This is a genomic window from Massilia scottii, assembly GCF_030846495.1.
Taxonomy (GTDB): domain Bacteria; phylum Pseudomonadota; class Gammaproteobacteria; order Burkholderiales; family Burkholderiaceae_D; genus Telluria_A; species Telluria_A violaceinigra.
Map to the genome: position 1 here is coordinate 1 of NZ_JAVCWM010000030.1, position 56,626 is coordinate 56,626.

Consider the following 56,626-nt stretch of genomic DNA (forward strand, 5'->3'; position numbering starts at 1 on the left):
AGATTCTGCGGGGGCGTCGAAATGGGCCGAATAGATGCGGTAATTCGTGCTGCGGCCACGCCGCATTTCGCGCCGAAGGATGCCGAGCGCTTCCAAGGCCGTGATGTGGCCTTGAACGGTACGCTCGCCCATGCTGCATTTGTACGCTATCGTCGCGATCGATGGATAACACTCGCCCTGGTCATTGGCGTTGTCGCACAGCGCGATCAACACGAACTTTTGCCCCGACGGCAACGGCGACTTCCATGCTGCTGTCATTAAACTAATACTCATTTGAATCCTATGTGCTGCATCAGTACGGCGCACCGCCCGTCATGTGTTCGATACGGTGTTGACCACGCAGTCTCTGCTGGGTGACGCTGGCGGCGAGTGCCGCTAGGAAGGCTGGGTTCACTCATCGGATGTCATTCGGCGCTACGGCCCGCCTGGGTCGCACGGACGCAGTGGACGCATTTGCCGTACTGGGCCAGCTGCTTGGCGAACACGTTCTTCCCGCAAGCGCATTTCTTCGGCCTCAGCACCGGTCCAGGCTTGGACGCCCGCGTCCGCTCGCTAAACATGTCGGAGCCGATCCGACTTCCCACGGCCCACGTCATGCCGCCCTCCAGGTAATGGCACCGCTTGTGCCGTCTGGCTTGATCTGGCCAAGTGTTTTCAAGCGCTGCAGGGGCGCATACAGCTCAGGCGATTTGACGCCGAGTGCGTTGGCGATCTCAGCCACAGTGCGGCCGCCGTGCGCGCGTACGTGCTCAAACGTCTTGCGCTCGATGTCGCTGGGCGGGCGCCGTCCTGCGCGCCGCGCAGGTTCATCAAGCACATGCCTGGCGTGCAGCGCGGCGTGCTGCGCCGCAAAGTGTTGAAATGCATTCATTCGGTCTTCTTTATTGGAGATCATGTTTCCGGTCACACGGGCAGACAGTAGGGGCGGCACAACGCCGTCCGCTAAAAATGCAGACTTGCGCACTTCATGCCAGCGACCTCGATTAGGAGGTCAACTGCGGGGCACTAGGTTTTCATCGGTACTCGTCCGGTTGCAGGTAGACAATGGCGTCAACGGGCACGACCTTGAGCCCGGCCGCTGCGAGCAAACGCGCGCAGTAATTGAGCTGCCCGCCCGATTTCGCACGAGAAATGGACGATTCGTGCATGCCCATTCGGTCCGCAATAGCGGTAGCCGTTGCTTTATTGATAAAATGCAAGATTGTCGTAAAATTCTTGCGTGACTGGTCGGCAATTTCCGGGGATACTTGGGCCAGGTCGGCCAGTTCGCTCTTGCTAAACTCGGCATCGGACGGGTCCGTATCCAGGGCGAGGCTGTTAGGCATGGAGAAATCCTATGCTGCATGGGTAAAAAATTGATAAAGTACCGGCGGTAGGCAAGAATGAGAGGGGCGAAAAGATCCGTGTCGAGCTGGGCCGCCACGTGCAATAAGCCTGGCGCGTGCGGACCGCGTGCTATACAACTACGCCGCGATGTCAGTTTCAGTTCTCCACCTCAAACATTATTGCTACCAATAAATTTTTAACAAAATATTACAGTTTTTCGTAGGTTTTTACAATAAATTATTGCATTTAGTGGTTTAAGAAATTATTGTGGTAAAAATATAAAAATGACAAATGTGCAAAAAGACGTCCCTGATCGCACCCAGCGCCTTCGGGACGCGTTGCAGCGAAAAAATGGCGGGAACGCGTCAGAGCTCGCGCGCTACGCGCAGGTGGTCCCGCAAGCCGTCAGCAAGTGGCTTACAGGCACCCAGTTCCCGCGAGACAAGGCGTTAGACTTGGCGGCAGAATTCCTTAATGTGACCCCGGAATATCTCAAATTCGGCACGCCTACGGTACGCCCACCGCCAACCGCAGATACCCTTATCCTGATGTACGTCAAGCCGCTCGAAGCCAAGCTGCTGACAAACTTTCGCGAGTCGACAGAGCAAGGCCAACACCAGATGATGATCTCATCGACGCATGCCGAGAAACTGTCCTCAGAAAAATTACCCGAAAAAGGTGCAGCTTTGGACTAGCCGCAATTGCTGTTCCGCAGTGGCATGGTGGCCGACAAGGCGGCGATGGTATCTGCGACGGCGAGCGAACGCGCGACGTTCACCAGATACGCTTTTGACGCGGCCGAGGTGGAGTCGAACAAACCCATCAAGACATTGCGCGCCTGGTGCGACGAGGCGTTTTCGATGGGCACTTCTGGTACTGGTAGATTCAATTGAGCGGCGCTTTGAGTGGACATGGTATTAATCTGCTAACAATAATGTTACAACATGGAAACTGTAGTGACACTTTGCCAGAGCGTAGGCCTCATGGCAACCGAAGTTAACTATCACCTTTCGCCGAAGTAATAATTTACGTTTGACAGTAAACTATCAGCTGCAAGTTGAGCAACACATCAAATTATGCGGCTGTTAATTGTTACGTTTTTGCAATATTTATTGCCGGCAGACTGGTATCGCTAACTGCGGAGAAGGGGCGGCCTGTGTGAAGTAGCGCCTGCTGAAGCTGCCACGCCTTGGGACGCGCCCCTCAACTTTGCCCAATAGCTAAGATTAACGATCTGCGCTACACTTGCCACCGCTTATTGCAATGCGGAATTAAATGGTTTGTAGCACCCCGTTTCCCGAAGTGAGAATGACCACGGCCCAGCTGCGCGCGGTCGCGCACCTTGCCACGCTCATACAGGCCGACGAAACCTTGCTGCGCGAGATCCGGCGCATCGTGCCCGCCAAGGTCGCCGGCTTCAGCGAATGGCGCGGCCAACTTGATTCCGAAGTGTGGGTCCGTTTCCACTGGTATTTCGATGAGGTACGCGACGATTTTGTCGTTCCGGCGCAGGGCGTAAGTACAAACATCGTTCTTGTCACCCCCTTCAAACACGATCTGTCCCGGTCCACGTTCTATCGCATGCTGATGCGCCGCCTTCGACGCCGGCTCGACTGGCAACCCTATGTGAAGCTCAACCCGGAGGCGCAGGACGTGCGCAATGATCCGCAGCTGCCGTCGATGCGTGCCGCGTTGCGTCCCATACCCATTGCCATGCGGCCCCTTCACCGGGATGGAACCGCGACTTGGGGCAGAAAGACCGCACGCGAACTGGCCTGCCTCCCGCCGGCGGAGCAGTTCGCGCAGATCGCCAAGCTGGCCAGGCAGAAGTTCTCCTTCGACCAGACCCTCGCCTACGCTCGCTGCAAGGATAATGTCAACATCTACGCGCTTGAAGAAAATCACCGGCCGGCCTGGCGCGAGGTGTATGCAACGGAAGAACTCGCGATGCGCGATCCACGCTTGCACATGCAGCGCGGCGCCCATACCTGGCACGCTGAGCAATGGCACGCCGAAGACCCCGCGTTCTGGACCGCAGCTATCGCACAAGGCATCGAGCATGGCTGGCTGATGACGTCCGACGACGGCCTGGCCACGCTGGTCCTGTCACGCAAGGGAGAAGCTGTCACGGAAAGGGAGCTGCGCCTGATCGAGCCCAGTCTGATCGAAATCGCCCGGTTCGCGCACAGCATGATGCGGCACCAGCTGCGCCCGCCCGCAGCCGCCCAAGCAGCCGCGGGAGCGGTCCTATCGGATATCGAGAGGACGATTCTGCTTCACATGCACGATGGCCTGCAGCGCAAGGAGATCGCCGACCGCATGAGGATGAGCCTGTCTGCATTGGACCGGCATATCAAGTCGTTCAAGGTCGAATTGAAAGCCAAGTCCAGCATCGATGCAATCAACAAGGCCCGGCTGCACGGCATGCTCCCCGCTACAGGATAGTCAGGCGCGGTCGACGTGCTCGCGCAGGAACCTGGCGTGCGAATACGGTTCGCGCTTTCGATAGTGGTCGGGTAGATCGAACATCGCCCAGTAGTAATCTTCCCTGCCCCGCGTGACCTGCGGTCGTTTGCAGTATTTCAGCGGGTCGCCTGGCAGATCGGAGGACCAGCATCCGTCGCCTGTATGGAAAAACGGCACCACGCGACGCTCACGCAGCGCGGCCGACAGCTCCGCAGGCGCACCCTCCTCTGCAGCGATATCGGCATGCCATTCAAGACTTCTGGCGTTCATCATCGGGACGAGCGTGGGCGATCCTTCTGCGTCAAAGAACAGAAAGCCGTGGGGATTGGTAAAAAGATAGTATTCAACGAATCCGTAGCGATCACACAGGCCCTGGACCATGGCGGCCGTAGCCGGGTCGCGCAAAAATCCAAATTCGTGGGCGTCCAGCTGACCGGCCTGGCTGCGTGATTGATCGAGGAAGTAGGTGTTCTGCAAAGCGTCGATCGCCGCCTCCAGCTGGTCGAGCGCGTCGGGCTCCTGCTTCCGGATAAACCGATGGATGAGGCCACGATTAAAGGCCGCCACGGCAAAGCTCGCGTCGGCGCACGCAGTGAACATGATTTTCTTACAGGGCAGATCGGCGGCCGCCTCGCAAAACTCCAGCCCATCCATGTCCGGCATCGCGTAATCGATCACCACGACGGTGGGCAGCGAAAAACGCTGGGGATCGCCGACAAAGTGATAGATCCGCTCCAGGTCGCTTTCGGCGGTCGTGCCCCCTTCACCGCACTCATCTTCAAAGCCTAACAGTTGGGGTCCACCTGGGTCCACCCTGCTGAAAATGTCCGACACCCAGTCGAGTGCCGCGCGAGCCCGGTTGAAGGTGGTCTTTGCCAGGCTTTGTTCGAGGTGGAAATCCAGTACGGCGAGTGAAGAACGATCATCATCAATCACAACCGTCATTGTCGGGTGACGGTAAAGCGGCAACTGGACTGGCATGCATGTCTCCTCGGACGGCTTTTCAGTATATAGCGGAATGAAGTTACAAAAAAGGCCAATGTTGGATAAAAGCATTTATCACCAATTCTCACATTTTTTGATGAAATAAAAAATTACAACAAAATCGCTAAATTGCAATATTATGTTGCAAGTGCTGGCGACGTGCCGGCCCCATTTTCCCAAAGCGCACCCCAGGAGCCTATGAAAGAAACTAACACCAATCGCACACCGGATTTCTTCCTGCTGCCGTGTGCCCAGCCAATGGAACCATCCGTGAAACGTCATTACATCGCGGCCCTGGTCGTGCTCGTCTGCGCAGTCGTGTATCTCAACGTCGCGCACTCCTCGCCCGCCCCTCTCGGCTGCCGCGCCGAGCTGTCCCAGTAAGGCCCAATATGTCGACTGCCTATCGGGGTGTCCAAAAAGTGCTCCAGGATGAAATCGATCCACTATGGGGACGCATTGAACAGTTATTGAAGGAACACGACATCTGCGCCATCGCCGCGTTCGTCATCCCGCTTACGCCGAACACGGGCACTGTTGTCCTGTACGCGACGCCGAACAAGGACGGCACCATGCCGGCATCGCTGATGGCGGCCTACAAAGCCATCGATCCGACAGCCGTTATTACGCCATTTCCCTCTGACGACACGCCGGCGTAAAGGCTTTGTCCGCACGAATCGCCACACATGTCGCGGCGCTGAACCTGGCCCTCCGACCGTGGCCCGCCCTACCAAACCGCGCATATGAAAACTACACCCGCATGCCGCCACGCCACCTATTGCGTGGCGTGCGCGAATTTTCCTGATGGCGCACAGATCCTGCGCGAGCTGCTTGCCATCGTCGGCAACGACGGCTATGCAATGACCGCCCTCACCCTGGGCGGCTACCGCAAGGATCTCGGCACCACCATCGCCAACTATCTCGACCTTTACACATCACGACATGAACGACTTGATCGCGCAACTGCGCCTCGCCAATGACCCGACAGCCGACGCGGCCGCCGACCACATCACCACGCTAACCGAGCGCGTCGCGGCCCAGCAAACCGTTATGGACCGCGCGGCGAGCATCCTGGTCGAAGCCATCGAATCGGTGGACGGCGTCAATGCACCGCAAGCTGAGACGTGCATCAGCAGCATTCACGGCCAGCTGGCCGACGCGGGCAGAACCACTGCGGAACAGTACCTTGAGCGGATCTGCGAACGGATCGGCGCCACCGCTGGCATACCGCCGTACACGGAATTCAATCCGCTCACGGTGCTGGACCAGATCCGGGTTGTCTTGCATGCACAGCAGAGGAACGCGGAACGCCTTGATTGGGCAATGTCGGTACTGTGGGCGCCGGCCGACAGCGAGAACGAGCCGCACCTGGTCGTGCGCACCAAAGGGACAAGGGCGATCATCCGGAAGTTCACGCGGGGCACAGCCTGGCTCGATGTGGTCGACCAGCACCTCACCACCTGTAGTGCTCCGTACGCCACATTTTGAACCGCTCAGGCCGCTATTTTTATCAATGGACGATTTTTTCACAAAAGTCCTTTGAAAACGTCCGACGTTAACGTTATGATCCTAAGCACAATAATTCAGCCTGGGCATAGCATGACAATGGTTACTAGGACTTTTCAAGGCGTCAAAGCGAAATTAGCACTGGAACTTACGGGGTTTAATGGAACGCCGAAGATGTTCCGATCCAAATTTCGTGATGCTGACGATAACGTTCATGCACTATATAGTGCGCGACAAATTCGTGAGATTCGCATGAAGTTGCTGGATATCCACCCGGATCATCCCCGCCCCGTAAAACTTCCCCCTCTCATCGTTGACCGTACCGCGAAGGGCGGCGTCGGGAAGACAACGATTGCGGGCAATACCGGTACATGTCTGGCGCTGTCTGGTTACAAGGTTCTGCTGATAGATGGCGACCCTCAAGGCACGCTCACGGGGCTGTTCGGCATCAACCCACTGACCGAGAACATTACGCATGTTGGCGACTTAATGAAGCGAGCTGCGCGAAATGAGCCAACACGGATTTCAGATGCTGTGCGACCCATCTACGAAGGAGGAATGCTCGATCTGATTCCTGCGGACATCACCATGGCCAACGACTCATGGCTGATTGGCACCTTGAACCGCGAACAAGCGTTTGTACGGCTACTTGAGGAAGAGGTCGCATTTTTTAGCCAATACGATGTGATCATTGTTGACTCTGCGCCAGGATCATCACTTCTGGCTACTACATTCATGCTGGCATGCAAGCTGCTGTTGGCTGTCGTCACACCAGAACCTCATTCCATAGCTGCTATGGACGTACTGGCGTCAAACGTACACGAAATCAACTCTGCATTCAAAAACCGAGATGCCAATCTGGAAGTACATATCGTTGTCAATAAATATAATCAGACCAAGAAGCCCCACAACGATATGCTCGCCACGCTGTTAGCGCAATACCCGAGCCGTATTAACGATGTCATCGTGCGCGACTTCGTCGGATTCTTACGCGAAGCCGATCCAAACAACACGAGCACGAACGGGACTGTGTTAGAGAAAGAGCCAAATTCTGTTGGTGCACGAGATATTATTGACCTAACAAAAACACTTATCAAACGATATGATATTCGTTTGGACTATCGCGCGGCTGGATCTGAGGCGACTGTATGAGCAATTCACGACCAGGTATTAAGGTTTCAGGACTGATCTCCAGCGGAAAAGTTTCCGCCAAAGAGGGGGTGCAGGAGTCTCGCGCTTTTGATGTTCCCACTAGCCTGCCTGATAGCGGAGAAATTGAACAGATTGAGGGCCAACGTCCTCACCTTCAAGTAGCCAGCTCAGCAAGTCCTATGCGATGGGAGGTGGTTATTGATGAGCTGCACGACGTTGACGTCGATCTTGTGTACGACAGCCCGTTCCAGACAGAAGAAGATTCCATTGGGCGTTACGACCCGGAGAGTATTGATGAATTGGCCCATACGATGGCTAATGCCGGTCAGCAAGAGCCAGTCGTGGTTCGGTGGGTGAACGGACGATTCGAGCTGATTGCAGGCCACCGGCGGATCAGAGCGGCAAGATCGATGGGCTGGACGAAAATCCGAGCTCGAATCGTCAAGCTGGACGATACCGCGGCGGAAAAGGGACTGATGGTCCACAACGAGGGACGTAAGGAAAACACCGATTACAAAAAGGCAAAGCTATACGCGCGCGCCAAAGCAAAAGGCTATGCCAGGACGCAGGATGAGCTCGCGCACATGTTTGCTACGAAGCAAGGCTCGGTTTCTAAACGGCTTGCCATGCTGACCCTTCCAGAACCCATTCTAAAGATGCTTGACGCAAAGCCTGATTTGATTGGCATGGGAACAGCAAAAACAATACATGAGCTTGTCGAAGAACTTCCTGCGGAAATTGATCTAGTGGTGAAGGCGGTCGAGCGCATCAAGGAACAAAACGCCCCGGAAAATTCGGTACGTGCATGGGTTGCGCAGATGGTCCAATCGCGAAACAAAGTGCATGAAAAAAAGCGAACTGACAGTAAGCCGAAAGTCATCACGGACCCGAGGAACAGACAGCTCTATACAGCGAAGCTCGAAGGCAGGGTAATTACACTGCGCGTCAGTGCGATGGAGCTTGATCCAGTAGAAGAGTTAGCGCTCATGGTCGAGTATTTCCAGAACAAAGCGAATGCTTTAGCCATTGCAACGCCCAAGCCGACGGAAATTGAATAAGTGAATTCTTCTTTAAAATCAATAGGTTATAAATTATTCCACTGGAATAATTCGTATCAATGCTGCCCAGTAGCGTTTCATGCAAGGATAGAATAAAGTGATTTTCCCTTTAAAATCAACAGGTTATAAATTATTCCACTGGAATATTTTACGCCACCTGCATTCACAGCGAGGCATGCTATGAAAAAATAGCCTACGCAAACAAAAAACCCCAGCTTGCCGGCCGGGGTTTTTTGCTTTCTGAACTACAAATAATGCATTCGGGTGACTAAGAGCTGCGTGAGAACTTCATCTTAGCCCCCATGAAATGCGACGTCAAACCATTTGTGGCCATATTGGTCCACGGAGAGCGCTCGTGCCTGCAATTACACTAGATGATGTTGTAAAGCCATACCTTCACCTCCCTACCGCTATTCAAAGTGCCTTAATGAGGATTGAAACTCACCCTACATTCCGCGCACTGACGAGAAGTACCCTCTCTGTGCTCAAGACACTGGTCACCCGCGCGTCCGCCACCAACGGGGCCGCGGTCATCCGCGCCCGAGTGGACAGGATGGCCGACGAAGCATGCGTCAGCTACAAAACGGTTCAGCGTGCCATGCGCACGTTCCGTGAATTCGAGTGGGTCCTTCCGGCGACGGAAGGCCGGTCGGAATACGGGGTGTTCGAGTCGAAACGCTATGTCTTCACGCCGGGCTTGTGCGAGCTGATCGATTTGCCGACCAAGAGCAAACCCGCCCCAGCTTTAGCCCAGGAGACACAAATGTCCGACGGTGCTATATACGTTGATCTTAGTTTAAAAAAAGATCTACAGGAGATCTCGATCAAAAATCGAGAAGGGCAACCCCCAACCCTTCCTCCCACAGTGGCACGAATTCCAGAGGAAACCGGCATGCTGGCGACTGGTGTTTGCAAGCTGCTCGGGGTCGCTCGTCGCAACGACTACAAGCTCGAAGACGTGTATTTGGTTGCCAAGCCCTACCTCGACAAAATCGGTGCCAATGCCGCGCGATGCTATCGCTATCTGCACGCTATGCTGGTGAACCCGAAGAAGGTCGACTACGCCGGCAAAGCCGCCCAGGAGCGCCGCAAATGCGAACCAGATCCGGCACGTGAGCTGGCCAACATCGCCAGGGAGTGCCGCTTCAAGCGCTACTACCACGTCAGCAACGGCATGCGCGTGCGCTTCTTCGACGGCACCGCCGAGGTGACTCGGGACAGCAATTGCGAGCTGTATGCCGGCGAGCAAATGCAGGGCTTGTACAAGGGAATCGCCAACGGCAATCTGCGGGAAGTGGTCGAGTGATCGCGGTGCGCGCCCGGCCGCTATCCGGGGTCCGGAAAGCGAATCGCCATTGTCGCGACGGTTTCTGCATGGCGCTCGGCATCGTCCTTGTGCAGGTACCGGCCGGTGGTCTTGATCGAGGCATGACGGGCGTTAAGCTGAACAGTCTTGAGCGGCACGCCGCCGTTCGCCTGATGGGTGACGGACGAGTGGCGCAGCCAGTGGGTCGACGCGCGCGACAAGCGGGCGGCGATCTCGGTCATTCCGGCTTGCACGGCCATGACGCGAGCGCGCTCGATGACACCCTTGAGCGCGGCGGCGATCGCGTAATGACTGGCGCCGCGCTGGGGGCCGCGGGTCGCCAGCACGAGCGACGTCGTGTCGCCCGGTGCCGGCAGCGCTGGCAGACCGAACGCTTGGCGGTACTGGCGGAACTCGGCCAGAAGCGCCGGCGTCACCGGCACCTTCCCGCGCTTGCTGCCCTTACCAAGGACATGCAGCCACCACGCGCCGCAATCGTCGCGCCGGATGCTGCGCATGTCCGCGCTGGCCAGCTCGCCCAGGCGCGCCGCCGTCAGGTAATACGCCTGCACCAGGAAGCGCGCGCGCGCCCGGCGCAGCGCGGCGCCGGGCGTGTCGTCCTGCAGCACGTCGGCCGCGTCGAGCAGCAGCGAAATCGCGGCCGGCGGCAAATGACGCACGACCGCGTCGCCGCCGACGGCGCGCATGCCGGTAAGCAGCTGGGCCGGATTGGCGGCCAGGTACTCGGCCGCGTACGCCCAGCGAAACAGGCTTTTGATGACGGTCAGCGCCTGCAGCTGCGACACATCGGCCAGCCGGCCGCAGAACGGTCGCCAGCGCGGGTCGACGCGGGGGAACCGCGTTGCGCTGATCCACTGATCGGCCGGCTGCGGATCGGCGATGAAAGCGGCGAACGCCAGCAGGTCTTCGTAGCGGACGTCCACCAGGTGTTTGCCATGTGCGCGAATCCAATACAGGAAGCGGTCAGCCTCCTTGCGGCAATTGCGCACGGTGCGCGGCGACAGGTTCGGCCGGCGCAGCCACAGCGCAATCAGCTCTTCGTCATTCGTGGCGCGGGTCAGGGACCCGGAGGGGAGGGGAGGCGTGCCGCCGGCGACGAGCGGACGATGTGGCCCCGGCACGACCGGGACAGAATCGACGTCACCCCCCTGCGCGGGGGCGGGCAGGGGAATGGGCACAGGTGCTTACTTCTTGGACGCCGGGGTCTTTGCGCCATGCTCGCCAAGTTTGCGATCCTCGTTGGCGCGCTTGGCCGCATCCTGGGCGGCGAGTGTATCGGCGCGAATCTGGCCGCGCAGCTCGGCCGCTTCCTCGCTGGCGCGCTTGGACTCATTGCGCGCGGTGGCCACCAGAGCGCGCGCCTGCTCCAGCTCGCGTGCTGCGCTTTCCAAGCGCGCCTGGCTGGCCTGTACGGCCATGTTGGCCGATGCCAGCTCGCGCGCCCCTTGCTGCGCCATTCTCTCCAGTTCTGCAATGTGGGTAAGGGCTGCCAGCTCGCGCGCCTCGATCTCGCCGGCGCGACGCTCGCTTGCATCGAACTTGGCCACGGTGACCGCTGCCGCTTGCTCGGCCGCCACGCGGGCCGTGCGTTCGCCGGCCAGTTCTTCGCGCACCGCGACGAGATCCGCTTCCAGCCGCGGCATCGCCTCAAGGCGCAACTGGGCCTTGGCCAGTTCGGTCCGCGCCGACTCGGCCGCCTTGCGCTCGCGGTCCATTTCGACCTGGCTGGCCTGCCAGTCGAGTTCCAATTGACCGGTTTTGCCCTGCACGGTAGCCAGTTCTACCTGAAGCGCTGTCAGCGCGTCGACCTGGTTCTCGATCTCGGCAGCCTGGCGCTCATTCTCTGTGGCGAGATCGGCCGCTTCTTGCTGTTGTTCGGCCAGTTCCGTTTCCAGTGCCGCTTTCGCGCTGGACAGTTCCTGTCCCATAAATTCCAGGATGGCGCGCTGCACTCCCGCCGGCAAGGTCAATGCGCTGGCGATCTTCTTTTCCCGATCCGCGCGCCATTGCTGTAACAATTTACTGATGGTGCCTAGGCTCCCCATGTTTCCCAGCCGTTCGCGCACAGTGCGCAAGGCCGGGGTGGTGCCGGCCGCAACCATCGCATCCGCGACGGCGGCTACCTGGGCCAGTGTGATGCTCGCTTCTCTACCCATCGATAGTTCTCCGCTTGTAATGATACGATATGATACGATTGATATGATACGATATGAATCAACGAAGAACAAGCGACCTTGCCCCTTTCTTGTGCAGCAAGTGTAGCGCGGTTTACCCGGGATATGGCGGGGTCGGTGAACGCGTGATTAGGGCAATAATCACGCGTTCACCCTATTTCAGACCCGTTATCCTGCAAGAATGGTTGCAAACTGGTAATAGTCGTATACTGGACACATACCCACCATTTTGAGGAAACCCATGGATATTGCCGAGTTGCAGAAACTGAGTGAAGGCTATCGCCAAAACGGCGCCGCCTTGCTGGAAAAGCTGCGCCATGCCGCCGACCTACTTGGCGCCGAATTCCTGAGCCGGCTGGGATCGCAAGGCTATTACGACGGCAGCACGGACGTCCCGTTTAGCCAGATCATCCAACACGACCAGGAGCGCGTCCAAAAGAAAATCACGTCGGCCGGTGGCGGGCTCATCACAGTCTACGGCGAGTTGCCGTTTACGCTGAGGATCGTCGTTCCCAATCTTACGCCCCACCTGCGCATCTACGTCGACCTGGCCGTGCGCATCAGCGATGGTGTTGCGCAATACTGCATGTGGCACTCGCCGGCTTCCATCAAGCGCCGCCCTGAAAAATGGATGGCGCATTTGCCCTCTTTCGCCGACACGGTCGAAGAGGAAATCAAACGCTTCCTGCAGCACGATCTGACCAAAGGCGACCTGGTCGATACTTCGGTTTCAACTGGCGGGGAAGGCGATGCCATGTACGAGTTAATTTATGGCGAGGCGCCCCCGCGCTGATACGTCGCGCAATCCAGCGCGATAGCCGCTCGATTCGCAACAGTCATGCGGCCGTCCACTCGGGCAATTGGCCTTCGAGGGTGCGGTGCAGGCTACTCACCGCGCGCAGCCAGTCCGGCGGTGCGCTGCGCTCCAGGATGTCGATTATCCACGGCCCCCAGTCGTATCTGCGCAGCCAGGTCTTGGCTGCCTCGATCACCACCGGACTTACATCGTCGTTTTCCATTGTCGGCTCGCATTCCCTGGATCAGTGCTGCGCTGCGGCGGCAACCTTACCGGCGCCCGTGACAAAATACTCGATCAGGTGCGCAGGATTAAACTCGTCCGGCCCGAACGTCTCGGTCGTCGCCACCGCGGCAGCACCGCCTGCGATGGCGGCCGTCGCCAGCATGCGTGCCGTGGGCCAGAACTCAATCAGGTTGTGCAGGTTGTGCATGTCGATCGACATGCCGTGTCTTTTTTCCAGCCATAGCGCTGCACCCATGTGCTCGATCTCCAGCCGCCGCGCGACCTCGCCAGCAGAATTTCCCTTCTCCTTGGGATGGTCGCGCAGGAAGTCTTGCACCTGGCGGATGACTTCGACGTGCGCCGCTCCGACAAACGTATTCAACATGGCAATACCCTCCGATTCATTGAGAACAAGAGTTGGACCGCATATGAATAGGTTAGTTCAGATTTTTTACTTCTCAAGCTGATATGGCTTTTTCTTTGGTGGATCTTTTTTACTTTTTTCAATTGACAAAAAAGAAATTCCTTTGTTTTCTGGAAGAAAGCAAAGCGCTATAGAATATCCCTGATATCCGTACCACAGATAAACGCGGTTTTCTGGTCCTGACAGGTGGTCAAGAGTGGGCTCGCCAAAAATCGCCCGTGCTTCTTGAAATGTACTCGCGAATGTCAAACCATATGGTAATTCCTCAATATATCCGGAAAATCCACTGTCGTTATCTTCTCCGTAAATCTGCAGCGTGGAAAAGATCATTTCTCCTTCTTCTCCTACCGACCCCCACCATTTTTTATAATCACGTATTGGATAGAAGATCATACAAACACCTAGATCTTTTCTGTTTAAGCAAGCTATGGGCGTCGGTTTATCCAAGGGACGTTCATTAATTTCATGCTCAGTCAAAAATTTATCAAAATTCGTATTTTGGGCAGGAAAACTTAAAAATAATGTTAATTGATGAATTTTCATATGCCGCTTCTTATCCTTATACAAAAGGGTTTCAGTTCATGCAAAAGATCATTCCAGCGCCCTCGTGAAAAAACTGTAACAGCAGATCATCACAGGGCGGCAAGCCCGAGGGTGACCGCTGAACACTTAGGCTTCAACTAAGATAAAAGCCACTACTTCGGTGATGAATCACCAAATGAGACCTGCGGAGATGGGTCGTCTGGTTGACCAAGCATAGGAGAGTCCAGTAAGGCAGGTGGATAGTACGGATGCATAGCGACGAATATGCGGTTGACCCGCTGCTCCATTGTGCTGAAACTGACCTGCAAGAGAAACTCCGGAAGGTTCCATAGATAATATCCTGACAGGCAGTTAGCAACACCTGTGACAGGATAGCTGCCAACCTTCGCCACGATGGCTTCGGGCCGGTCTTCAAACCGTATTCCCTTCGGTAATTCGCCCTCAAAGCCCGACGACCAGTAGATTCCTTTCCGAATATATCGAATTCCCGATAGAACGTTAGCGTGCCCATCCGCGGCGGCGTCGAAATATATTTCCGCGCCATGGGTTGGTAGCGCATCAATTTCAAAAGAATCGTCGCACATTGGACCATCGGGCACCTCGGAAAAATCGATACCCTTGAAGCAAGGTTCAGAGGCTACGGCCGGAGCCGACCTACCGAACATTGCCTGCACGCATCGCATATCCGGCTGCAGGATCTTCGGCAAGACTGTTGCTTTGGGTTTATTTTGGCTCAAGCCCACCTGAATAATCGAAATTCCTTTCAGATTTTCCGAATAGGCTACCAAAACCCATCGGTCCGATAAATCCCACCGTTCCAAAGTAAATGGGGGCAGAAATGGAAATCGCCATGCTGAGGGGCCTAATTTTTTGAGCACGGCCTCTCGGTTATCATTAAAATCCATTTCCAGTGGTAGCGCATGACAGTAGCGCGCATGCCCAAAATTCTCGTCACCGGAATACAATTGGACATTCGTGATAATGGGGTGCTGACCCGCCAATGCGTCGTTCATATGGTAAAAATCTGGCGGGCAAAAACTTAACGAGAATCCAAGCGAGCGAAATAGGATTGCTCCCAAAGGAGAGTGGTCGGGAACGGTGAAGTCCGGGTCATCCGCATGGCTGAAGATAAGCGGGTCAATAGTGTTGAGCTGCTTTCCCAAGTGCGATAGGAACAGATTAGCATCCGGTGGTACGGGTACGTTCATCATGTTGAGATTTTTTAATATTTCGGCGCCAGTTTTCAAACAATAATATGACTTACCCCGTTACTGGAGGCTTAATTTTTTTCGGTTGAATCGTCATAAAAGCAATGTCTTTTTCCGATGGAAGGTAGCATAGCCAGAATGAATAGCCGTTGAAGTTGTACCACATATAAACTGTGTTTTCATCAGATTCATGGTTCAATGTGGGGGTGCCAAGAATTGCTTTTGCTTCCTGAAGCGTTGTCGCGAACGTCAGCCCATGCGGCAATTCGCCCGCATATGGAGCGTAGTCGTCGTCATTGTGTTCACCGTACACTCTTATCGCCATAAAGATCAGCTCGCCATTTTCACGTGCCGGCCCCCACCACTGTTCATAGCCCAATTGCGGCCTTAATTCAAGCGACCACCCTTCTTGGGGACACTTAATTTTCTCGAATGGCATTTGCTTATATTTGGGACGCTGTTTAATGCCATGCTTAGTTAAAAACTTGTCGAATTCCACATTGGTCGTTGGCAACCCCAAAAACATGCTCACTTCATTAATTTTCATATCTCACCTATTTTTTAACGGGTATCTTACGCACGCCATCGATCATCGCGTTGATTTCGGAAATATACTGCGCATGCGTCTTGCTGGTAATCTTCTTAGTGGAATTTTTGTACTTTTTCTGACATTTCGCATCCATTTCATTCGCACCATTTTGGATCGCTTTGGCATCCCGGATGGCGGCCAACTGCAATTCCTTCGCATCTTGCTCAATCTTTGCCACGTTATTTTTACTGCCGTAGGTTTCGCTCAATAACCGATGGTCATTCTTTAACGTCACAACTGTAGCTCCGGCTTTGGAGATCATTCCGTACGGTCCAAACAGGACTGCAGCCTGCTTGTCGGTTAGTTCAATCTGGCGTTCGTCTAGTTGATCAAGCGCTGCCTTTTGCAGTGCGGCCTTCGACGGAATGTGATCCCGGTCGTATTTGTTCTTCCCATTTTTCTTTAGCAAGGCTCCGTAGCTTCCGGATTCTCCACAATCAAGTTCTGCTTTCGCTAAGATAGTTGTCGCATCGTCCGCGGCCATCTCGGCGGCCGCATTAGCGTCGGCAGCCTTCCTGTCGGCTTCTGCTTTTCCAGCCGCTGCGGCGTCCGCCTTTTTTTTCGCGTCTTCCGCCAGCTCCTCCGGGGTCGGGATGTAGACACGAGCCTCCACGTTCGGTTTCTTGAATATTTCATCAAGGCCCTTCTTAGCGTACCAGGCAAGGACAATAATTGTGACGACAGAAAGCGCGGCAAAGGCAATAAGCGGTAAGAGACCAGCTACCATAGTTTACCCCTTCTTACCCGGAATGAACGCCAAGCTAGACAGGGGTGCGCTAGGTGTCTTTGAAACCTTCGCGTTCTTAGCGGCTATCGCCGCATCGACAGCCAGTGAAAGTAACTTTCCAGTATTCAAAAATGAGTCCGTTGTCGACACCGATGGTGGGCGTTGAGATGCAAGGAACGAGTTTTCAGCAGGGGTTTCGGGGCTGATTTCGGGGCTAGTGGAGTCCGTAGCAACATCGCCTGCCGCAGGGGTGGCAACTTGTGACGTAAGGTAAATGCCGGGGTTGTTTCCCCCGTTCATTACGTTTGGATCTCCATGACGCACGACAAATTTCTTTTCTGCTCTGAAGTGAAGGGCAGAACCCGTCGGCTTGACGTACCCGTTGACCGTGTTGGACCTGATGCCCTTGGCAACGCCGGGGTCATCACCTTTGCAACTCGGCTGCTTTGTTTTGTCGAGTACATAGGCTGGATCGCCATTAAACCGAACGGTAGCGGCGACTGAAACACTATTGGACAGGTCCTGTGTCGTTGGATAAGCTATCGGCGGGGTACTTGAACCGACCGGCGTTTTGTTGAACGAAGGCGCAGTGGAAACGGCCTTGAAAATCATGTTTTTTCTTGCACCGATCTTACCCATGTGGCTCCTTGGCCGTATCACGCTGCTCTGATTCTGGCATGTTTGTCCATGCAAAGTTGTCGTGCGAGGCAAGCGCTTGATTAAAGTAATTCGCTTCCATATCTCGATGAATGCGTAAATCGACTGCGCGAATCCCTGCTGCTTTCTTGAACACCGCGCGCCATACGACATTGACGATTCTCTGCTCAGGTTCAATAATCAATGTGTCTATTTTCATTGCGTCAAAAAACATCGATCCGTTGTGCATTCTCATCAGCAAAACACCCGTATGTCCCGGCAATTGCAAACGCAGTGAGGCATTACCGGCACGGTCCTGCTTCGCTCCTGGACTGCCGGGCGCGCACAAATTGATCAGTTCTATGATTTCGTCTCCGCAAAGGAATTCGGTCTGCTGATCGACCGGAGCAGCGTTCCAGACATTGAAATCGAAATCATCAGGTAACGCGGCGTTGCCATCGATAAACTTCTTGTCGATTGTGCCTCCTAGACGGCGACGGTGCGGATGGACTTTAGCGCGTATGCCGAGACCGGCTGTGGTCAATACCCCAGGTTCGTACTCGTGATTCACTTTGCCCAAACTGTGGAATTGCGCTGCCGTAAAAGGTCGGTCTGCCGTTTCGATACGTGGTGCAGACATACGATTTATCCGTCTGGCGCGCAGGAACCACGGCACGGCGTAACCGCATCCGACCGCATTGGCCTCGAATGCACACAGTGCAATGGGGTAGTCGTCGCTTTGGGATACCGTATTCATTTCGATTCCTGCATCTGCAGCGTTCAATCGATCTTTTTTGCGCACCCGCTTTGCTGCCCGCTCGGCCAGGTTGATCCGACATTCGCCCCCGAACGCATATTCACTGCGCAAAGGGAGCTGGGAGAATGGCAAAGCAGATGTTAGGCGCCATGTGGGCACTTTAAACAGACCAAGCGTAGCGATTCGCAGCAGCGAAGCCACCGCGCGCACGGGCCAAATGTGGCGAACCAAGTAGCGCTCGCCCGTAACAACCAAAGTTTTGTCAATCAAGCACGATCCACGGATTGGATTGAGGCGTGCTCGCTCGGTCTGCGCGCGCCACTCCTCCAGACGCGCTTCATCTGGCGCAACAAATGGATTGAGACCTCTTGGTTTTTCCGGAATCGGCGCCTCGCTGTCTGGCCGTCGAACAACAAGGCGGATATTACATTGTCGCGGCATCTTCCCAGCAGGCACGTGTACAGTCGCATTGACAATAACGTCGCACTTCGGCTTGTAATGGCAGAGATCAGATTCTTGCCGCACACTGCTCTTGTTCATCGCACCAAAGTACTCATCTACTTCGCACAACGGGGCCTGCTCGTCTGCGTAGGTGAGCACACCCTCGTCACCCCAAGTCAACGTTTGCCGCAGTACGACCACATGAAATTCGTGGTCGTACTGATCTATTCCTTGGAATGCCAAGGTCGGGAAGGGAGTCAAATTCCTAAATTCCATCGCGTCCTGAATATCAGTTGATGTCGACATCTTTGCCGGTAATCTGCACGGGTCCTGTCGCCTCAAAGTTGAATTTGCTGCCTTTGATTGTGACACTGCCATCCGCTTTCATGATAAAGCTCGACTTGCCTACCGTGATGGACAATTCGTCCCCTGCGGTAATTGAAATCTTTTGGCCCACTTGCGTTGATTGATTTACGCCGACGATGGTCGACATGATCATACCCACATTCAGGCTGTATCCTAAGCCGACGTTTTCCATACGCCCCATGCCAACATTCTGCATGTAGGCCATGCCAATGGTTTCAGTTTTCATTTTGGCAACATTAATGGACCAATTCTTCCCAATCGTATCTTTTTCGTTCTTCATAACAGACTTGGTACGATTGCCGCCAATATCGATTTTCTCGTTCTTTCCAACGTCTTCGCTACGGTTGTCCCCAATGCTGATTTGTTCGTTGTGATCCACACGTTCGGCCCGATTGTTGTGAACGGTGATGGTTTCGTCCCGCCCCACCGTTTCAACGCGATCCCGTTTAACCAGAGTCGTTTCGTCCCTGTCGATAGTTTTTCGCCGGTCGTTGCCAACCCACTTATCCTCGTCGTGCTCAACTTCGGTCAATTGATCTTTTTCCGCATGCAGCCAGAGCTGCTCACTACCTTTTTTGTCCTCAAAGCGCAGCGCATTGGCGTTGTCGTAGCTGCCGCCCGGCGTGGAGCGTGATAGGATGCCGCTTTGCGTCTTATTGGCCGGCAGTGTCCACGGTGGCATCGTGTCCGCATTCGGCACCATGCCGGTGATAATCGGACGGTTTGGATTCCCATCCATGAACGCCACGAGAACCTCCCCGCCGATTCGCGGAATCGCCGTCATACCAAAATTCGCGCCGGCCCACGGCGTCGCCACGCGAAGCCATGCCGAACTTTTTTCGTCATTGGTGCCCGCGCGGTCCCAATGAAACTGCACGCGCACGCGTCCGAATTCATCAGTGTGAATCTCTTCGCCAGCCGGTCCAACCACGGTCGCGGTTTGGATGCCGTGGATTTTCGTTTCCACGCTGTTGTGGTCGCGCCCCGCGCGGTACGGAATGATCTTGCGGATTGCGCGCAGCCGATTTTCATAGTGAGATTCGGCCGTGTCTTTGACGTGATAGTTGTTCGAGGCGCTGTGAACCACTTCAAGAATCAAGAACTCGCGAGCTTGGGTGTCGCCGCCGCTGGTGCTCACGTCGAAATGATCGGTCAGCCTGAACCAGCGTCCTGGAAGGACATTGCGGTTATTCCCGGAACCTTCAAACTGCTTGCCAGCGGCCTCGAATTCTTCCATGCGCAACTGCGCCAGGGATCGACCGCCACCCGTGAACCCGTACGCCCCCGTGTATTCGTAGGATTCAATTGCCGGCACGTCCCCTTGCTGATTCACTGTCGGCAGCGAAGTGTGAATGGGCTTGGGCGACTTGAAGTCAAAGGCTGCAAGCGCTACGGCGCCCTGCATGATTTGCCGCGACGGCGACCACTCGCCCAGGCCGTCTTCTTCCACCGCACCCCCATGACGCTGGAAACGGATGGAAGGGCCGCCGTCGATTGGCTCGGCCCTGGTAGTGTCATCCGACAGCACAAGCTTGTGACCGTTTTCTGAATGCTCGAACCAGTACACGATGCCGTTACCAACCCAGCGTCGCTCAAGAAAATTGCGATCACTCTCGTCGAACTGACAGCAGTCAGTGAGCACCTCGGTCGCACCAGCGACACGCCAATCCCACTCGGCCAAGCTGCCGTAGTCGCCGAAGATGCTCGCTGTCTGCTGGTACATCGTCGTGTAATGGAAGAGGTAATTATCCTTGCGCATCCCCAGGTACTTGTACCAAGGACCGAGCAAGGCTTCGTAATACGACACCCCGCCATCGACCGTCTTGAGGGCGAAGCTGAAGACGCGCCCGGTGAAGTACCGCAGCGTGCCATCCCGGCGCACCATCTGCACGCACAGCATTTTTCCCTGCATGTCCTTGAGCGGGATAGCGGGATTATCGGACAGCAGCTCGACTCTGAATTCAAATGGCTTCGACATGCTCTCGAAGGCATCGATTCTATTAACCAGTAATTCACCGGTGGGGGCGTCTTGATTTGGGAAAGTTAGGCGCAGTAGTCGATTATGCTGCCGCCCTCCCACGAAATCACGTAAAACGGTTAAAGCTTTACTCATGCTTTATTCCAATAGCGAAATTAATGAGACGTCCTAAACGGGTATTTGACTGTCTAAGGTGTCTGAAAGAATTCTTTCCCCCAATATCATTAAGGGAAAATGCTGATTTTATCTATGCTTGCAGCATAAAAATATGACTCGATGATAAATCAGGCGCTCAAATTAATAATTATACATTAGTGTGATCATTTATGCATCTGTTCTGTATCTTTTGCGACAACAGAAACACACATTGCTAGTGCCGCGCTGGACGCAGGAGCGCTGTTACGATCCCACTTCTGGCGTTCTTTAGATTGAAGAGCCGCGCGCTAAGGGAGTCACTGGCGCTCCGTGCTCGAAGTACTCGATTAGGTGCATGGGATTAAATTTTCCCGGGCGAAGCGGCGCAGCGCGAGTAGGCGAGATCTTGGTGCCGTAGGGGAGCGCTACAGCCGTAGGCCAAAATTCGACCAAGCTGTACAGATTGTCGATCGACAGGCTCATTTCATGGCGCTCTTTGAGCCACAGCGCGGCCGCCATGTGGCCGATCGTGAAGTTATCGACGACCGCCAGGGCGAGGGCGCGCTTGTATTTCGCGCATTGCTGCAGGAACTCTCCGACTTTCACGATGACGCGATCGTGCTCGACACGGACAGAGGGGATTGAATTCATGGCGCTCTCCTTTAACAAAGTTGAGCTTGTTCGATTACGTCAGGTGGCCAGAGTTCCCGCTATAGTTACGGCGTTTGCCCTAGATCACAGCTTCGAGGGCACGCGTAGGCACGAGATGCTCGACAGGTACAGGTCGGCATACTGTGGCATGTCCTGGTCCGCTTAAAGGGATGAAAAGGCAATCGTCGCGTTGCGGGCCGCGGCGCTTGACGAACCCGACATCGATACCTCCCCGAGCCGGCCGTAGACTCAGTCGCAACGGCGCCGGCGACGCGTCTTGCGCGGCCGCGATCGGGCGCATCATGAAAAACAGCGTCTCGCCAGCCTGGGCGGCCAAGTTCAACCGCCGCAGGCTTTCCGGCCGGACGTGGCTCGACCAAAACAGTAGCGCAGCACAACTTGCGGAGCGAAGGATCTGTTCGGCCGCCCACAGCGCGTCCGGGCCACTCTTGCTTTTGACCCAAAGCACCTCGGATGCGGCCAGGCCCAGGCCCGCCAGGGCGAGGGTTTGCGGCGCATGGGGCGGCTGCAGCAGCACCACCCGGCGCTTCGCGACTTGTACAAGCGCCGGCGCCAACAGCCGCACTTCCCCAATCCCCGCTTGTTGGACGAGCAGGTCGATCAATACGCCCATTGGCCAGCCGCCTCCAGGTAGCTGATTCGACAGGGCCGGGTGCCCAGTATCGACGCACCGCGCCGCGGAACGCGCCAGTTGGGACGCGCGCCACAACGCTGGGTGCAATTCCTCGGGGGTGGGATGGGAATGGGCGAGCATCGTCGGCTAACATAAAATACTGTGATTTTATACAGTAGTCTATCCATCGCCTCTTGACAAGTGCGATGTGCTGGCTTGGCCGCCGCGCCGGCGGCAACTATGTTTGGATTGCACAAGCCAAAACCCAAACAAGATGTGGATTGCACAATCCAAAATTGCTAAAATGCACTTTTATTTTACGGCAGCTTAAAATGCCCGACCTCAGCAGCTATGAATCGCCGACAGCGCATTGGCAACACGAACACCCACGCCTGCCGGATGCCGGGCCTATTCATCTCGCGCGGGTTCGGCCAGCGGAAGCGCCACATCAGCACAGATGGAAAGGCGAACCCAGGCAAACCGCGATCGTCTATGCCGAGCTGCAACTGGCCTACGACACCTTCAACGTTGAGCTGTTCGACAACAGCCTGGCCGACTGTCTGCTGACCCTGCAACGCAAGGAACGCACCATGGGTTATTTCTCTGCGGCGCGCTTCGGCAACCGCAGCAAGGAGGAACTGCACGAGATTGCGATGAACCCCGCCTATTTTGCCGTCGTCCCGCTGATCGAGATTATGGCAACCATGGTCCATGAAATGTGCCACCTATGGCAGCATCAGCACGGCACACCTGCCCGGCGCCGGTACCACGACAAGGAATGGGCTGAAAAGATGGAAGCGATTGGCCTGATGCCGTCCACCACTGGTCTGCCAGGCGGGAAAAAGACGGGCGATAAGATGGCCGACTATCCGATCGAAGGCGGCCGTTTCCTTGAGGCGTGCCGGGGCCTGCTCACTCGCGACTTCCAAATTTCGTGGTACGACCGCTTTGTGGCGTACCGTCCCGGAGAAAGCGCGACTGGCGCCGCCGCGCCAGGCATGCTGGCGGGCTTACCGGCGACGGCGGCCGCGATCCCGGCCGACAGCGGCGTCGCGTTGGTGCTGCAGCCAGTCGAGCTCGTAGGCGGCGCGGTGAACGAGAGCAATCGGTCCAAGTATTCCTGCAGCTGCCCGATCAAGACCAGCGTGTGGGGCAAGCCGGGCCTGCACATCATCTGCGGCGAGTGTGGGGCGGCATTTTCGGAGGAACCATAAGCCTCGCCGCGATGCCTGGAATGGGAGGCAGATACCACAAATTGACTAAAACATCGCGTCTATTTTGTGAGCACTTTGGCGCGGTCCTTAACACGTCCGCCGCCGGCGCCTGATTCGGTGGTCGGTTCGTCACATGACAACTCAATCACTTCATTTACGGGCCCTAGATCAGTGATCAAACTGTCTCGCTGATGCCAGGTGTCCAGTTCGTCTTCATCGACGCGGCAGATCGGAACTCCGGGCGTCCTCGAAATATGCGCCAGTAGATTGGATAACGTCCCGTCGTCCCATGGAAGTTCACGTTCCGCAGACGCGTTCAACGTGATGGGGGTGGTGCCGCAATCGTCAAGGTCCTCGATCATATTTCCTCCCGTGTAAAACTTCAGTATGATCCTTCTCCCCATTAGCGCCATCCTTCCAAAGCCGGTGTTTGCGACGTGTCAATGACATTTATCCTCATGTCAACATTAAACTGATTTCCAAGTTTCTTCAAAACCTCCCGCACACTGCGGTCTTCTGCAACCAGACCGGAGTTCAAGCATGCCCTACCCCCTCCTAGCACATGGAGACGTGCGATGAGAGAGCTGACAATCACCGTGCACGATATCGCCATCGACGGCCTGCCACCGCCCCTTTATCCTGGCGATACAGCGCCCTGGGGCTATCCAGGCTCCCGTGTTGCCTTCCTGTTCGAGGACACTATCGTGACCGGGTTCCCCATGCGTCTCGCGCACGCGCCGTCCTGCTGGGGCGCCGAGCAGGAAGACGGGAGCGTTAGGCTGTATGCCGGCATCACCCACTGGGTTGAACTGTCCGAGTCGCCGCGCCAGATGGCAATGTATCCCGGCCCCACCGCAGGCGCTGGCGGCGGGCATGCACGTGTGCATACCCACCAGCCACCAGCGGCCATTGCCTGACCCATTTACCCATTTCACCGAAAGAAAATAATGACAAATTTGGAAGCTATGATCGCCGAAGCGACCGCCGAGATCGACGCCGAAAAGGCGAAGAAGGCGAAGACGGCGCTCATTGGCGCGTTGCGGCGCCTCGATTCCGCCAAGCAGATGGTGCGCAACGTCGAGGCGGAAATTGCTGATCTCAAGGAAAGCATTGTCGATGGCTCATTTGCATAGGATTCCTGTTATGCAGTCCGAAGATATCCCTGTCCGGTTCCAGGGATTTTTCTCGAACACGGCCTGTCTCGGCGATGTCGGCTGGAAACTAGCGCTTGATGAAGCTGGGGCCCGCGAGGACATGCGCATGGCCCGCGGCCGCAGACAGACTGCATTTTTCCATCATGCCGGCCTGGCGCTGACCTTGGTTGGGGATCTGATCGGCGCCGATGCCTTGCACCGCGATCGACATGCGTGTATGTCCAGGGGACGCCGCTACGGACATACGTTCAACGATCAGGAGTCGGCTTTTCGCGAGGCGGAATACCGCGATCAGCCACGCATCGAAATTCGTTCCGGGGGCAGCAAGGGCCAAGTCCCGGTGCACACCATCGGCGGCACCACGCCATTTGCGGGCATGTCCTGGCGAGATACCTCCCCGCGCGTGGTCAACGTGAACCATAGTGAATTGCATTCACTGCCGTTGTTCGCCGAATTGGACCGAGCCAGGCCCGAGACGCAGGAACTTATTGTCGAGCCGCAAAGCGTGCAAATGTTGATGGATCAGATTCTTGCGGCACAGGGGGCAATGCGCAAGGAGATCCGCGTGCGTGATCGGCAGCGCGACGTGCGTGCGCGGCAGGTCCATGCACAAATTGTTTCGCTGCATTCTTGATAACACGCAACGCTATAAATTCCTGCGGGTTTACATTAAAAGTGTTGGGGATTAGTGGCGCTCTCCCCAACATGCTCCAATCCCGGAGCTTACATATATCGATTCCCCAGGGCCGACCGTCAGAAAAGAGACGGTGGCCCTGCTCCTTTTCGATTACGGTGCGGGCGGGTTATCACGGCGTTTCAGCGCACACCACGCCACCACGCCGGCCACCAGTATGCCTGCCAACGCCACAAACAGCGCTCCACCGCGCGGATTCGCTTCCATGGCATATACCAGATCGACGGCCGTGCTATTCGTCAGCATGAAAAAACAATTCACCCAAAATTCAACTGGCAGTTGACGCATTGTACTTCTCCAAATGGACACCGGACAGGGTTCTGGCCAGCACGACACCTACGTCGCAACCCCATTAGGTTGTCACGACTTGCCGTTGGGACTATTTTCGCCAAAAAGTATTTTTAGTTCCTCTGGTGGGTTTTCCGTAAAACGTTTCCGTTCTATCAACATGTGAAGTTATACTTGACGATAGTGCTAATGCATACAACCTATTAACTGTTCCAAATTGTTTCAATTTTTTTTGACACGACGGACAATTAACGGGTATTGTTACAACAAATTATTGCAATCAACCCACCTGAACGGACCCGTATGAACTTATCACAGCTTTCTATTGCCGATTTAACAGCACTGCGCGATCAGATTGGGCTAGCAATAAAGGATCGCGAAAACGAAGCGATCGAAAAAGCGCGCGCAGAGATTACCGCTATCGCGGCCAGCGTAGGTATTCCTATCGGCGAACTGATGGGCAAAGCTGGCAAGGTGCCAGTGAAAAATAAGGCGCCGGTAAAATACCGTGACCCGACAGATCCGAGCAAGGAATGGACGGGTCGCGGCCGCTCCCCGGAATGGATAAAAAATTTGGAGGCAAACGGCAAGCTCGATAGCGCCAGGGTGTAACGCCACCCGAGGTGATCCAGCTGATCATTTCGGACCAGAACGGAGTGCTGCCGTGGCAGCCAGAATTCAACGAATCCATTAAGTAAAAAAGCCCCGACTTTCAACCGGGGCTTTTTGTTGGCCGCTGTCGTAGCGACTTGTGTTTTTGCGTTCCGTTGCTTCGAGTCTCGGGCGGCGGCTGAACCCTCTTGTTGTGCTACTATGTGAGTACGATGTAACACATAGGAGCAAGGCCATGAGTGAAGCAACCTTTACCTTCCGGGTCGATGAGAGCCTGAAAGACCAATTCACAATAGCTGCCAAGGGCCGCGACCGTACTGGCGCCCAGCTGCTGCGCGACTTCATGCGTGACTTCGTTCGGCAGCAGCAGGAAGCGGCAGAACATGACGCTTGGTTCCGTCGCCAGGTGCAGATCGGCCTTGACTCGGCCAATGCGGGCAATCTGACTCCGTCCGCTGAGGTTGAAGTCAAGTTCGCCGCCAAGCGCGCTGCCACACGTCGCCGGCTGGTAGCCGCCGAATGATGGAGTTGTTCTGGACACCAGTGGCGATTCAAGACCGCGACGACATCTATGAATATATCGAGGCCGACAACCCGGCCGCGGCGCTCGCCCTCGATGAGCTGTTTGCAGAAAAGGCGGGCCGCTTGGTCGATCATCCGGGCCTGGGCAAGCCAGGCCGCGTTGCCGGCACCCGTGAGCTGGTAGCGCACCAGAATTACATCCTGGTCTATGACACTGCTGGCGACCTGGTACGCGTGCTGCGTGTGCTGCACGCCGCACGCCAGTGGCCACCTTCCCGTTTTGGCTCGCAGAGTCATTGAATTGACCGTCAGTTGCAGCTATTGATGGTTCACGCCGATAGACGGCAGGTCGGCGCGTTTCCAATGCAGGTCGCTACAGCTATTCAGTGCGCGTTTCTGCAAGCTCGCGCCGCACGGTTTGTTTTAAGGCGGCCGGTGCGGTCTTCTGCGTCCGGTTAAGCGCATCCTGTCTCATCGCTTGTACGCGCCTGATGACGCCTGGCATGCTGACCCTGATCGGTGTGGCCGGGTTCTTCGCATTCCAGTCGTCGCGCCAGGCGCGCGCCTCGTCTACCTTCGTCATGTCGCTGTCGGCCAGGCCCTGCGCCCAGTGCTCGGCAATCTCCATCGAGCGCATACGGTTCTGGCCAACCATGTTCAGGGCCTGGCCCTTGGCATCCTGGATGTCGGCGGTGCTGTTTGGCTGGAAGCCGACCATCTTCATCACCGCTTCGGCGGCGCTGGTGTCGTTCACGTTGTAGCCGCGCGCGTCCCGGTAGGCGCCGGTGGCCAGCATGTCGGCCCCCTTCGCAACGTTGCGCACGGCCGCCGGCGTGACGTCGAGCACGGCGCCGGCCACGTCGCCGCCCAGCAGCTTGCCGGCCCCGGTAAACGCGCGCTTGGCGATGTCGCCTGCAGGCCCGGCCAGCTCGCCCAGGTCACGCGCGTACGAATCCTTCTTCGTCAGCAATCCCGTGCCCGGAATCAGGTTGCCCATTCCAAAGCGGCCGGCAACATCGACCGGCATGCCCGGCATGCTCGATACGCCCTTGAGGACGAAGTCCGCACCGCCCTGGCCCAGGGTATCGGTCAGGAACGCTTGCTTCGAGCGCTTGCTTGAGAAGTTGTAGCCGAGACGCTGCAGGATGCCATCGATGGCGTCTTCCAGATCCTGCTCGAACGGCAGGCCGTCCGCGCCGCCCATCAGCAGCAGCACGGCCAGCATGTACAGCGCCGCGCGGCGCCCCGCCGCGCGCTCCTTCGAGCCAGGCGCGCCGGCGAAGGCCATGCGCGACAGCAGTTCAAGGTAGCCGATCGAGTACTGCTTGAACGTCATCAGCAGCGACCCGACGACGCCCCGCGCCCATTTCGGCTTGTTCCCAGAATTGTAGACGCCCTGCGTTTGCGCTACTGCCTCCTGTGCGAACTTGGCCGGATCGGCGAACCCTTCGTCCACGGCCGTGCGATAGGCGGCGATGAAGGTGATGCGGCGGTTGGCCAGCTCCGCCATGGCAAACAGCTTGCCCCAGCCCAGCGTGACCTTCGCCATAGCATTGTTCAGGTGAGCGCGCGTGTTCCCGGCCCTGGTGCCGTCACCGGCACGAAGCGCACCCTTGCCTGATGCCTGCGCCTGCAGGTAGTGGACCTCCTGGGGCGCGACGATGCCCTCCTCGGTCGCCCATCGCATCGCAGCGTCGAGCTGGGCGTCGCCGGTCACGTCCTTGCCGGCGTCCTTCACGGCAGCCGCCAAGTGCGCCCCGGCCTTCGTCAGGCCGCCGAACTGGCTCAGGTAGGGCAATGTCATGGTAAACGGCTGGGTAAGATTGACCATGGCCGACGCCACCGATCCGCCCAGGAACTGCGCGAACATCAGGCCGCCCAGCGGCGCGCCGGCTTCGGGATTACGGATATGCTCGCGTAGCTGCATGGCTGCGTCCGTCAATTCGCCCTGCTGTTTCGGGATCTCGGTGATAGCTTCATCGATCTCGCCCAGGTGCGCGTTGCCCGCAGTCAGGCGGGCGTTGCTGTAAATAAAACCGGCCAGCACCCGGCCGGCATCCTCTGAAAAGCCCGCGATGCCCTTGCGCTGAATCATGCGCTTCATCGAGCTGCGGTTGTTCTTCGCCAATTTCAGGTAGGTCTGGTAGACCTCGGTGCTGGCCGCGCTCGCCTGGCTGTCGAGCCCCACCATCGAGCCGAACAGCTCGATCGTCTCCGGAGAGACGCCGGCGAACAGTTTATAGGCGTCGGCCGACACGGTCCCGTGCGATACCTGCGCGCCAGGATGCTCGGCGCGCATGTCGCGCGCCATCTTCGACGCCTCGTACTGCGTCTCGAACATGCCGAAGTAGACTTGATCCTCACCCTCCTGCACGTACACGGTGTGCTTGCCGAAGCGCGACAGCGGCGCGTAACCGCGGTCCATCAGGTCCTTGCCCTTGTCGGACAGGTTCATGATCTGCCTGGCCGTGTCGAGGTGCATGTCCATCTTTTCCGGGTCCAGCTTGGCCAGGGCAATAAAATGGTCGCGTAGCAGCGCGGCCGCTGCCGGCAGATCCGGCGCCGCCACGGCTTGCTCCAGCATGCCCTTGGCATCCTTGCCGCCGAGCTTGACCATTTCGCTGACCGTCAGGTTCATCAGGCTCTTGTCGAGCGCCGCGCGGAACTGGCGGTATAGCGCGACCTGGTCGGCCGACAGGCCGAACATCGACCGCAGCTCGGCATCGGACCAGACCACGCCAGCGCGCAGCTGGGTATCCTTGAAGCGGCTGTTGATGATCGAGTCGTAGAGGTCGAGCGGGTTGTGCTGCCAGGCGCGATTCTGCTGGTCGTCAATGATGCCCTTTTTCAGCAAGATGCGCGCCTTGTCGGCGGTCGACATCGCCTCGGCCTGCTCTTCCAGGTCCTCGATCTTGACCGGCTTGCCGTGTGCGTCGCGCGCCCAGGTCAGCGTGCCCTCGAAGATTGGCGCCCCGATCGCCTTGGTATCGGCGGCCGTCAGCGCCTTTTTGCGGTTTTTGCCCACGATATCGGCAATGTTCTCCAGCTTAGGCAGCAGGGTCGGCGCCAGGTCGGCCGCCACCACGGCGTAGCGCGAGACGTCGCCCAGGAAGCGCTGCACGGCGCCGTAGACCGCGGCGAATGCCGGCTGGCGTTTCGCCAGGTTGTCCATGGTTCCGATCGACTTGTGCCACCAGCTCAGTTTCCCCGTGCTGTTGAACAGGTCGCCAATGAGATAGTTCGCCGGCAAGCGCACCTCGGCAATGCTGTTGGCGGCGCTGGCCAGCGCATCACCGAGGCCGCTGCGGCTGAAAGCGATGCGCGGATCGGCCGGGTTGAAGTCGCCATTGTTGTCGGTGGCGCTCTTGACCTGTGTGGGAGAGAAGGCGACATATTCCCGGCTACCATCCGAGTAGGTCGCGATGATGCCGTCGTGCCCGAGGCGCTTGAGCTGCGCCTGCAGGGCGAGCCCGTACATGCCATCGCCGTTTTTAGCCTCGTCCAGCAGGTCGCGGCCGGCCGGTAAAGACAAAATTGCCTCCACCGATGGGCTGTCGAAATCTTCTTCCACGGACCCGTCGCTGTCGTGCTCAACGTCGATCTGCCACGGATTTTGCAGCGACAGGTACGCCTCGACGGTGCGTTCTCCATATGCACCTGCCTCGTCGCGTGCGGCTGCGAAATAGACACCTGTCCCGAACGTGCCACGTTGGGATGGTGTGAAAGCATCGAAGTCGGAATCGGTGCCATGGTACACAACCTGCGGCTCGCCGGCAGGGCCGACAACCTGGCTGTTTCCAAACCACGCTTTGAACGCTGGCGAACCGCCAGGCGCGGCCGCCTCGCCTGATGCCTTCTTACCCTTGCGAAGCGCCGCGCTGCCCGCAGCTGCCCACGGGTTCGCCGGCGGGAAGTCGGTCGCCGTTTTGCGGAAAATCTGCTGGATCAGTGCGCGCGCCTCTTCGTTCTTCATGCCGCGCCAGTAGGCGGCCGCCTCGGGCATGCCTAGCCATTCCGCCAGGTTCGCCAGCCAGCGCTGTACGGTGCGTTCCACCTTGGCGCGCACGTCGGTCCGGGTGAAGGTGCCAGCGTTCGGTTCGGCCAGCACCGCAAGCGCTTCGTCAATGCCGCGCGCGGTGGCGTATTTTTGCCCGCCCTGCTTCAAGGCCAGCTGGCCCTGTCCGGTTTTTACCCAGCGGTCAGCCTCGGCCCGGAATGCCCCATCGCGCTGGTAAATCATGTTCATGCGGGTGATATACTCGTCGCCTGGCAGAAACCTCTGGAGTCCGTAGTGCAGCATTTCGTGGAAAAGCGTCCGCTGGACCTCCCGCAAGGTGGGCAGGGCGTCCCGGAACAGGTAGATGACGCCTTCGTACACCGCACCGGACACCCGCTCATCACGTGCGACACCCGGGAGGACGCCGAAAGCGCTGTCGCGGATGCGGACCACGGGCTGGTGCTCAAATTTGCCAATGCGGTTTTCAATTTCTTTGGCTATCGCCTCGTCCGCAAGCCATTTCGCGCGCGGCAGCGCGACTGAGGATTCGCCCATCGCGCGGCTGACCACGGGCGCCGGTGCCGCGGCGTCGCGCGTCGCGTTGTTTTCCGCCCAGGTCGCAACCATGATGGCGCGTACGGCGTCGACGTCGCGCACCAGCGCGGTCACATCGAAGCGCGAGCCGCGCAGGCTCTTAATGAGTTTGGCCGCCACTTCCATGAATTTGTAGGCGACCCTGCGGAACAGCGCGCGGTCCGCCTTGGCCAGGTCGGACCAGAAAACCGGGTCCATCCACATGCCGCCATTGATATCGGCAATGACCTCGGCTTCCGCCTGATCCTCGGTGACATCCTGGAACCCGTTTGCCGCGAATTCGCGCGCCTGGCGGTCTTCCACCACCCCTTCTTTCAGGTAGGCGCGGATCTGCGTGCGCAGCTTGGCGCCCAGCTCCGGATTCGACTGTTCGAGCGCGTGCAGCGTTTCGTGGCCGGCGATCGCCAGTTCGGCATTGCGCATGCCTTCGGTCAGGTAGGCGACGCCGTTGTAGGCCACGCCCTCGAACTCCGCGTTCTTGCTCACGAAATTGACCTCGATGCCCAGCGCCTTGCCAACCTGGCGCGCCAGGGCGAACTGGGCGTTGGGAGCGGTGCGCAGCGCCCGTACCGGTGCCATATCGGCCTTGGCCAGTTCGCGGTTGAGCTGTTCCGTCGCCTTCATGGCGCGCAGGAAATCGACGCCGCTCAGTTCAAGCGGCGCGGTGGTGCCGCCATCGGCGCCGGGGGGAAGAGTTGGCAGGGAAGAAACGCCGTCAGCACGGAAGTATTCCGCATCGCGGCTGTACAGCAGGCGAGCGAGCTGGGGACTTACACGTTGTAGGAGCCGCTCTGAAACGTGATCCAGAACTTCTCGCCCTCCGTCTCGTCCAGCCTCTTGTAAAACAGACTGGGTAAGAACCGCTCTCTTAATATCAGACATCCCAATCGGCGGCGTATACATTCCTCTTGCGGTTGGGAAGAAGACGTCATAAGCGTTTCGTACCGATTCTGCAGCAGTGACAAAATCCTCGTTCGTGAAAGGTACTGCATCCACTCGCCCGACGTGCCGTGCGCCTTCATCAGCGCGGTCAGTTCCGCGTCCGGAAGTGCTTCCACCGTAGGCTGGTGCCAGCCCTTGCTCATCAGACCATTCTCCGAGATCGGATTGGTCAGCTCGTAGTGGCCCGGCAGATGCCCGAACGGGTGCGCGCTCGAAGCGGGCGCGGGCGAAGTTGTAGGTGACATCGGCGATCTCAGGGAAAAGGTGCAGGATGTTAGTGTAGGACGAAACCAGCATTTCCTGCAAGTTGTGGGCGTCGTCGCCGTCGCGCCACGCGATTGGCCGCACGTCAGCGCCGCCGGCTGTCCCCGTCGCCTCGACCTGGCGCGCGTGCGGCGCCAGGTGCTTGGTGGTGCCGTGGCGCAGCGCAGAGGAAATCATGTGCTCCGTGCGGCGGTACAGCGCCTTGTCGGACAGCCCGGCCGGGTCGCCGATGAAGACGTGGCCGGTGTTGTGGGCGAGCGTGGCCACGGCCTGATAAACACCCGAGCCGGTGCGGCCTTCTTTCCAGTTCGAGATATCGAGCCAGATTTCCTTGTTGCGGTTGTTGCGGTAGACGCTGGCCTGTTCGCCGGTCGGCGACGTGATGTGCCAGGCGCGATCGACGGGCGCGGCTGCGTCTTCCAGATCACCCTCGCCAACGAACTCGTCAACCGAAAGCGTGGGCGCCATGTCGGCCAGGATGCCGGCGAGGGTTTTGGCATTGCTGTCGGGCATGCGGAAAGCGGCGTCGTCCGTCGCGATCTGCGAAAAGATGTTCACCAGCGGCGCATCCGTGTCGATACGCGTCCGGCTGAACATCAGCTTGTCCGGCGCCTGGCGCCTGAACGAGCCGTCCGGGCGCCGCAGGGGATTGGTGCGCTCCACGACATTGCGCGCGGCGCTCGGTCCACCGTTTGACAGTTCCCGAATGACAACTTCAAGCCGGGCGTTCTTTGCGTCAAGCTCGTTCTGTTGGGCGAACGGGCCGCCCTGGCGCGCGCGCAGCTCCGGCAGCGCGGCCACGGCAGCGTCGTAGCGGCGCTGGTAGTTGCCGATGGCGTATTCCAACCCGACTGGCGCCAGAGCCTTTTCCAGGTCTTCCACGGCCGTGCGCATGGATGACGTTGTGTACTCGGCGTTGTCACGCAATTTCGTGTCGCCGGTGGCCAGCGTCGAGCCGTCGGCGCGCAGCACCGCCAGCGACGTCCAGAAGCCTTCGCGGGTGCTTTCCATCGTCGCTTGCAGCTGCAGGCCCAGGTACCGCCCGATATCGATGGTCTTCGCTTCGCCGGCGGCAAGGCCGGCGGACGCGTCGGACGCCAGCTCGGCGATCGCACGCGCGGCATCGGTACGCGCGATCAACTTCTTGCCGTCGACCTGCATCAGGAATGTCTGCTGGTCCCCGATGGCCGAACCCACGGCCCCCATGGCGCCTTCGAGCGAGGACAAGCGGCGCCCACCGACCTTGATCGACACTTTTTTCTTGTCGTCGCCGCCCTGCTGGGCTTTGACGGCCGCCATGACGGCGCCGCGCGCCAGCGACCCATCGCTGAAATACTCACCTTCGACATTGACGCTGCGCGTAGCCGCGTCCTGTTCCACATCAGCGATACCGGCTTGGATGGATGCCAGGTCCACCTCGGCGGCCCGCTTGCGGCCCGGATTTCTCTCGATCGTCGCTTCGGCGTCCTCGATCTGGCCGGTAATGCCCCACTCTTTGCGGGCATGCTGCCGCTTGAGCAGTTCGAGCTTGTCGATCTCGGACATCAGTTTGACGCGCTCCAGCAACATCGGATCGCCCGATGCCAGCGCCGCCAGTTCGGCCATGCTGACCGAGTCCTCGTCCTCGAAGTCCATCGAGAAAGCGCCGTCATATTTACGGATGGCATTGATGGTTTTCAGCTTGGACGCGTTGAGCGACCACATTTTCGCATCGATGGTGCGCTCGGTCGCGTATGCCAGGATCTCGATCTCGAAGCGGTCGATGCCGTATTTTTTCAGCAGTTCGTTGCCCTGGCGGATGCCGCGGCCTTCGCGTTGCTCAATGTCGGACGGTTTCCATGTCACATCGGCGTGGTGGATCGCCACCAGGCGTTTTTGCACGTTGGTGCCGGCGCCCATGCGTGGCGTCGAGCCGATCAGCACCCGGATGGTGCCATCGTTGACTGCATCGAAAATGGCCTGCTTCTGTGCGTCGGTGCTCGCTTCCTGGATGAAACGGATCTCGGCTGCAGGAACGCCGCGGGCGATCAGGTTGTCCTTGGTCTGCTGGTAGGCATTCCAGCCGCCCGACTGGGCGTTACGCAGTTCTTCCATGTCGTTCGCGTCGAAGCGCTCAAGCTGCTCGCCACGCAGGCGCTGGCCAGCCTCGTCGCCTTCGTCGTACGCCCGGCGCAGCGCCGCCACCAGCATGTCGTACTCTTTCAGCACCGCATCGTCTCCCTTGCTCTTTGGCACGGAGCGGTCCAGGAAAATCAGCTGCGTCCCGCGGTCGGTGTTCCATTTTGAATAGATGCGTTTGACCTCGTCGGCGATGCGGTCGAGCTTGCCGCCTACTTCTTTGCTCTTGGAATACGGGTCGGCCGCGCGCACGTCCAGCGACACCTTGCGGGCGCGGTCCATGAGGCGCAGGCGCGACTTGTTGCGCTCGTACGGGTCCTTGATTTCCGGCAAGGCATCGAAGCCCTCCAGCACCTCGTTCAACAACCCAATTTGCGCCTTGGTAGGCTCGACCACGACGGACTGACGATCGCCACCGACCACGCGAGGGATGGGGAATTGCTCCCCATTGTTGTCTTCCGCGTAAGCTTTCTTGATGTCCTCATTGTCTACCGAATCGGTAAAGCTATAGTACAGGTCCATCAGCGAACGCATATTCGACCACGTCCGGCCAAGGCGGTTGACTTCTTTCAGGCGCCCCGTCTCGGTTGGCTCCCAGCCGGCGTCGGTGCTGACGAACTGTGCACGCCAGGCGTCGAAGTGTTCCAGGCCCAGCTCGGCCAGCTCGTCGGCTGCGAGGAAGCGCATCATGTTGTACATTTCGACCGCCGAATTGGAGATCGGCGTGCCGGTCATGAACGTGACGGTGCCCTTCGGCGACTCGCGCAGCACCCGCACCTTGTTGTACAGGTCGAACGACTTCTGCGACCCGGTTTTGTTGCCCATACCCTTGACGCCCGTCAGGCGCGAGGAATAGAACAGATTTTTGAACTCGTGGGCCTCGTCGACGGTCAAATCGTCAATGCCCATTTGCTCGAACGTCAGCAGGCGGTCCTTGGTCTTGTCGCCCTGGACGCGTTCCATGCGCGCAGTGATCTTGTCCACCAGCCTTTCGGCCTCCTTCACGCCGAAGGGCTTGCGGAAGCCGCTCTGGCCGGCGGCGTCGGCTTCCGCTTCGGCATCCTGGACGGCCAACCGCGCAGCGTCGAGTTCCTTTTGCAGATAGCGCTCTTCGGTTGCGGGCGAGATCCCGATGGAGCCGAAACTGCTGTGCGGGATGATGGCGATGTCGAAGTCGCCGGTGGCGATCTTGGCGAACAGCTTGCGCCGGCGGCTCTTTTCAAAATCCTTCTTCCCAGCGGCCAGCACCTTGGCGCCAGGGTAGAGGCGGTAGACGTCGGTCGTGAACTGCTCGATCATGTGGTTTGGAACGACGATCGCGGGCTTTTGCGACAGGCCCATGCGCCGACGCTCCATGGCGCGCGCGATGGCGGTAAACGTCTTGCCGGCACCGACGGCGTGGTCGATGAGCATGAAGCGCTCGCTGATACCGCGCCAGATGGTATTTTTCTGGTGCCGCCGCATCTGGATGACTGCGTCAGGTACTTTACCTGGCAGGATCAGGTGGGCGCCGTCGTGCTGGCGGTTGACGCGCGTGTTGAATTTTTCGTTGAAGATCTCGACCAGCTGGTTGCGGCGGCCGCCGTCCTTGTAGACCCAGTCGGAGAATTCGGCGGTGATCGCTTTCGCCTTGAGCAGGGCCAGGGCGGTATTCTCGTGATGGATATGTGCCTTGCCGTCCTTGTCGTAGACCAAGACCTTGATCTGATTGTTATTGAGCAGGTCCGAGATCAGTTCGACGGAGGTGTAGCCTGGCGAGGCCCATTCCTCCTCCCGACCGCGGTCGTCGGCGCGGCCGTTGACGCTATAACTGTTGGTGATGGCCGAGAATGCCACGCGCGCGGCATTGCCCGAGATATGCTCGACAAAGTCAGCGTAGACCGTCGGCGGCACCCAGGATGAGCCCAGCAGCGCGGTGACGTTCTCCGCACCCCACGGTTCCGGCTGCACTTCCTGCAGGGCGATGATGTTGGCGGTCAGGTGAGCGGCCCGTGCGGCATTGAGCTTGCGCTTGACATGCCCGGTCAGGTAGTCGTTGCGCGATACCCATTCGTCCGTCTCCGGGTCCTTGAACAGCAGCGGCTTGTCGGCGGCCGCCAGGTCGGACTCGATCTCGGCGGCGTTCTTCGCCATAAGGGAGGCAATGCGCTCGATGTCGACCCGGCCCGATTCGGCCATGTTGATGGCCACGGCGTCCGCCATCGTGTCGGCCGACGTCGGCGCCTCGTAGGGAACGATCACGCGCTTGAACAGGATCGGCGCCGGCTCGGCGGTCGACGGCCGCACCTTTTCACGGATGCGGGCGGCGCGTGCTGCGGAAATGGCCGGGCGATAGCCGAATTCGAGCGCCTGTACCAGCGCGCCGTCGGGCATGTTCGACACCAGCGACGAGTTCGCCGGCTCGGAAATGAATCCGTGCGCCTTCACGAAGCCATCGTAGGCGGCTTTCAGCGCGCTGCGGTTTGCCTCGATCGCGGCCACTGGGGCGTTTTCTGCCTCCATCGACAGCTGTTCCTTGAGCAGGTCGCGCAGGTTCACCAGTTGCTTGAGGCGGTCGAATTTCGTTTGTCCCAGCAGCATCCCGGCCGGGATGTCCGCTTCCGACGCAAATACCTTGCGGTCGTAAATATTGAGCTTGGTTTGTTTGCCGTCCTTGATCAGCTTGGCCGGCTTGCCGTCGGCGCCCAGCTGGGCCTCGACCACATACCACTGGCCGGCGCTGTTCAGGTACAGGGCGTCGGACCATGGGGACGCCGGCGAGAGCGTGCGGCGCGACAGCTCGTATCCGCCTTCTGGCGTTTCGCGCTCGATCACCTGCACAAGCGCGCCGGCTTCCAGCTTGATCGAGCCGTTTTCGTGGCCAGCCAGGGCAATGCGCAGGGCATCGCTCATGTCCTTGTGGCGCGCGATTGCGGCGTCCACGCCGCTTTGGGTCTGCACCATGACATCCTGGGGGAGGCGCGCTATCGCGCCGGTCAGGCGCTCGGCCAGGCTGTCCGGATCATCGAGGCGCACGGTGATGTCCTTGCCGAAAGCCATGGACCCGGAGCGCTCCAGTACGCCCATGATCATCTGCGGATTGCTGGCAAAATAGGTATTGACCGGCATCGCGTCGCCGCCAAGCGGATCGGCTACCGATGTGGTGCGGACCCAGTCGGGAACTTGCGCGGCCAGCGCCTGGCGAGCAAACTCGGCGTCCGGATTGCGGTCCGCTTTCTTCGCCGCTGCCTCGAACACCTGTTCCATGTTCGCTTCTTCTTCGGCGGTCAAGCGCTGCAGGAAAACGATGTCCGTCACTACGGAGGTGCGGGCATTTTCCTTGAATGCCGTGTCCGGCAGGCGGATCGCCCCAAGCAGCTTCGCCTTTTTAGCCAGCATGGTGCGCGAGGACGAGTCGATCTTGTCGAGCAGGTAGCGCGACACGACCTGGACCTGCAGGCCGCCCGGCTTGACCGCGTCCAGGGCGGCAAGGAAGAACTGGTTGTGGATCGAATGACCGTTGATTTCCGGCTTGAACTGGAAGCGCAGGGATTGGTCGCCGAACGGCGGATTGCCGATTGACAGGTCAAACGAGCCGTCGGTGAGCGGCACGCTCTGGAAGCCGCTGTTAAGCACTGTTTCGGCCGGGTACAGCAGTGTCGCAATACGGGCGGTCAGGTTGTCGTACTCAACGCCGACAAATTTGGTTTGCCTGGCAACGTCGGCCGGCATGAGGCCGAGGAAGTTGCCAGCGCCCATGGACGACTCAAGCGCCAGGCCGCCCTTGAAGCCGAGCCGGCGCGCGGCCGCCCACATGCTGTCAACGACCGTCTTGGACGTGTAGTGCGAATCGAGGGTCGAGCGGCGCGCGAGCGCATATTCTTTTGGGGTCAGCAGCTCGGCCAGCTCGGGGCCGCGCTTCTTCCATGCGTCCTTGAATTCGCCCGATTCGGGCGCCGGGAACGCGTTGGCCAGGCCGCCCCAGCCCACATAGCGGGCGAGAATGGCTTGTTCCCGCGGCGTGGCGCGCCGGTTCTCGGCCTCGATCGCGCGCATGGTGCGGATCGCGGTCAAGTTGTCGTTGAATTTCTGGACTTCGCCGCCCTGCCCGAGACGCACGTCTTCGGTGATGCGGAAATTGACAGCGGGAATGTTCGGTGCCGACGGCGCCGGCGCGGCGCTTACAGGGGCGCTGGTTCCTGCATCCTGCTTTGATACTCGCGTTCCAGCTCGGCCAGCTCGCGCGCCTCCCAGTCGTCCGTCGGCTCCGGCTCCGGCGTCAGCAGGATATACAGGCTCAGGGCTTGTTCTTCCGCCTCGTGTTGCTGGAAGCCCTGCGTTTTCAGTTCCACGATCAGGCGGTGCGCCTGGACCGCGGCCGTCTGCGTCGCTTCGCTCCATTCGCCCAACAGTTTCAGCTGTTCCGTCTTCTCCGGAAGCCACAGTTCCCAGTGCTTGCGCGCCTTCGCGGCCAGTGTCGCTACGTTCATTGTTTGCTTTCTTGCTTGGGGTTGTCGTCAGTGTATCGGATTTCGTGCCCGGCGTAGCGGGATTGACGCTGTTTGCCAGGCGCTCAGCCAGCTCGTGCGCCGTCAGGCCCGTGGGCATCCACATATTGTCGCCGCCGCCAAAAGGATCGCCAGGCTTCGTTACGCGCGCCATCACGGCAACGCCGCTCGTGGTGGTTGGCACCACGCCCCGCAGAACCGAGCCGCTTATGTCGATGTAAATCCCCTTTGCGAGGTCTTCATTGAACATCGCCAAGGACACATCGCCCGACGTCGCCACACCGCTCTCGTTCGTGCTGACGGGCTTTACAGGCTTGCCGTCCTTGTAGCTGGCCTGGCCGTAGCCATGACTGGAAAGCATCTTGGCGACGTCTTTCAGGTACCGCTGCGCATCCTTGAGGAACGCGCCCTTGATGCCGCCTGTTAGGTAGTCCCCTGCGCGATCGACTGGGAATTCGGCTGATTCGGCATAGCCGTCGATGTGTGCGACGCCATAGTCGGCGCGCAGAAGCGCATTGCCTGGCCCCACCTTGACGGTCTTCGGTGCCTTCTTCTCGGTCGCCTCGGCCTGCGCTGCAGCGGCGGCCGCTTCGGCCTGCGCAGTCATCGATGCAGCCAGCAACACGCGCAAGTCCGGCGCCAACGGCGCCCACTCGAAAAACTGGGCCTGATCGGCTTCCCTGCCGTAGCCGACATCCATCAACAGCTTGCGGCGGTAAGTTGGATGCATCGCCTTCCACTGAGCGGCGCCTGTCTCGTCGGCGAGCTGCAGGACCGACTTGGACGCCGGCACCGGCATATCGATCAGGCTGATGCGCACGCCCTTGGTGTTGATATACCACGAGCTAAAGAAGAAATCTTCGTTCAAGGCGCTATGCACCAGCGAACGTTCGTCGGCCGTCATGTTATCCCACGTTTTGCCGCCTATCTTGCTGTTCCTCTGATTGACACGGGCAAGTACCATGCTGCGCTGGGCTTCGCGCGCAGCGTCCCATTCGCGCTTTGCTTCGGCAGTCGTGTAGGTCTTGACATCGGCAGCGGGCGGAACGTTCTGTTTGAAAACCGCTGTCGGCGCACTGGCTTCCTCATCCTGCACGGTTGCGGCGTCCACTTCCGGATTCGCCACTTCGGCGATCAGCGCGTTGCGTGCCTCTTCATAGTCGTAGTTGCCGTAGGTATCCGACATCAGTTCGTGAATACGCTTCTCGGAAACGCCGGCGCGCAGCGCCTCCAGGACGGCGCCGGACGCCTCCGGATATTCGCTGGCCAGCTTGCGCTCTGCCGGCATGTCGATATAGTTGTTCGCCATGAAGAATGCATAGGCAAACCCTTCGGGCGTCTCGCTGCGCGCGTTTTTCGTCGCCTGGCTCTTGCCGCCGTACTGCGAGTGCATCTTCGAGCCCAGCGTTGGCTCGACATTGGCGCTCGGCAGCTTGGCGTTGAAATTGCCCCAAATTAGGGTCTTTTTCGTGTACGGGTCGCCGAATTGGTTGGGATCGAACGCCAGGCGTGGGGCCGGCAGGCCGGTCAGGTTCTGGATACGGCCGACCGGGTTTTCCAATGCCCATACAGCGGGTCGGAAGTATTCGATGGTGCGCGCGCTCTGGTGCACCAGCTCGACGCTCTGCTCGGTCTGGCCCTGTGCATCCTTCTCCAGGAAGTGGCGCGCGCCGCTCGATGCGAAGTCGGTGCACGGGGTAGCGGCCAGGATGGCATACACGTCCGTGAGGTCGTAGTTGTCGGTAAAATATTCGACAGAAAAGTCAAACACGTCCTGGCCGGACTGAATGTCGAACTGAATCACGTTGTAGCCGGCATCGACCCATGGCTTCGACCACTCGCCCGTCAGATCGAACAGCGAGAGCACGGTCTTTTGTGCGTTTTCCGAGCGGTGTGTTTCCCCCTGCTTGCGGGCATGCTCTTTCCACTGTTCGACGCGCGCGCGCGCCTCGTCCAGTCCGAGCACCTCGCCGTTGGTTTCTTCAGCCATGCGTACCCGCTCGCCCGGCGCCGGGTCCGCGAATAGGTTGGCCCATTCGTCGGTAATCGTCTTGAAGCTCTCCTTGTCCATCGTCATCGGGACGATGCTTTCATCGATTGGCGCCACATCCGTGACCGGTTGCCCGGTAGCGACGCCCACCTTGGGCACGGTCAGCGCCTTGCTGTACGCATCGCTGGCCGAATCGCGCGCCTCCACGTAGGCGTCGAACGCCTCATGCACTTCCTGGGGCGCGTCAGGACGTGGCTTGCGCTTCTTGTTCTTGCCGACCAGCCAAGCCTCATGTTCGCCCGCGAATTCTTCCCACTGGGCGTTGACCGCGCGTACGCGATCGGCGGCCGCGCGGAATGCGTCGCTGGTGAACTGTTGGGACTGGGCACCGTCGGCCGACATGCGTGCGTGCTCGGGCGCGGTACCAGCGGGTGCATCGAGGTCGGCTTTTTCCGCCGGCGCCGCTTGCGCGCGCACCTCAACCTTGGCCTCATCGCCCCCGGAAGCGGGCGCCAGGGGATCCATTTGCGAGGTCGGCTCTGGCGTCGCCATAGGCGAAATTCCGCGCTCGGCGATCGCCTTTTCAATTTTCTTGGCACGCGGGCCGCCAGCGAACACTTTTTGCGCCTGCAGCAGCTGGTCATCGGTCATGTCCCGGGTCGTCATCCGGTTCAGCTCCTGCTTGCCCAACGGCGGCGCGGCCTTGCGATCCTCCGGTGTGTTGCCGTAGGTTTTCGGAAAATTCTTGCGCCACAGTTCTTCACCGGAGGCGATCCCGTCGACCTGGTCGGGCGTGGCGCCCAGCAGCTTAGCTTCCGCCTGCATGTCTTCCACGGCGCGAATGCCGCGGCGCGGCGCGCTTTCTGCGAATGGGCGCCTGGTCTTGCCGGATGCAAGCCAGTTCTTGAAGGCGGCCGTGTCCGTTTCGGTGATATGGCGGCCGCCTTTCCAGCCAGGGGCATAATTGGCGTCGTATCCGTTGCGAGCGTCATCCAGGGAGTCGAACCCGAACATGACCTTGTGCTCGTCGAACTTGCCCGATTCGGGATGGACTTGGTCCACGACGAACACCTTGTCGCTGTCGGGATTCGGTCCGATGAAGGCGTCGACGTGATCCTTGTCGGCCCCCACGGTGCCGCGAATATAGCCGTAGTGGTGCGCCATCCGGGTTTCCCACGCCTTGCCCTGGCCGTCCACGCCCGAGCGGGTCGAGCCGGCCGGGTTCTCGATCGAGAGGTCCAGGCCGTGTAGCTTGACGCGGCCGAGCTTGTAGTTGCCGGCCTCTTTTTGCGCTTCGGTCGGTTGGGCCAGCTCGTTCAGCGGCGACGTGGCCGATTCATGGGCGGCGATGTCGAAAGCGGTTTCGGCTACAACTTGTACATCGCCAGCGGCGGGCGCCGGCGCGATCAGGGACCGCGCACCGTTCGACGCCATCGGCGACACGATGCCGGCATGTTCCATCTGTTCCAACAACCGTTGTGCACGGTTGTACCCGACTTTGAGGTGTTGTTGCAGAGCTGCGGCCGAAGCGGTCGCGTTTTCGCGCACGAACGCCTCGGCTTGTGGATAGAGCCTGTCGTCATCGGTCAGTCGGACAGCACGGGCCACGTCCGGAACGACCGGTTTTTGCGGCGCCGCTTTCTCTGCCGGCACGATCCCGGCCGCGTCCTGCGCCACAGCGGTGGGCCCTGCGACGGGTGCTGCTTCACGCTCCAGGCGGGCCATCACTTTCTGGTAATAGGCTTTTTGTGCGGTGCTCAGCTTGAAAACTTTACTTGAGCCAGGTTTGTGCAGCATCGCGCCGTTGGCCGTTTTCAGGCGCATGCCCGCAGTGATCGCGTCGTCCACGGCACGCGTGTTCGTTGCGGCTGGCGCCGGCGTCGGCGCGGGCGCCACACGCTCCGGAACGGCGTCGACCAGCTCGTTTGGCAGACTGGGAAGTGGGGCGGTTGCGTCGTCGATGTCGGCATGATCCTCGGCGGTCAGGCCCGGGTTCACGTAGCCGTCGCGCTTGAGGGCGGCCAGGAAGGCGGGTTTCTTGTGCTCGGCCGGGATGGCGGCGTTGGCAAGCACCTGGGCGCGCAGTGCGGCGCGATTGGCCGCAGCGCGCTCGGCACGCTCGTGTTCGATGATAGCGTTGGTGGTCTGCGCTTCCCTCGCCTCGCGCTCGGCGGCGGCGGCGCGCTGCGCACGCGCGTCCTCTTCCAGCATGGCGGCGATCTGCTTTTCCTCGGCCAAAGCGCGTGCCTCGGCGGCGGCCGCTTTGGCCGGCTCGAACTTGGCATTGATCGCGGCTTCTTCCTCGGCCAGCAAGGCAGCGAATTCCGCCTGTTGTTCCGCAGGGATCTCGGTGCGCGCCTTGCGGGCTTGCTTGAGCGCGTTGAATTCCGCAACTTCGTCAGCGGTAAGGCGACGTCCCAGCACCGCCGGCGTCACGCTCATCTGGCCGTCCGCACTCTTGACGCGTTGCGCCACCGAACCGTGTCCGATGGCAATGAGTTCAGCCAGGCGGCCGTCGATCTGGCCCAGCGATGGCGCTTGATCTGTCGCAGCTGGTGGCGCAGCGGCGACGCGCTGTGCGGCGAGCGCTGCCTGGGCCGCGTTCGCCGCGCGCGAAAGCGGCCCGGTGTCCGGCAATGGCAAGGGCACAGGTGCCGGACCCGGCGCTGGCGTGGGAGCCGGTGTTGGCGCGGCGGCGTGTTCCCCCTGCACCGCCGCCATGCCGCCGCCCATGGCCATGCCCGTGACAAGGCCGGTACCGGCAGCGTTGCCGACACCCTTGGCCAAGTCCTGCTCGCCCATGGCGATATTGGTGAATACTTGCTCTTGCGCCGACTGCGGCATTTCCTCCAGCACGCCCTCGCTCAGCATGCCTTTCCCGACCCGGCCGGCGAGGGAGCCGCGCACCTGGGCGCCGGCCGATCCGGTCGCAATCTGCGTGGCCGCGTCGCCCATCAGCTTGCCCGCGCCGAGCCCGATCAGCGCGGTACCAAGACCGGCGCCCACTGCCGGCAAAGCGTAGTCGCGATATTCCCGTCCCTCGGCCTGCGCCCGGTCGGCGATGTTGCCGGCGGTCTGCGCGCCTTCCGTCAGGGCGCCGGCGCCGATCAGCCTGGTCCCGGCGGCGTTGACCGCTTCGGCGGCTGCCTTCCTGCCGGCGCTGCTTGCCATGGCGGCCGCCGTCGCTTCCGCCGCCGTCCTGCCAGCTGCCAGGCTGGCGGCGCTTGCGGCCGCGCCCTCACCCGTTGCCAGCGCCGCGCGCACCGCCACCTTGCGCGCCAGCGCACCGGTGACGCCCATACCGCCCAACATGCCAGGTGCGGATTGGGCGATCGAGCCAATAATTGCGCGCGGGTTCTTGACCGACTCGGCGATGGTGCCGACAAAGCCGTCGGCTTGGGCAACCTTTTCGTCGGATGCTTTTTGACTGTCGCTCAGGAACTCGCCCAGGAATTCATTGGTCCGTTTCGGATCGTAGCCGACCGCACGCATGCCCTTGCCCACCATGCCGCCAGTTGTCAAGCTGCCGAGCCCGACAACCGCCGAGCCCAAGTCGACCACGCCCTGTCCCAGTTTGATCCCCATGTCGCCGGCGCTGCGCACCAGTCCGGCCGATTGCGCCGGCGCGGCCGCCGGCTGATAGCCCAGCTTGGCGGACAATTCCGCCTTATCCATTTCCGGGTAGTACATCGTGTGAACAGCATCAACGAACGCCGCGTCGTCCAGGGTGCTAAGGGAAGGAAGTTTCTTGCGTGCGTCGGTCAAACCAGTCATTGCGATCCTTGAATTTATTGTCATTACATGCCGAGCGCTTCGAGCATGGCAGTCTTGTTGAGGGCGGGGCCGATGTTGTCTTCCACAACGGCGCGCGCGGCATTTACGCGTTTGAGCGCGGCATCAGTGGCGGCGACGTCGCCGGAGGGAACGGTTGCATTGAGGATGAATTTCGCTTTCTGATACTCAGCTGCCGCCGCCTCCAGCGTGGCCGCCTTCTCGACCGCGACCTGATTCCACGCCGAGTTGCCGGAAGACATCCCGATTAGCTCCAGAAGTGGACTTTGCTTCGGCGCAGCCGGCGCACGCACCCCTGCCGGCGTCTTGAGAGCGGAGGGTGCCGTGCTTTGGGTCGCTGCAGGGGCGGTGACTGGCGCCGCGCCCTTGGCTGGCCCGTTCAGGTTGAGGGGATCGGCCGCGCTACGCGGGCCGCCGAGCAAGTCGGAAACCTGCTGGTTGAGCATGGCCGAGCGCGTGTGAAGGCTTTTTGCGCCAGCGGACTCGGGCGCCCAGGTGCCCTCCGCCTGCGCCTTGGTCATGGCGGCCGAGATCTGGTCTTGCTCTTTCAGCAAGCTCCCCAGCTGGGCACGGGTGGCGGGGTTCATCGTGTCCACCCCCAGCATGGCGGCGCGCTCGACCGGCGACAGCGTGCGGCCCAGCGCCTTTTCTTTGGCCTGGATCTGACCGAGCGGCGTTGACTGCGCGTGCTGTTCCCGCGACATGGCGAGGTGGGCCATTTGAATGGCGCGGCCGGCGGCGGAATCACGCGCCTGTTGGGCACGTGCTGCCTTGTTGTCCTCCCGTGTGCCCTGGTAGTGTTCGCGCTGCATGGCGGTCTGGCCTGCCCGTGCGGACTGGGCCAGCTGTGTCTCGAAATCGAGTAGCTGATAGCGGGCTTTGGCGACATCCATCGTTACCTGAGTACCGTCGCGGTTTCGGATCGTGACCAAATGAGTCGGGTGTTCCTCGCCGTTGATCTTGGTCGTACTTGCCTCGCCTTTGACGATGCGCGCGCCTTTCATCGAGCCGGCTGCGTTGTACGCCTCCATCGCCTCGTCGTAGCGCCCTTGACCCATTAACGAAAGCGCGTCCGCAATGCCCTCGTTCTTCATCTTGGTCAGCAGTCCCTGTTTTTGGGCCAGTTCTTCCAGCGTGAGATCTCCGCGAGCATTTTTGCGGCGCAGAAAAGCGGTCTGCACCTCAAGCGCGCTGTTGAAGTCGCCCTTGTGGACTGTGCCAGCCGGGGTGCCGATCGCGCCCATTTTTTTCGGTGTGGGCAGTGCCGCCAGCGACGCCGCTGCAGGCGCCGGCGCCAAGTCCAGCGCCGCCGGATTCTTGACCATCGATGCTGGCGTGGCGGCCGCGCCGGGCAGCACGTCCAACGGCGGCGCCATGGCCTTGTCGATTTCGGCCTGGATCTTGTCAGCTGCCGGCGCGCCTTCAGCAACAACTGGGTCGGCCCCGCCCTGGACGGCGACCGCTTCATTGGCGAGTTGTTCCCGGATCTCGGCCATGTCTTTCTTGTCGGCTGCCTTGATGCGGTCGACCTCCTTCCAGTCGTACCGCTGGCGGCTGCGAGCTTCTTCCTGAAACGCTGCTTCGGTGTCGGCGCGCGCGTCCGCTTTGACCCGGCGCGCCTCGTCGGCCTTGCGCCGCTCTTCGTCCGCAATGGCGCGCTCGCCGTCCTGATAGCCCTTGAATCCGGCGGCCATGCCGCTCCAGTTTGTCATCGTTCGATTCCCTAAAATGCGCCGGCCAGTTCGGACGACGACAGGCCGGTGCTCTGCATCACGCCGGCGTTGTTAGATTCCCATTTGCTGTAGTCGCTGGTTCCGCTGCCGCCCCAGTTGATTTTCGAGAGGCCGTTGGTGATGCCGCTGACCATGTTCCCCATGCCAGCTGCGGTCTGGCTGGCTTGCGCGGACTGCTGGCCAGCGATGCTGCTGGCGGTCGCCGCGGCGCTGGCCAGGCCGCTCGACGCGTTCGAGACAAGGCCCTTGCCGATGCCGACGGCGTCGAGCTTTCGGGCGAACGCCTTGTCCTTGATGCCGTCCCGGGCCTTGTTCGCGGCTGCCGCGCCCATGGCGGCGCCTTTCAGTTCCATGCTCGTGGTCGCGGCCTGTGCGGCGGCGCTCGACGGGTCCAGCCCAGGCGTGCGCGCCAGGCGGTCGCGTGCGAGGCCCAGCTGGCTCGACACTGACGCCTGCGCGTCGCCGGCGGCCTTGTCGTACGCTTCGGGAGTATCGGTATTCATGGCGTCGGCATACACGGAGTGCTCTACCGGACGGGCGAAGGTTTTGTAGTCCTCGAACTGATCCATGGCGATCTCGCCCTGATAGGCGTTCGCTTCCAGCGCCTTGTCGGCCGACGAAGCGGCCCTTTTGCTAGCCTTGTTGGTTGCGGCGGCTCCGATCCCGGCCGCTACAACGGATGCCGCGATTCCCCACGGCATATCAAGCCTCCTTAATCAGAACGCTATCGACCTTGTCGGGGTCGGTGCCTTCGTGGGCGTGCACGCAGAACCATACCGAGTCGGTAAGCGCCTCAATGCGATGCACCTGGCCGGCGCGGATCGTGATGCAGGTTGGCCCAACGTGCGCTTCCTCGATGCCGTCAATGGTCACAGTCACGGTGCCGCACGCCAGAATGCTCAGGTGGTCGAAATTATGCGAGTGCGTTTCGGCGTAGTGCGACGCCGGCAGTGTCATCTGCTTGGCGTATTCGCGGCCGGAGAAGTGATGCTTAATCTTCAAGTCGATCACGTTTCAGTTCCTTAAAGTTGTCGGTTTTGATGCAGACGATCAGCGAGATCCGGTCGGCCTGGCTGTCGTTGCTGACGCTGTGGGTCACGCCGTTGTCGAACCAGTAGCAATCGCCGGGGCTGGCGACGATGTCGCCTTCGGGGAAATGGAACAGGGCGCCCGGATCGTTACGCAAGGGGATGTAAAACTTGTCGTAGTAGTCCGCGTGCCAGCAACGGTCGATGTGCGGCTCGATGCGGCCGCCGGCGGGAATCTTCGTGATCAGCACGCCGCCGAGGCGTTCGCCATGGACGTGCGCCATCAGCCCGAAGATGATGGGTGCCAGTTCGGGGAGTTCGGCGTAGGCCGGGTACCAGATCGAGTCGTGCTCGTCGGTGAAATGGGGACCCAGGTTGGCGATGTCGTTGAAGCGCACCCAGATGTCCGTCATCGCGCGGTGCGGCGAATCGTAGGCGGTAGCACGTGCCGTATGCTGGCCGAACAAGTGGGGTTTTGCCTCCAGCGCGGCCAGCAGCGCCGCGACCTGGATGCCTGTTGCGATGTGTTGAAAGCTTGCCATGTTGTTCCCCGCTGTGATTGAGGCGGGGATGATATGGCCGGTCTTGAGAAAACTTAGAATTTAGGTAGCGCGTTCTCGGATGGTAAATTTAGGCGAAAAAAAACCCCCGATGAAGGGGGGTTAGTCGGATGAGAAAGAGTCCACTTCAATCCCACTCTCTCGTGATGAGATAGGTAATGTAGACCAGCACGGCAAACACTATGCCGTGGGTCCAGCTGCTTCCCCACCATGCGAGCGCCGGGTCCTCGAAGTGGCCATACTGGGCACCCAGCCGCGCAGGCATTGAGCTTGCCCAGTCATGGATCGCAGGTGTGAGAAATGGGGTGAACAGCACGCTTATCCACACGGCCGCCCTCCACCCCCACTCCTGCAGTACCGTAGCACACAATCCCGTGAGCACAATCGCGGCGCCAAGTAGGAGAATCCCGGCCGAACGGGGTTCGACATTCATCGCTGCTGCCATGTCGTGCACAACCCGCCAAAGCCAAATTCCACCCACGATCAAAAGTCCGAGGATAGTCCAAAAAGCATTTTCGTTGCTATTGCTATTACGGTAGTTGACCTGATTCATCTTCATCCCCTGATCATATTCTTGTTAGGAATTTTATACCGCCATTCTATTGCAAACAGTGTTCAATTAAAAATAGGAAAATTCCTACCTCACATTGTGGGGTTTCCGTTGCTCAATTACACTTTCAAAATAACAGTACGAAGCTGGGTTATGATAGTGGTTTCGTCACCATCGAGGTTGGATATGGGTTTTAATCAAAGCGACGCAGATGCGTTAAACAATGCTCAACAGTACTTCTCGCAAATGAGTATTAACACGGGCAACACCGATTTCCAGCTGATGCATTTTAAGGTCACGAAATCGGTGCTTCCCGCAGAGGCTACGAAGATTTTAAGCCGCGCGCTAGAAGCAGCGACGCGGTTTCATCAGGAAATGTCAATTTGGCTCGACGTAACCACCGATGACTTCCCTGCTTATGTCACAGAGGCAGTTCGTAGCTGTACGGGATTTGGTTTAAAAATTATCATTACGTGGAACGGCCAAAGCTCCCATGCGCCAGGCTTACCAATGGACGAAAGTGTACTGGAGGCAATTCGCCTTGCTCAGATGACAGGACCAGTTTGGCATCCCCTGGCTGAAAAGCCTGTGCCTCACTTATATTGAGCTTGCCTATCCCGGTCGGTACCAATTTGAGCAAGGCCGGGATAACGCATTAATCTTTTCTTACGGAAAGAGTCGCAGAGACGATTTTCTCTGTTGCCTTGTACTATCTCCCAAAACTACGATACCTCCTCCAGGTCCCAAAAAGGACCTGGATCTTTGGCAGTTCAGAATTGTCTCGCATAGCGAGACGATGTGTACTTTCATTTACACTTGTAATCCCCTGTCGTCATTACAACGTTACTGGTTTGGGATACTGCGCCTTCACCGCCTCGACCGCAGCGTTGTATTCATCCATCTTGCCGCCCTGACCCCGGCTTTGCCAGTAGATCGCGTCGGCCAAGTCGGCAAGTGGTGGATATGCCGCGCGGCGCAGCTGGTCGACGTCCTCATTGTGGTAAATGATCATGCCTGGATCTCGAAAAGTGCATCAAGAAAAGGAAACGCTACAATCCGCACGCGGTACAGGCCCGGCAAATTGAAGTTCAGCGTCGCGCGCCCTTCTCCGCACGGGTACGTCTTGTCGTTGATGACCACCTCGCACGGCATGGGCAACCGGGTCAGGTCGCGGCCGGTGAGCAATGCGGGGCTTTCCGGCCGTGCGTGCTTGTGCCCGTCGCGTACATAGTGGGTCCGCCCGTCGATGTCGCCCACGAATATGCGTTCGCCCTGCAGGGCCAGCATTGACTCGGGCACGTCGCCGTGGAACAGCACCCGGCCTTCGACGTCGTACTTCGCAAATGTCGTCATTTCATTACTCCAAGCAAGGTAACGGACCAGTCGCCCAGGTCGTAGGTCCCTTGGTGCCACGCGTTGTCGAATGTGACTGTGAACGTGTGGTAGCCCTGGCTCAGCCGAACCCTGGCAGATGTGGCGTGCGACAGAGCGTAGGTATTGATGTTGGAGTCGGATTGGTAATGGAACTGGCGGCCATCAACGTGCAGGATGACGCCGGTGTTTCCGCCGATGTTCCATGCGGCCGCTTTCCAGGTAACTAGCGCGACGACATCTACCTCGGCCGGGTAGTAGGCGGCGATCTGTCCGACCATGCGCGTGGTTCCGGCCGAGATGCCGCCGCTGCCAGTCCCCGACAGGTACAGTGGGACAGTGACCGCGTTGTTGCCGATTTTGAGCGTGTCGACGGCCAGGTCGTCTATCTGGGCGCCGCCGACTACCTTCAAGGCCAGCTTGTCGCGCGAGATCGAGTACGCCCCCAGCTGGTAGCCGGTGATGCTGCCTTGGGCAACAAGGTCGCCGCGCACGGCGACGAGTCCTGTTCTCGCGTCGATCGCGAATGGCACAATCCCCGGCCGGCCGGGAGCACCCACCGCGAAGGTATCGGCCAGCACGATGAAGGACGATTCGGCCTTGCCCCCCGTGGAAACGTTGGAATTGAGCGTCACGCCGGCGATATAGCCGTTCAGATCGAGCTTGACGCCCCACTTTCCTGACAGGCCCTGCACCTTGTCGTTCGTGAGATTGACTTCCTGGCGCAGGGCCGCGTAGCTCTTGACCAAGCCGGTCGCCGGGTCCGTGACCGTCGCCTGTAGCTGCTCGAACTTCGTCAGCGCGCTGCCTACCGGATTGACGGCTATTTGGGTCCCTGTCTGGACCAGCGCCTGATTGAGCCCCACGCGCGCCCACATGGTGTTGATCGCACTGGCCAAGGCGTTGTCGTTGTTGGTGCGCGTGGTCAGTTCGTTCTGCACGCCGACAAACGACTGGTTGGTCCACGTCACCACCTGCTGCACGTACTGCGTCATGGCCTCGTGTTGCGTCGAGCGCACCTCGCGTTCTTCCTTGATCGCGGCGCCGGCCGCGCCGATGGATGACGTGAGCGTTTCGGTCGTCTTCGCGAGCGACAGGTTGGTTTCCTTGATGACCGTGTCCACGCGCGTGACTGCGGCGCCGCGGGCCTTGGCTTCCTGCTGCAGAAGCCAGGACGCGCTGCCGGGGACCGAGTCGGGCGCCTGGATCAGGGTGACGGCCGAGAACATATTGATCCACGCCGGCGAAGCCATGATCTTGTCCTGCAGCTTTTCCGCCAGGTCGAACATCGGACTACCCGGCTTGCCCACGCCCTCGATGATCGGCCCTGCCAGCGACTTTGCCAGCTTTCCGGCGATGGACGGATCGTTTTGCAAGTCGCCCAAGGTCAGAAACGCGTCGTCACCCGAACCGACATCGCCATTGCGCACCGCGATGCCGCTCGCCATGGCGCGCAGCACCTCGCGCGTTTGCGGGTCCTTGACGGCCAGAATGGACGCGGTGGAAATTGGTGGTACTGATACAGTCATTTAGATGTCCTTCAAGCCACGGATGGACGCCGCCGCCCGCAGCCGTTTGAATCGGCCGGTGCCGGAAATCTCGAACTTCCACCTGTCGGAGGGTTCAAGGCCAGAATGGCCGTCGCGTGGTTCGGTGGGAAGGTAGAAAGTCGTCTCCCCGCTCCCGACGGTCTTGGTGTATCCCAGCCTGTCTTTCTGGTAGAACCGGATGGTGAAGTCGCCAGTGCATTCAACCTGGGCGACCGCCAGCGCGGCCGGCGCGGCAAGCACGATGTCCCCGGTTGCCCATCGCAGGGGAAGCATGCTGCCCCCACCGAACTGGCGCAGGGTCGTTCCCGTCACAACGTACATTTGGTCCGACGTCGTGAGGACGGCGGCAGTGCTGGCCACCAGCTGCGGCAAGTCCGTCATTTCCCCGCCTTCGGACAGATCGATCATGAACGGCACGAAAGCGCCGGTCTTGGAAAAGACGATCAATTTTCCATCGTAGCGGGCGAACTGCATGCTGGCCAGGCCGGCGCCGCATCGATCGCGCCACACCTCGCGCGTAAAAAAGCGATCGGACAGCGCCATACTTGGCGAACTGCCTTCCACCGCTACAATGCCATCGTGACAGGCGTACAGCGCGCGGCCGGCGATGCTGATCACCGACCATTTGGACGCGCCGGCGTGCGCGATGTCGAGCGGGATCTCGGCCATCGCGTCCGGACTTACCCCGGATATCAGCGACGGCTCGGCGACAGTCGTCACCAGCGCGCCGGCGGCGTGCAGATGGGCGCCAACGATCGTGTGCGGGACCGTGATCATGTAGGCCGGAGGCCATGACCATGGGCGGTAGGCGTCGCTGAACCACAGTTCGCGGCCCTTCCATGCGCACAGAATGCCGTTCCCGATGTTGAAAAGGCCGGTGAGCTGCGGGCTGGGCGGGTAGGCGTTCTCGCTTTGCAGGACCTCGTTCAGCGCGCCGGCGCCGGTCGTGTCGATCGTTTGCACCTTGCCCTCGGTGCCGCTGATGGACTTTACAAAAAAGTATTCCTCGCTTGCCCCGCCCTGGCGGTACAGCCGTGCCCCGGTGATGGGCACGTAGTCGCCGGTCCCGTCGAACGTCACTTCGACCGTCACCTTGCTGTAAGTGGTCACGCCGGCGACCGTGATCGCCTTTACCTCGATCATCGCCGCTTCGCTGGGCGGTCCCTGCTCCTGGTACACGTTGGCGTAGGTGTAGGTGTAGGTGCGGTTTTCAGTGCCGGTGACGACTGACGACTTGAAGGTTGCATCCGCGGCCAGCTGCGCGGCCGTCAGGCGCGCCTGATAGGTGTCTGCCGGCGTGGCCTCCACGGTGGCGATTGGGCCTTTCGGTGCAACCGGGTGCTCGACGTTGATGCGAGGCGGCGTGATTGGCCGCGGCACGCCGACGCGAAAACTGGTCGACGGCGGCGCGCCGCTGATGGTGGCCAGCGAGATCGGCGCCACCCGGAAGTCATTCCCGGTGGTGTAATACAGCCGGTCGCTGGCCGGGCCATTCTGCAGGGGACTGATAACGGCGTCGACGTCCTCGGGCCACACATAGAAGCGCAGCCCGTCAACGCTGAACACCGATCGCGCCACGATCGCCAGGTCGCGCAGTTTGAAGTCGCCGCGCAGTGAGCGCAGCTCGTTATAGCCGAAGTCGATGTTTTCGGCGACCGCCGCGGCGTTGATCGACAAGTCGGTCAGCGGCACGCGCGGCAGCAGGCCACCGAATTTGCGCAGGTTGATTGGGGGGCTCACTCGGGGACATCCTTCACTTGACCGCCGTTCATCACGGCTTGCAGGCCGACATAGGCTTCGCGCAGGCCAAGGGCCTGTTCGCGCCAGGCGAAGCAGGAACGCGCGTTGTGGGCGTCGGCTTCTGCGATGTCAGTAAGCGAAACGGCGGCGGGTTCGCGGTCAGTGTCGGAGGCAGGTCCGGCAGGTTCATTGGTCCAGGCGGCGTCGTAGCTGCGCACGAAGCCAGCGTTAACGCCATAAGTACGGCTATCAGCAGCCGACACATAAACAGGTACTTGCTTTTCAATTTCGTCACCCTTGACATAGATTTTTTGGACGCGATCCCGATATTTTGTTTCGGTTCGCACCAAAACTTGGATTTGCGCCTTGGCGACTTTGACCGCCTGGTTGGCCTGCTTGCCGACATAGGCGATGTGCGCCTCGCCCGCCCTGCGTTCGCCGCGCAGCTGGCCGAGCAGGAAAATGCACCCGCACGCGGCCAGCAGCAGCGCCCAGCGCGCCCACGCCGGCACGGGCGACAGCAGCGCGGCGTTCATGCCAGCACCTTGCGCGCCGCGTAGAACAAGGCAAGGCGGTCGGCCAGACCGTTGACACCCCCGTTGACGCGGCGGGTCACCGCGACCTGGTCGCCGACGTCGGCCAGCTCGTTCAACCCGTGGGTCTTCCAGAACCAGCCGGCCGAACGGCTGGCGCCTTCCGGCGTGACCAGCCAGGCCGACATGCGCTCGATCGGAATGTGGAAGTAGGCGGCGCACGCGGTATGGTTCGCCGCGCCCGTCACCTGGATGAACCCCCGCCCTTTCCATTTCTGGCCGTCGCCGTCCGCTTCGGGCGTATTGCCCAGCCGGAGGGCGAGCCGGCCCGTGTCGTAGGCGGCGCCGGATGCCAGTTCCTCGACATAGCGCAGATGTGACGATTCATGGCCCACCTGAGCGATGAACGACGCCTGGCGTGCCGGCGTCGTGATGTCGAATTCGACCATGCTCGCATTGAGCCAGTCGAGGTACTTGGCCGCGCGCGGCCGCGCATACGGGAGAATGCGCACCAGCTGGTCGAGCGTCATGCGCCACCCCGCGCATTGCGAATGATTGCGGCCGCATCGCGGGCCAGTTCGCCAATATCCTTGTCTTCGCGACGGCCGAACCAGCGCACGAAAGCGCCCAGCACCCACCATGCCGGCAGGCCGGCCAGCACGAGCACGGGCGCCGCGATGAAGACCACGCCCAGCGCCGGGTCGACGCCGTACATGGCCGCGATGTCGCGCGCAGCGTCGAACAGGCCGGGCCACCATGAGCGCAGCGCCACGACCAGCAGCGGGCCGAATACGGTGGAGAAAATGATGGTGGTGCCGATGCGGAGGAAGGCTTCTTTGCGGGTCTTGGGCCACATAAACATGAATCCGAGTGAGGTTGCGGCGGCGCTGGCGAGCAGCGGTACGCCGAAGAATTTGATAAGTGCGCCGGTTGCTGCGGTGGTTTCGACTGCCATAGGGTCCTTGAAAAGAAAAACCCCGCCGAAGCGGGGTTGGGTGTCACGTTCCGGCGGAGCGTGTACAGTGGTCCTTGTCGATACGGTCCAGCAGGCGGCATAAAACGCAACCCCAGCGCCGCCCGTTCGTGCGGGCACGATTCGCACGGCTTGAGATTGTCTCGTCCATGTGGCCGTTGGTCGCCGCGTTTGCAAGCTGGTCGTGGGCAACTGCCATGGACCATGCCTTGCGTGGGTTGCGGGCGATGAGGTAGAGCATTCGTGTGCCGGCGTACGCGGAAGCAGCGACGCACAGCATCCAGAGCATCAGCAGGCGCAGGCGCAGGCGCATCATGGCTGGATCACCCACATCGCGGCCTGGGCGGCGCCGGCGAGGGCTAACGCCTCCGCGAGATCCGCGACCGTTGCGGAAATCACCGAGTTATCGGCCAGTACCCACCGCACGGACGGAACGCCGGCCGCTTGGAGGGCGACAATTGCGCGCGCCATGCGTCCTTGCGATACCTCGTCGCCGTCGTACGCGTTCCCGGCCTTGGTCGTCACCTGGATGCCTGCCACGCGTGCCGCGCGCGCGGCCTTGGCCACTTCCCGTTTCGCTTCTTCGCGTGCGCACTCCTCGGCCTCGATCTCCTGTTCCGAGCGCTCCACGATGTCCCACGTCCAATCCCATACGCCTTGGGCGCTGCGCTTCGGCGCACGCCGCACAACGCTTTGGCCCTCTCCGACCGCAGGCGCCGAGCTATCCAGGAAGGGCTCGTAGCCGTACATGGAAAGGTCATCCGGCGTGTCCGGAATGCCGATGCCGGGATTTTGCTGACGGATTTCATGAACGTTTGGCAATGTGCCGTCACGCAGTCGATAAAATTGCATATAACTCCTTATGTTGCGTTAGAGGGATAAGATTTTCCGACGCCCCAAACGATTCGAGCGCCGCCCGGAGTTTGTGAGCCGTAATTTGAACTTCCGGTATAGCCGCCACCGGAGCCGGGGCCGCCAGTAGCCGGATTTTGTGGATAGGCGCTGTAGCCGTCACTGCCCTTGCCGCGCAGGCCCACGCCGCCGCCGCCGAAGCCGGCGCCGTAACCGCCTGCCCCGGCCCCACTGCCGACCTGGGGACGGGGATCGCTACGGCCACTCCCGAGGCTGTAGCCGCCATGTCCGCCATTGCCGGCGTAGCCGCCTGCCCCCGCACCGCCTCCGATATAGCCAACGTTCCCGTTATAGTTTCCCTCGGCCCCATATCCGCCGTATCCGCCCACACCTACAATTGGCCCGCCGCCCGCGCCACCCAAGCCGTAACTGGAATAGGCATTTTTTCCTCCCTCGCCGCCCCCAGCGCGACAAACAACTTGACCGTTTGCGCGGGCAATGATCGTGTCGCCTCCTTTGGTCCCGTCCACGCCAGGTTGCCCGTGCGTGCCGATGGCGCCGACCGTCACATAGAAAAGTTCTCCGGGCGTGCACGGAATGTTATTTACATAAGCCAGCCCCCCGGCACCGCCTGTACCCCCTATGCGGCCTTGCCCCCCGTCGTCGCCCCCATGCGCGCCTCCGGTGCCCACCGTCACCGCGCAAAACGACGTCATTCCAGGTGGCGCATAGAAGGCATAAGTTCCTGACTCCAGCCACTCTTGAGAGCCACTTGGGGGACGGCGAGAAGCGAAAAATCGACGCGCGCCGCGCATCAGAAATTCCTCCCGCCGTCTTGCGCATACGTGAACATGCCGTCTTGCAGGAAGACATAAATATCGAACTTGCCACTCTGCGCAGTAGGATTAGGCACGCCGCCGCCCATCGCCCACCGCAGTGTCGTTCCGCCGCTGAATGTCACCGTG

The 56,626-nt window shown here is 59.7% G+C and carries 54 protein-coding genes (1 of these 54 cut by a window edge); 18 read left to right on the forward strand and 36 right to left on the reverse strand.

Annotated features, from left to right (window positions below):
- From RBA41_RS28155 to RBA41_RS28165, 3 genes are all read right to left on the reverse strand, one after another.
- Positions 1-273, reverse strand: a 273-nt coding sequence (locus RBA41_RS28155; RefSeq protein ID WP_306627689.1) for a helix-turn-helix domain-containing protein, incomplete at its 3' end; no start/stop codon positions are given.
- Between the two features lie 319 nt (positions 274-592).
- Entirely contained in the window at positions 593-895 is a 303-nt protein-coding gene (locus tag RBA41_RS28160; protein ID WP_306627690.1) for a hypothetical protein, read from the reverse strand.
- 118 nt (positions 896-1,013) lie between these two features.
- Entirely contained in the window at positions 1,014-1,325 is a 312-nt protein-coding gene (locus RBA41_RS28165) for a hypothetical protein (RefSeq protein ID WP_306627691.1), read from the reverse strand.
- A gap of 285 nt (positions 1,326-1,610) precedes the next feature.
- Between RBA41_RS28165 and RBA41_RS28170 the strand changes: the two genes are divergently transcribed.
- A complete protein-coding gene (locus RBA41_RS28170) occupies positions 1,611-2,021 on the forward strand; it encodes a helix-turn-helix domain-containing protein (RefSeq protein ID WP_306627692.1) in 411 nt (136 codons plus the stop codon).
- Here the strand turns inward: RBA41_RS28170 and RBA41_RS28175 are convergent.
- Complete coding sequence (locus tag RBA41_RS28175; RefSeq protein WP_306627693.1) at positions 2,018-2,239, reverse strand: hypothetical protein; 222 nt, start codon at positions 2,237-2,239, stop codon at positions 2,018-2,020. The two genes, RBA41_RS28170 and RBA41_RS28175, sit on opposite strands and share 4 nt — an antisense overlap.
- Positions 2,240-2,634: 395 nt before the next feature.
- Between RBA41_RS28175 and RBA41_RS28180 the strand changes: the two genes are divergently transcribed.
- Complete coding sequence (locus tag RBA41_RS28180) at positions 2,635-3,771, forward strand: DUF4902 domain-containing protein (protein ID WP_306627694.1); 1,137 nt, start codon at positions 2,635-2,637, stop codon at positions 3,769-3,771.
- On the opposite strand, the gene RBA41_RS28185 is transcribed toward RBA41_RS28180, so the two are convergent.
- Positions 3,772-4,773, reverse strand: a complete 1,002-nt coding sequence (locus RBA41_RS28185) for a response regulator (RefSeq protein ID WP_306627695.1) — start codon at positions 4,771-4,773, stop codon at positions 3,772-3,774.
- 201 nt (positions 4,774-4,974) lie between these two features.
- Between RBA41_RS28185 and RBA41_RS28190 the strand changes: the two genes are divergently transcribed.
- The 7 genes from RBA41_RS28190 (at position 4,975) to RBA41_RS28220 (ending at position 9,798) form a co-directional block, all read left to right on the forward strand.
- On the forward strand, positions 4,975-5,160 hold the full coding sequence (locus tag RBA41_RS28190; protein WP_306627696.1) for a hypothetical protein: 186 nt from the start codon (positions 4,975-4,977) through the stop codon (positions 5,158-5,160).
- Between the two features lie 8 nt (positions 5,161-5,168).
- Complete coding sequence (locus RBA41_RS28195) at positions 5,169-5,435, forward strand: hypothetical protein (protein ID WP_306627697.1); 267 nt, start codon at positions 5,169-5,171, stop codon at positions 5,433-5,435.
- Positions 5,436-5,519: 84 nt separating this feature from the next.
- Complete coding sequence (locus RBA41_RS28200; RefSeq protein ID WP_306627698.1) at positions 5,520-5,756, forward strand: hypothetical protein; 237 nt, start codon at positions 5,520-5,522, stop codon at positions 5,754-5,756.
- Entirely contained in the window at positions 5,719-6,264 is a 546-nt protein-coding gene (locus tag RBA41_RS28205; RefSeq protein ID WP_306627699.1) for a hypothetical protein, read from the forward strand. Before RBA41_RS28200 ends, RBA41_RS28205 begins: the two co-directional genes overlap by 38 nt.
- 111 nt (positions 6,265-6,375) lie before the next feature.
- A complete protein-coding gene (locus RBA41_RS28210; protein ID WP_306627700.1) occupies positions 6,376-7,434 on the forward strand; it encodes a ParA family protein in 1,059 nt (352 codons plus the stop codon).
- The gene (locus RBA41_RS28215) at positions 7,431-8,492 is read left to right on the forward strand and encodes a ParB/RepB/Spo0J family partition protein (RefSeq protein WP_306627701.1); all 1,062 of its coding nucleotides are present in this window, start codon (positions 7,431-7,433) and stop codon (positions 8,490-8,492) included. The genes RBA41_RS28210 and RBA41_RS28215 overlap by 4 nt, the downstream gene beginning before the upstream one ends.
- 481 nt (positions 8,493-8,973) lie before the next feature.
- Positions 8,974-9,798, forward strand: a complete 825-nt coding sequence (locus RBA41_RS28220; RefSeq protein ID WP_306627702.1) for a hypothetical protein — start codon at positions 8,974-8,976, stop codon at positions 9,796-9,798.
- A gap of 20 nt (positions 9,799-9,818) precedes the next feature.
- On the opposite strand, the gene RBA41_RS28225 is transcribed toward RBA41_RS28220, so the two are convergent.
- Together RBA41_RS28225 and RBA41_RS28230 are read right to left on the reverse strand one after the other, a co-directional pair.
- The gene (locus RBA41_RS28225) at positions 9,819-10,997 is read right to left on the reverse strand and encodes a tyrosine-type recombinase/integrase (protein WP_306627703.1); all 1,179 of its coding nucleotides are present in this window, start codon (positions 10,995-10,997) and stop codon (positions 9,819-9,821) included.
- A gap of 6 nt (positions 10,998-11,003) precedes the next feature.
- Positions 11,004-11,975: a DNA-binding protein gene (locus RBA41_RS28230; RefSeq protein WP_306627704.1), complete on the reverse strand. Its 972-nt coding sequence runs from the start codon at positions 11,973-11,975 to the stop codon at positions 11,004-11,006.
- A gap of 259 nt (positions 11,976-12,234) precedes the next feature.
- Between RBA41_RS28230 and RBA41_RS28235 the strand changes: the two genes are divergently transcribed.
- Complete coding sequence (locus tag RBA41_RS28235; RefSeq protein WP_306627705.1) at positions 12,235-12,786, forward strand: hypothetical protein; 552 nt, start codon at positions 12,235-12,237, stop codon at positions 12,784-12,786.
- A gap of 43 nt (positions 12,787-12,829) precedes the next feature.
- Here the strand turns inward: RBA41_RS28235 and RBA41_RS28240 are convergent, their stop codons facing one another.
- The 11 genes from RBA41_RS28240 to imuA all read right to left on the reverse strand — a co-directional run bounded on the left by RBA41_RS28240 (position 12,830) and on the right by imuA (position 22,244).
- Positions 12,830-13,012 carry a hypothetical protein gene (locus RBA41_RS28240; RefSeq protein ID WP_306627706.1) on the reverse strand — a complete coding sequence of 61 codons (183 nt, stop codon included), beginning with the start codon at positions 13,010-13,012 and terminating at the stop codon, positions 12,830-12,832.
- 21 nt (positions 13,013-13,033) lie between these two features.
- On the reverse strand, positions 13,034-13,399 hold the full coding sequence (locus tag RBA41_RS28245) for a hypothetical protein (RefSeq protein ID WP_306627707.1): 366 nt from the start codon (positions 13,397-13,399) through the stop codon (positions 13,034-13,036).
- Positions 13,400-13,465: 66 nt separating this feature from the next.
- Entirely contained in the window at positions 13,466-13,981 is a 516-nt protein-coding gene (locus RBA41_RS28250; protein ID WP_306627708.1) for a hypothetical protein, read from the reverse strand.
- 152 nt (positions 13,982-14,133) lie between these two features.
- A complete protein-coding gene (locus RBA41_RS28255; RefSeq protein ID WP_306627709.1) occupies positions 14,134-15,192 on the reverse strand; it encodes a hypothetical protein in 1,059 nt (352 codons plus the stop codon).
- Between the two features lie 49 nt (positions 15,193-15,241).
- A complete protein-coding gene (locus RBA41_RS28260) occupies positions 15,242-15,736 on the reverse strand; it encodes a hypothetical protein (RefSeq protein ID WP_306627710.1) in 495 nt (164 codons plus the stop codon).
- Between the two features lie 7 nt (positions 15,737-15,743).
- Positions 15,744-16,505: a hypothetical protein gene (locus RBA41_RS28265; protein ID WP_306627711.1), complete on the reverse strand. Its 762-nt coding sequence runs from the start codon at positions 16,503-16,505 to the stop codon at positions 15,744-15,746.
- A 3-nt stretch (positions 16,506-16,508) separates the two neighbouring features.
- Positions 16,509-17,144, reverse strand: coding sequence for a DUF4150 domain-containing protein (locus RBA41_RS28270; RefSeq protein ID WP_306627712.1), 636 nt, complete (start codon positions 17,142-17,144; stop codon positions 16,509-16,511).
- A complete protein-coding gene (locus RBA41_RS28275; protein ID WP_306627713.1) occupies positions 17,137-18,645 on the reverse strand; it encodes a DUF2169 family type VI secretion system accessory protein in 1,509 nt (502 codons plus the stop codon). Before RBA41_RS28275 ends, RBA41_RS28270 begins: the two co-directional genes overlap by 8 nt.
- Positions 18,629-20,818, reverse strand: coding sequence for a type VI secretion system Vgr family protein (locus RBA41_RS28280; RefSeq protein ID WP_306627714.1), 2,190 nt, complete (start codon positions 20,816-20,818; stop codon positions 18,629-18,631). The genes RBA41_RS28275 and RBA41_RS28280 overlap by 17 nt, the downstream gene beginning before the upstream one ends.
- A gap of 288 nt (positions 20,819-21,106) precedes the next feature.
- Positions 21,107-21,469 (reverse strand): hypothetical protein, encoded by a 363-nt coding sequence (locus tag RBA41_RS28285; protein ID WP_054264815.1) that lies wholly within the window; start codon positions 21,467-21,469, stop codon positions 21,107-21,109.
- Between the two features lie 79 nt (positions 21,470-21,548).
- Positions 21,549-22,244 (reverse strand): translesion DNA synthesis-associated protein ImuA, encoded by a 696-nt coding sequence (imuA, locus tag RBA41_RS28290; protein ID WP_306627715.1) that lies wholly within the window; start codon positions 22,242-22,244, stop codon positions 21,549-21,551.
- Between the two features lie 191 nt (positions 22,245-22,435).
- On the opposite strand from imuA, the gene RBA41_RS28295 reads away from it, so the two are divergent.
- Positions 22,436-23,317 (forward strand): SprT-like domain-containing protein, encoded by an 882-nt coding sequence (locus RBA41_RS28295; RefSeq protein ID WP_306627716.1) that lies wholly within the window; start codon positions 22,436-22,438, stop codon positions 23,315-23,317.
- Between the two features lie 59 nt (positions 23,318-23,376).
- Here RBA41_RS28295 and RBA41_RS28300 read toward each other — a convergent pair whose 3' ends face one another.
- Positions 23,377-23,679 (reverse strand): hypothetical protein, encoded by a 303-nt coding sequence (locus tag RBA41_RS28300; protein ID WP_306627717.1) that lies wholly within the window; start codon positions 23,677-23,679, stop codon positions 23,377-23,379.
- Positions 23,680-23,892: 213 nt separating this feature from the next.
- On the opposite strand from RBA41_RS28300, the gene RBA41_RS28305 reads away from it, so the two are divergent.
- The 3 genes from RBA41_RS28305 to RBA41_RS28315 are packed head-to-tail and all read left to right on the forward strand — an operon-like array spanning position 23,893 to position 25,105.
- Positions 23,893-24,234, forward strand: coding sequence for a hypothetical protein (locus tag RBA41_RS28305; RefSeq protein WP_306627718.1), 342 nt, complete (start codon positions 23,893-23,895; stop codon positions 24,232-24,234).
- A gap of 30 nt (positions 24,235-24,264) precedes the next feature.
- Positions 24,265-24,450, forward strand: a complete 186-nt coding sequence (locus RBA41_RS28310; RefSeq protein ID WP_306627719.1) for a hypothetical protein — start codon at positions 24,265-24,267, stop codon at positions 24,448-24,450.
- Between the two features lie 10 nt (positions 24,451-24,460).
- Positions 24,461-25,105: a hypothetical protein gene (locus RBA41_RS28315; protein ID WP_306627720.1), complete on the forward strand. Its 645-nt coding sequence runs from the start codon at positions 24,461-24,463 to the stop codon at positions 25,103-25,105.
- Between the two features lie 153 nt (positions 25,106-25,258).
- On the opposite strand, the gene RBA41_RS28320 is transcribed toward RBA41_RS28315, so the two are convergent.
- Positions 25,259-25,453, reverse strand: a complete 195-nt coding sequence (locus RBA41_RS28320) for a hypothetical protein (protein WP_306627721.1) — start codon at positions 25,451-25,453, stop codon at positions 25,259-25,261.
- 303 nt (positions 25,454-25,756) lie between these two features.
- Here RBA41_RS28320 and RBA41_RS28325 point away from each other — a divergent pair, with 303 nt between their 5' ends.
- The 3 genes from RBA41_RS28325 to RBA41_RS28335 all read left to right on the forward strand — a co-directional run bounded on the left by RBA41_RS28325 (position 25,757) and on the right by RBA41_RS28335 (position 26,887).
- Positions 25,757-26,065 carry an H-NS histone family protein gene (locus tag RBA41_RS28325; RefSeq protein WP_306627722.1) on the forward strand — a complete coding sequence of 103 codons (309 nt, stop codon included), beginning with the start codon at positions 25,757-25,759 and terminating at the stop codon, positions 26,063-26,065.
- 235 nt (positions 26,066-26,300) lie between these two features.
- The gene (locus tag RBA41_RS28330) at positions 26,301-26,588 is read left to right on the forward strand and encodes a CopG family ribbon-helix-helix protein (protein WP_306627723.1); all 288 of its coding nucleotides are present in this window, start codon (positions 26,301-26,303) and stop codon (positions 26,586-26,588) included.
- On the forward strand, positions 26,585-26,887 hold the full coding sequence (locus RBA41_RS28335; RefSeq protein ID WP_374709615.1) for a type II toxin-antitoxin system RelE/ParE family toxin: 303 nt from the start codon (positions 26,585-26,587) through the stop codon (positions 26,885-26,887). Before RBA41_RS28330 ends, RBA41_RS28335 begins: the two co-directional genes overlap by 4 nt.
- Before the next feature lie 79 nt (positions 26,888-26,966).
- Here the strand turns inward: RBA41_RS28335 and RBA41_RS28340 are convergent, their stop codons facing one another.
- The 6 genes from RBA41_RS28340 to RBA41_RS28365 all read right to left on the reverse strand — a co-directional run bounded on the left by RBA41_RS28340 (position 26,967) and on the right by RBA41_RS28365 (position 48,645).
- On the reverse strand, positions 26,967-44,753 hold the full coding sequence (locus RBA41_RS28340) for a PLxRFG domain-containing protein (protein ID WP_306627724.1): 17,787 nt from the start codon (positions 44,751-44,753) through the stop codon (positions 26,967-26,969).
- Positions 44,754-44,776: 23 nt separating this feature from the next.
- Complete coding sequence (locus tag RBA41_RS28345) at positions 44,777-46,483, reverse strand: hypothetical protein (RefSeq protein ID WP_306627725.1); 1,707 nt, start codon at positions 46,481-46,483, stop codon at positions 44,777-44,779.
- Between the two features lie 11 nt (positions 46,484-46,494).
- Positions 46,495-47,205: a hypothetical protein gene (locus tag RBA41_RS28350; RefSeq protein WP_306627726.1), complete on the reverse strand. Its 711-nt coding sequence runs from the start codon at positions 47,203-47,205 to the stop codon at positions 46,495-46,497.
- Between the two features lies 1 nt (position 47,206).
- Entirely contained in the window at positions 47,207-47,515 is a 309-nt protein-coding gene (locus RBA41_RS28355; RefSeq protein WP_306627727.1) for a hypothetical protein, read from the reverse strand.
- Positions 47,496-48,074: an aspartyl/asparaginyl beta-hydroxylase domain-containing protein gene (locus tag RBA41_RS28360; RefSeq protein WP_306627728.1), complete on the reverse strand. Its 579-nt coding sequence runs from the start codon at positions 48,072-48,074 to the stop codon at positions 47,496-47,498. Before RBA41_RS28360 ends, RBA41_RS28355 begins: the two co-directional genes overlap by 20 nt.
- 145 nt (positions 48,075-48,219) lie before the next feature.
- Positions 48,220-48,645, reverse strand: a complete 426-nt coding sequence (locus tag RBA41_RS28365; RefSeq protein WP_306627729.1) for a hypothetical protein — start codon at positions 48,643-48,645, stop codon at positions 48,220-48,222.
- Positions 48,646-48,828: 183 nt separating this feature from the next.
- Between RBA41_RS28365 and RBA41_RS28370 the strand changes: the two genes are divergently transcribed.
- Positions 48,829-49,248, forward strand: coding sequence for a hypothetical protein (locus RBA41_RS28370; protein WP_306627730.1), 420 nt, complete (start codon positions 48,829-48,831; stop codon positions 49,246-49,248).
- A gap of 229 nt (positions 49,249-49,477) precedes the next feature.
- Here the strand turns inward: RBA41_RS28370 and RBA41_RS28375 are convergent, their stop codons facing one another.
- The 10 genes from RBA41_RS28375 to RBA41_RS28420 all read right to left on the reverse strand — a co-directional run.
- A complete protein-coding gene (locus RBA41_RS28375) occupies positions 49,478-49,654 on the reverse strand; it encodes a hypothetical protein (protein WP_306627731.1) in 177 nt (58 codons plus the stop codon).
- Positions 49,651-49,995: a hypothetical protein gene (locus tag RBA41_RS28380; protein ID WP_306627732.1), complete on the reverse strand. Its 345-nt coding sequence runs from the start codon at positions 49,993-49,995 to the stop codon at positions 49,651-49,653. Before RBA41_RS28380 ends, RBA41_RS28375 begins: the two co-directional genes overlap by 4 nt.
- Entirely contained in the window at positions 49,992-51,542 is a 1,551-nt protein-coding gene (locus tag RBA41_RS28385; RefSeq protein ID WP_233292121.1) for a phage tail tip fiber protein, read from the reverse strand. The genes RBA41_RS28380 and RBA41_RS28385 overlap by 4 nt, the downstream gene beginning before the upstream one ends.
- On the reverse strand, positions 51,543-53,303 hold the full coding sequence (locus RBA41_RS28390; protein WP_306627733.1) for a hypothetical protein: 1,761 nt from the start codon (positions 53,301-53,303) through the stop codon (positions 51,543-51,545).
- Complete coding sequence (locus tag RBA41_RS28395; RefSeq protein WP_306627734.1) at positions 53,300-53,839, reverse strand: hypothetical protein; 540 nt, start codon at positions 53,837-53,839, stop codon at positions 53,300-53,302. The genes RBA41_RS28390 and RBA41_RS28395 overlap by 4 nt, the downstream gene beginning before the upstream one ends.
- On the reverse strand, positions 53,836-54,366 hold the full coding sequence (locus RBA41_RS28400; protein WP_306627735.1) for a glycoside hydrolase family 19 protein: 531 nt from the start codon (positions 54,364-54,366) through the stop codon (positions 53,836-53,838). The genes RBA41_RS28395 and RBA41_RS28400 overlap by 4 nt, the downstream gene beginning before the upstream one ends.
- Positions 54,363-54,791: a hypothetical protein gene (locus RBA41_RS28405; protein WP_306627736.1), complete on the reverse strand. Its 429-nt coding sequence runs from the start codon at positions 54,789-54,791 to the stop codon at positions 54,363-54,365. Before RBA41_RS28405 ends, RBA41_RS28400 begins: the two co-directional genes overlap by 4 nt.
- Before the next feature lie 43 nt (positions 54,792-54,834).
- Positions 54,835-55,125, reverse strand: a complete 291-nt coding sequence (locus RBA41_RS28410; RefSeq protein ID WP_229509598.1) for a hypothetical protein — start codon at positions 55,123-55,125, stop codon at positions 54,835-54,837.
- The gene (locus RBA41_RS28415) at positions 55,122-55,661 is read right to left on the reverse strand and encodes a DUF4376 domain-containing protein (RefSeq protein ID WP_306627737.1); all 540 of its coding nucleotides are present in this window, start codon (positions 55,659-55,661) and stop codon (positions 55,122-55,124) included. Before RBA41_RS28415 ends, RBA41_RS28410 begins: the two co-directional genes overlap by 4 nt.
- A gap of 814 nt (positions 55,662-56,475) precedes the next feature.
- Positions 56,476-56,626 carry the 3' portion of a hypothetical protein gene (locus RBA41_RS28420; protein ID WP_306627738.1) on the reverse strand. Its footprint extends 905 nt past the window's final position, so 151 of the gene's 1,056 nt are visible here — the last part of the coding sequence; its start codon lies off the right edge, out of view — the gene reads right to left on this strand; the stop codon is at positions 56,476-56,478.

Bases quoted from the DNA above. Each gene is read 5' to 3' on its own strand.
- RBA41_RS28160 (WP_306627690.1), bottom strand. From the start codon at position 895: ATGATCTCCAATAAAGAAGACCGAATGAATGCATTTCAACACTTTGCG.
- RBA41_RS28165 (WP_306627691.1), bottom strand. From the start codon at position 1,325: ATGCCTAACAGCCTCGCCCTGGATACGGACCCGTCCGATGCCGAGTTT.
- RBA41_RS28170 (WP_306627692.1), top strand. From the start codon at position 1,611: ATGACAAATGTGCAAAAAGACGTCCCTGATCGCACCCAGCGCCTTCGG.
- RBA41_RS28175 (WP_306627693.1), bottom strand. From the start codon at position 2,239: ATGTCCACTCAAAGCGCCGCTCAATTGAATCTACCAGTACCAGAAGTG.
- RBA41_RS28180 (WP_306627694.1), top strand. From the start codon at position 2,635: ATGACCACGGCCCAGCTGCGCGCGGTCGCGCACCTTGCCACGCTCATA.
- RBA41_RS28185 (WP_306627695.1), bottom strand. From the start codon at position 4,773: ATGCCAGTCCAGTTGCCGCTTTACCGTCACCCGACAATGACGGTTGTG.
- RBA41_RS28190 (WP_306627696.1), top strand. From the start codon at position 4,975: ATGAAAGAAACTAACACCAATCGCACACCGGATTTCTTCCTGCTGCCG.
- RBA41_RS28195 (WP_306627697.1), top strand. From the start codon at position 5,169: ATGTCGACTGCCTATCGGGGTGTCCAAAAAGTGCTCCAGGATGAAATC.
- RBA41_RS28200 (WP_306627698.1), top strand. From the start codon at position 5,520: ATGAAAACTACACCCGCATGCCGCCACGCCACCTATTGCGTGGCGTGC.
- RBA41_RS28205 (WP_306627699.1), top strand. From the start codon at position 5,719: ATGAACGACTTGATCGCGCAACTGCGCCTCGCCAATGACCCGACAGCC.
- RBA41_RS28210 (WP_306627700.1), top strand. From the start codon at position 6,376: ATGACAATGGTTACTAGGACTTTTCAAGGCGTCAAAGCGAAATTAGCA.
- RBA41_RS28215 (WP_306627701.1), top strand. From the start codon at position 7,431: ATGAGCAATTCACGACCAGGTATTAAGGTTTCAGGACTGATCTCCAGC.
- RBA41_RS28230 (WP_306627704.1), bottom strand. From the start codon at position 11,975: ATGGGTAGAGAAGCGAGCATCACACTGGCCCAGGTAGCCGCCGTCGCG.
- RBA41_RS28235 (WP_306627705.1), top strand. From the start codon at position 12,235: ATGGATATTGCCGAGTTGCAGAAACTGAGTGAAGGCTATCGCCAAAAC.
- RBA41_RS28240 (WP_306627706.1), bottom strand. From the start codon at position 13,012: ATGGAAAACGACGATGTAAGTCCGGTGGTGATCGAGGCAGCCAAGACC.
- RBA41_RS28245 (WP_306627707.1), bottom strand. From the start codon at position 13,399: ATGTTGAATACGTTTGTCGGAGCGGCGCACGTCGAAGTCATCCGCCAG.
- RBA41_RS28250 (WP_306627708.1), bottom strand. From the start codon at position 13,981: ATGAAAATTCATCAATTAACATTATTTTTAAGTTTTCCTGCCCAAAAT.
- RBA41_RS28255 (WP_306627709.1), bottom strand. From the start codon at position 15,192: ATGATGAACGTACCCGTACCACCGGATGCTAATCTGTTCCTATCGCAC.
- RBA41_RS28260 (WP_306627710.1), bottom strand. From the start codon at position 15,736: ATGAAAATTAATGAAGTGAGCATGTTTTTGGGGTTGCCAACGACCAAT.
- RBA41_RS28265 (WP_306627711.1), bottom strand. From the start codon at position 16,505: ATGGTAGCTGGTCTCTTACCGCTTATTGCCTTTGCCGCGCTTTCTGTC.
- RBA41_RS28270 (WP_306627712.1), bottom strand. From the start codon at position 17,144: ATGGGTAAGATCGGTGCAAGAAAAAACATGATTTTCAAGGCCGTTTCC.
- RBA41_RS28275 (WP_306627713.1), bottom strand. From the start codon at position 18,645: ATGTCGACATCAACTGATATTCAGGACGCGATGGAATTTAGGAATTTG.
- RBA41_RS28280 (WP_306627714.1), bottom strand. From the start codon at position 20,818: ATGAGTAAAGCTTTAACCGTTTTACGTGATTTCGTGGGAGGGCGGCAG.
- RBA41_RS28285 (WP_054264815.1), bottom strand. From the start codon at position 21,469: ATGAATTCAATCCCCTCTGTCCGTGTCGAGCACGATCGCGTCATCGTG.
- imuA (WP_306627715.1), bottom strand. From the start codon at position 22,244: ATGCTCGCCCATTCCCATCCCACCCCCGAGGAATTGCACCCAGCGTTG.
- RBA41_RS28295 (WP_306627716.1), top strand. From the start codon at position 22,436: ATGCCCGACCTCAGCAGCTATGAATCGCCGACAGCGCATTGGCAACAC.
- RBA41_RS28300 (WP_306627717.1), bottom strand. From the start codon at position 23,679: ATGATCGAGGACCTTGACGATTGCGGCACCACCCCCATCACGTTGAAC.
- RBA41_RS28305 (WP_306627718.1), top strand. From the start codon at position 23,893: ATGAGAGAGCTGACAATCACCGTGCACGATATCGCCATCGACGGCCTG.
- RBA41_RS28310 (WP_306627719.1), top strand. From the start codon at position 24,265: ATGACAAATTTGGAAGCTATGATCGCCGAAGCGACCGCCGAGATCGAC.
- RBA41_RS28315 (WP_306627720.1), top strand. From the start codon at position 24,461: ATGCAGTCCGAAGATATCCCTGTCCGGTTCCAGGGATTTTTCTCGAAC.
- RBA41_RS28320 (WP_306627721.1), bottom strand. From the start codon at position 25,453: ATGCGTCAACTGCCAGTTGAATTTTGGGTGAATTGTTTTTTCATGCTG.
- RBA41_RS28325 (WP_306627722.1), top strand. From the start codon at position 25,757: ATGAACTTATCACAGCTTTCTATTGCCGATTTAACAGCACTGCGCGAT.
- RBA41_RS28330 (WP_306627723.1), top strand. From the start codon at position 26,301: ATGAGTGAAGCAACCTTTACCTTCCGGGTCGATGAGAGCCTGAAAGAC.
- RBA41_RS28335 (WP_374709615.1), top strand. From the start codon at position 26,585: ATGATGGAGTTGTTCTGGACACCAGTGGCGATTCAAGACCGCGACGAC.
- RBA41_RS28340 (WP_306627724.1), bottom strand. From the start codon at position 44,753: ATGACTGGTTTGACCGACGCACGCAAGAAACTTCCTTCCCTTAGCACC.
- RBA41_RS28345 (WP_306627725.1), bottom strand. From the start codon at position 46,483: ATGACAAACTGGAGCGGCATGGCCGCCGGATTCAAGGGCTATCAGGAC.
- RBA41_RS28350 (WP_306627726.1), bottom strand. From the start codon at position 47,205: ATGCCGTGGGGAATCGCGGCATCCGTTGTAGCGGCCGGGATCGGAGCC.
- RBA41_RS28360 (WP_306627728.1), bottom strand. From the start codon at position 48,074: ATGGCAAGCTTTCAACACATCGCAACAGGCATCCAGGTCGCGGCGCTG.
- RBA41_RS28365 (WP_306627729.1), bottom strand. From the start codon at position 48,645: ATGAATCAGGTCAACTACCGTAATAGCAATAGCAACGAAAATGCTTTT.
- RBA41_RS28370 (WP_306627730.1), top strand. From the start codon at position 48,829: ATGGGTTTTAATCAAAGCGACGCAGATGCGTTAAACAATGCTCAACAG.
- RBA41_RS28375 (WP_306627731.1), bottom strand. From the start codon at position 49,654: ATGATCATTTACCACAATGAGGACGTCGACCAGCTGCGCCGCGCGGCA.
- RBA41_RS28380 (WP_306627732.1), bottom strand. From the start codon at position 49,995: ATGACGACATTTGCGAAGTACGACGTCGAAGGCCGGGTGCTGTTCCAC.
- RBA41_RS28385 (WP_233292121.1), bottom strand. From the start codon at position 51,542: ATGACTGTATCAGTACCACCAATTTCCACCGCGTCCATTCTGGCCGTC.
- RBA41_RS28395 (WP_306627734.1), bottom strand. From the start codon at position 53,839: ATGAACGCCGCGCTGCTGTCGCCCGTGCCGGCGTGGGCGCGCTGGGCG.
- RBA41_RS28400 (WP_306627735.1), bottom strand. From the start codon at position 54,366: ATGACGCTCGACCAGCTGGTGCGCATTCTCCCGTATGCGCGGCCGCGC.
- RBA41_RS28405 (WP_306627736.1), bottom strand. From the start codon at position 54,791: ATGGCAGTCGAAACCACCGCAGCAACCGGCGCACTTATCAAATTCTTC.
- RBA41_RS28410 (WP_229509598.1), bottom strand. From the start codon at position 55,125: ATGATGCGCCTGCGCCTGCGCCTGCTGATGCTCTGGATGCTGTGCGTC.
- RBA41_RS28415 (WP_306627737.1), bottom strand. From the start codon at position 55,661: ATGCAATTTTATCGACTGCGTGACGGCACATTGCCAAACGTTCATGAA.